This window comes from Kocuria sp. UBA1838 (genome assembly GCF_002338785.1).
GTDB lineage: Bacteria > Actinomycetota > Actinomycetes > Actinomycetales > Micrococcaceae > Kocuria > Kocuria marina.
Genome location: NZ_DDIY01000017.1, coordinates 121,325 through 166,772 on the forward strand (window position 1 = coordinate 121,325; position 45,448 = coordinate 166,772).

Genomic DNA, 45,448 nt, shown 5'->3' on the forward strand with positions numbered 1-45,448 from the left:
AGTTCCCCGATCCACCCGTGGCAGCCGGGGAGTCCCGCGCCTCCGAGGTCGCGGGGGCTGGCAGCATGACGCCGCCCGGCCGCGTTCGTGCGCAACGGGCCGGGCGGCGTCGTCGTACCGGAGGGTAGGGCTACTTCGTGCCCGCCCGGAACCCGGCGATGAACGGGTCGTGGTCGGAGGAGGCGATCTCATTCGGGACGTAGTAGTCCAGGGCCGTGGTGCGGTACTGGGCGTACTGCAGCAAGGGTGACTGGCCCGAGTTGATGTTCCACGCGGCCGCGCCGGTCATGCGCTTGGCGAGCGACGGCGAGATCAGCATGTGGTCGAGCGAACCCACCTGGCCCCCGAACACGTACGTGTAGTCGTCCTCGGCGGCCCGTGCGTACCCGGCGCGGTAGAACTCCTGCAGGGGGTCCTCCTGCGCGTACGAGTTGAAGTCGCCGAGCACGGCCACGTCCTGGGAGCCCGCGGCGGCCGTGAGTTCGGGGATCCAGTCGACGACGGCGCTCGCCTGCGCCACGCGCGACGCGTTCCAGGCGCCCTGGCCGTCACCGGTGTCCCGGTTGGGACCGGTGCGGGGAGCGGAGCCCTTGGACTTGAAGTGGTTGACCACCACCGTGGTGGGTGCTGCGCCGTGCTTGCCGCCGCCCTTGGTCGCGGTGAACGTGGCCGCGATCGGGGTGCGCGCGTTCTCGAAGGCGCCGCCGGCCACGGCCTCGGAGCCGAGGGCCCGGGCCTGACCCACCTGCTTGACCTCGCGGGGCTGGTAGATGATCGCGTTGGTGATGAAGTCCTGCTCTGCGACCGGCTGCAGCTCGGAATCCGCCACGGGGACGTAGGCCCACTTGGTGTAGCCGGCCGCCTTGTTCAGCGCCTTGACCAGGGAGGCGAGCGCCTCGTCCTTGGGCTCACCGAGCTTCGCGGAGTTCTCGACCTCCATGAGCCCGACCACGGAGGCATTCACCTTGTTGATCGCCGAGACCGTCTTGGCCTGCTGGCGCTCGAAGTCCGCGCGGTCGTAGGCCCCGCGCGCGTCACAGCCCTGCGCCACGTTGTACGTGCCGTCCGTGGAGTAGTTCCCGCCGCGGCAGCCCTTGTCCTGCCCCACGGTGGTGAAGTAGTTCAGCACGTTGAAGGACGCGATCCGCACCTGTCCACCCACCCCCGGCTTGGGGTCCGCCGAGCCGGAGAACCGGGCCGGTTCCTTGCCCGGGACCACCGGGGCGGTGGGCTGCAGGCGCCACTTGTCGAAGCGGTAGTCCACGATCACCGGGGCGGTGATCCGCGCGGTGTCGCCCACGGCCACGGGGTTCTCGGGGGTCAGGTACGGGACCTGGCGGGGTTCCTGGGTGGGCGAGGCCGCGAAGCCCCGGTTGGTGCCGTCGTCCAACGTGACCGAGATGGCGTCATTGCGCTGTGCCTGGGCGCGCGCCTCGGGGCTGTTCGGGCGTGCCACCTGAGTGGGTTGGGCGGGCAGCTCCTTGCCCGCGGACAGGCCCAGCTCACCGTAGCGGCCCACGCCGTAGGTGTCCGAGACCCGGAACTTCTCCTTGGGCAGGTAGAGCATGGATTCGAGGTTCTCGCGGTTCGCGGCGGTGGACGCCCAGTTGTTCGTCACGGGCTTCACTGCGGGGAGCTTGTCGCGCACCGGAGTGACCTCCACGTTGCCCGCGAGCTGGGTCAGGCCCTTGAACTCCCCGGCCACACCCGTGACCTGTACCCGGTCACCCACGGCGACCGTGGACTGGGTCGCGCCCGTGTACACGAACACGGCGTTCGAGGCCCGGGAGGTGTCCACATGCCCACCGGTTCCGGGCGTCTGGATCACGAATCCGCCCAGGGTCCCCGGATCACCCGGGTACACGGCGGTGACGACGGAGGGCTCGGTGGTGACCGTCTGGCCCTTCAGGGGCGTCTCGTCCCCGGTGCCCTGGATCTGAGCGATCGACACGGTCCCGGTGGAACCGGAAGGCGCGGGGGTGGGCGCGGCCACCGCGGGTGCTGCGGCCAGGCCGCCGCACAGCAGGAGCGCGCCGGAGGACACGGTTGCGATGCGGGTCCGCAGGCTGAACAGGGGTGATGTCACGGGCATGAGGGGTCTCCAGTCGAGGGTTTGTCGGGTGGGGGATCGGGATCGCACGCTCCGGGGCGGGGTTACGCAAACAGAGGCTGCGAAAACAGGGGGTGCGTGACAGGCGGTGACGGAAGCGGGCGGCGCTTCACACGAAGACCCGGGACGCGCCGTCGTGCGGAGATCAGCGCCTGCCCGGGACCTTGACGTCCACCCACACGAGGCGGTGGTCGGAAGTCGGGAACGGGTACTCACCGGTCAGCTCGGAACCGGGCCGGCCCGGAGCGGGCCAGAAGACACGGGCGTCGAGCAGGGGCAGGTTCTTGGACGGCAACGCGTAGTCCACCCGCAGGTTCCCGGGGGCGGGATCGTCCGAGAAGTCCGCGGTGTCGAGTGCCGGGCGCGTCACGTGCGTCCGGTTGGCGCCGCCCTGGCGCGCGCTCGCCACCACGGCGCCCGTGGACGTGGGCTGCGGATCGCGCACCCGGGAGTTGTCGAGCAGCTGCCGCGCGGCACCCGGGAAGGAATCGCCGTCGTTCGGGTCCGAGTTGTAGTCGCCCACGATCACGAAGCGCTCCCCGCGGGGCAGACCGCCGCGCCGCCCGGCGTCGTCGTAGATGTAGCGCGCCGACTTGGTGCCCGTGACGTAATCGGCCCAGAACCGGATCTCGTCGTTGTTCCGGCGCCCGTTACGGTCCTCGGGGCCGTCGAAGCTGGGTGGCGTGGGGTGCGCGGCCAGCACGTGCACGGTCTTGTGGCCCACGCGCACGGGGACGTCCCAGTGGGACTTGGAGGACAGCCGCAGCTGCGCAGCCTGCTCCGGCGTGTAGTAGTCGGTGGGCATGCGGTTACCGGGCATGTCCTGCCACCGGAAGTGCTGGAACGTGCGGACCCGATCCCGGGCGATCGGGTATTTGGAGTAGATCACCATGCCGTACTGGCCCGGGAACAGCCCGAAGCCCCAGGCGTCGTCCGGTCCGTTCACCGTGCCGTCCTGGTTGAGGTCCAGACCGGACGGCATGCCCGTGTTCACCGGCGCCACGTAGTGGTAGGGGTAGTCCACGGGCGCGTGGCCGTTCTGGCTCACCGCCAGGTAGTTGTCGCGGAACGCCCGCGCGGCGCGTCCGCCCGGGACGTAGTCGAACTCGTTGAGCAGCACGATGTCCGGGTCGTTGATCTGGATGATCTCGGCGATGTTCCGGGCCTGCTGGTTGTCCTGTGTGGACAGGTCCCGCAGCAATTGCCCCTGCTCGCCCCGGTTCAGGGACGCGTTGTACGTGGCCACGCGCAGTCCGTGCTTGTCCCGGCTTTCGTGTCCTTTGGACGACGACGCCGCTCGCGGGCCTTCCCCCGCCGCGGCCGGTGCCACGGTGGTCACGGCGAGGACTCCGGCCAGTGCCGCGGCCGAGACAACAGCGGTACGAGAACGCAGACGCATGGCAAACCTCCAGGTCAGAACGAGATGACCCGAGGGTAGGGAGGCCGAACGACCAGGTCGTGGCGGGAAAGTGAAGATTTGGTGATCCGTGCTACTTACGCCGGGAAGGCTCGTGCGGCGGCGCGGTCAGAGCTCCAGGACCCGCGCGTGGATCACGGAACGATGGTGGAGGGCCGTGCGCAGGGCCCGGTGCACACCGTCCTCGAGGTAAAGGGTTCCCCGCCAGGACACCACGTGGGGGAAGAGGTCCCCGTAGAAGGTGCAGTCCGAGTCCAGGAGGGTGGCCAGGTTCAGGGTGGAGGTCGTGGTCACCAGATCCCCCAGGCGGACCTGCTGCGGGGCCACCTTGGACCAGTCGGAGGGCGTGACCAGACCGTGGTCCGGATAGGGGCGATCGTCTCCCACGGCCTTGAAAATCATGGATTCACCCTAAAGCCGTATGCCCCGGTCCGCAGAACCGGGGCGTACGTGGCGAGTAGGTGTCGTCGGCCGGGCTGAAGGCTCCCCGTGCTGCAGCAGGCGGCAGGCGTCTGGACAAGTCGACCGGACCCGACGGAGGGGCCGGGCTCGGGATCAGGAGACCGCGCTCAGCGCGGGCGGCTGCGAGGGCAGGCGCACGGGGCGGGAGTCGGCGTCGAACTGGGCGCCCAGACCCCGCTGGATGAACCGGACCGTGGCCAGGGTGCGTTCGCGCTGGGCGCGCTCGCTCTGCACCGACTTGCTGCGATCCGCGGTGGAGGTGAGGGAGCCGTGGACCAGGTCGGACAGCTCGTCGGTGTCGCCCTCCGGGAGGTAGCCCTCGTCCATGGCGCGCTGCAGGATGGACGCGAGGAGGGACTGCAGTTGCTGCACGTGCTCGCCGAGCTTGGCGAAGTCCTCCGGGGACAACACGGTGCGCATGGCCTGGCCGGGAGGCAGGTGCCGGCGGCTGAGGTCCTCGATCTGGAACCGCACGTACACGCCCAACTGGTCTACGGGGTTTTCCACCGCGGCGAGTTCTCGATGCAGGTCCGAGACGAAGCGCTCGGTCTTGTCCAGGGCGTAGGCCACGAGCAGTTCGCCCATGTCCGCGAAGTAGTTGTACACCGCGGTGCGCCCCACCCCGGCGGTCTTGGCCACCTGGGTCATGGTCAGATCGGTGAGCCCGTTGCTGTACAGCAGGTCCCCGAACGCGTCGAGAACGGCACGCTGCGTGCGCTCGCGCTGGGCGGCATTACTGGAAGCGGTGATGCGGGGCATGACGACACCTTACCTGATTCTGTCAGCAAAAGGACGGGGCACTGACGGGCCGTGTGTGTTCTTCCCCCATTCCACCGCATGACCGCGGGGAATGCCCCTTACTTCAGGGCATTCCCCGCGGGCTTTCAGGAACTTCGTCGCCGGTGTTCGGTCAGGCCTCGGCAGCGAGCCCGCCCTGCCACAGGGAGTCGAACGGCAGGTGGGATCCCAGCCGGTGCCGGATGCCGGCGGAGACGAAACTCTTGGCGGTGCGGGCGGCCTGGAGCGGGGAGGCGCCCTTGGCCAGCTCTGCGGTGACGGCCGCGGCCAACGAGCAGCCGGCGCCCGAGACCGGGACCTCGCCCACCTTGGGTTCGGACAGCACCTCAAGCGTGGAGCCGTCGTAGAACACGTCCACGGCGTCCGGGCCGGAGAGCCGCACGCCACCCTTCGCGAGCACGGTGGCCCCGGAGGAGTCGTGGATGCGCTGGGCCGCCTCCTTGAGGTCCTCCACGTCGTTGATCTCCTCCATCCCGGATAGGGACAGGGACTCGAAGTGGTTGGGGGTCACGAACGTGGCCAGGGGCAGCATCTGTGCCTTGAGCGCCTGATCGGTGTCGAGCGCGGCGCCCGGTTCCTGGCCCTTGCAGATCAGCACCGGGTCCAGCACCAGGTGGCGGGGCGCGAGGTCCTTCATGGCCGTGGCGACCGTGTGGATCGTGTCCGGTGAACCCAGCATGCCGATCTTCACGGCGTCCAGGTCGTACGCCGCGGAAATGGTCTGCAGCTGGTTCGCCAGGGTCTGCTGGTCCACGGGCGTGAGGCGGTGGCCCCAGTCGTTCTCGGGATCGAACGCCACGATGCACGTCAGCGCGAGCGATCCGAAGACTCCCAGGGACGTGAAGGTCTTGATGTCCGCGAGCGCCCCGGCACCGCCGGTGGCCTCGGAGCCCGCGACGGTCATGGCAACGGGCGGTTGGTTACGTGTGGTTTCGCTCATGCACGCTATTGTGCTCCCGCGCGGGACGTGCCCGCGACTCGGCGCACCACCCCATTACACTGGGCTCGACGCCGGGTGGCAGACGACGTCCCTGACCCTTCCGTACATCCCAAGGACACCCGTGTCTGACGCCACCCCGCCCCACACTTCCTCCTCCCGCACCGCCGCGCTCGCGCAGGGCGAACGGCAGTCCCTCTTCGCGCGCCGCCCCCGGACGTACTTCGACGTGATCCTGGCCGCGTACTGCGTGATCCTGGTGCTCTCCAACATCGGCGCGACCAAGGGCGTGCAGTTCGGCCCCATCATCACGGACGGCGGGTTCTTCCTGTTCCCACTGGCCTACGTGCTGGGGGACGTGGTCTCCGAGGTCTACGGTTTCCGGGCCGCACGCAAGGCGATCATCACGTCCTTCTTCTTCGGGGCGTTCTCCTCCCTGGTGTTCTGGATCGTGATCATCCTGCCGCCGGCGCCCTTCTACGAGAACCAGAGCGCGTTCGAGACGGTGCTGGGCCCGGTCCCGCTGATCGTGGCGGGTTCCCTGTTGGGTTACCTGGTGGGTCAGCTGCTCAACGCATACGTGATGGTCAAGGTCAAGGAACGCACCAAGGAGAAGCACCTGTGGGCGCGGCTGATCTCCTCCACCATGGTGGGCGAACTCGTGGACACCGTGATCTTCTGCTCGATCGCCGCTCCCATCATCGGGATCGACTCGTGGTCCGCGTTCTTCAACTACGTCCTGGTGGGCTATGTCTACAAGGTCCTCGTGGAGGTCGTGATCATGCCGGTCACGTACGCGGTGATCGGCTGGATCAAGCGCCGCGAACCCGGCTACGACACGCGCGCCCTCGAGGAGGCGAACGCGCGGTAGCAGGGCGCGAGCGGCGTCGTCGTGCCCCCGGCTCGGGAGCCCAAGTATGCGAGGTGCCCCCGGGTCAGTACCCCAGGTAGGCGAGCTGCGCGGCGATGGAGCGCTCCGCGGCGCGCCGTACCCCGGCGGGGACGTCGGCGTAGACGGCGTCCGTGATCGCCTCGACGCTCGCGTCGCGGCCGAGTCCGGCGACGATCTCCCGCACCTGATCCAGGCGTTCGAGCCGGTGCTCCGTGAGTTCCTCGCACACCTCCTGCAGATCCGGCAGGGGTGCGCCGTGAGCGGGTAGCACCGTGGCGCCCGAGCGTTGACCGAGCAGTTCGAGGGAGCGCAGATAGTCGCCCAGGGAACCGTCCGGGTGGTCGATCATGGTGGAACCGCGCCCCAGCACGGTGTCCCCGGTGATGACCGTCTCCGGCTCGTCGTGGGGCAACCGGAAGCACACGGAGTCGGAGGTGTGCCCGGGGGTGGCCAGCACGCGGATGCTCACGCCCGCGGCCAGGATGCAGTCGCCGTCCCGCAGGGGCTCGCCGCTGTCCCGGCAGAACTCGGGCAGGGCCGCACGCACGGGCGCACCGGTGATCTCGTGGAGTCGGTCGATGCCGTCCGTGTGATCCCCGTGGCGGTGCGTCACGAGGATCAGCACCACGGTCCCGGTCGCCGCGACCGCCTGCAGGTGCGCCTCGTCCAGGGGCCCGGGATCCACGACGACCACGTCCGGTCCGGGCCACTCGCCCCGGCCCTGCGCGGACGGGTGGTGGCCGTAGTTCGGGTGCTCCGGGCCGTCCCCCGGGGCGGAGAGGATCCACGTGTTGGTGCCGTCGAGGGTCATGGGCCCGGGATTGGGCGCGAGCACCACGCCGGCGCACGCGCTCACGCGGCGCAGGACACCTGGGGTGGCGTGCACGGGCTTGGGGTCGCTCATCGCGGGCCTCCCGTTTCGGAAGGAACAGTGGAGGTCGACGGCGCGCCGTAGTACCTCGCCAGGAAATCGTCACGGTAGTCGAAGTACGTCCCCGCGTCGATGGCGTCCCGCGCGCCGGAGACGAGGTCCAGGATGAAGCGCTCGTTGTGGATGGACGCGAGTGTTGCGGCGTTGCGCTCCTTGGCCTTGAACAGGTGACGCAGGTACGCGCGGGTGTAGTGGGTGCACGTGTAGCACGGGCACGTGTCCGAGATGGGCGTGAAGTCGCGTTTGAAGCGGATGTTCGTGAGGTTGAACCGGCCATCGGGGGAGTAGACGGCCGACGAGCGGGCCACGCGAGTGGGGGAGACGCAGTCGAAGGTGTCCACGCCATTGTCGATCGCGGTGAAGATGTCGTCCGGTTCGGAGATGCCCAGCAGGTGCTTGGGGGTCTCCTCGGGCAGTTCTTCCGTGCACCACCGCACAATGGTCCCCAGCTGACGTTTCTCCAGGGCACCCCCGATCCCGAACCCGTCGAAGCCCATCTTGGCCAGATCCCGGCAGGCCATGCGCCGTAGGTCCTCGTACTGGGCGCCCTGGATCACCCCGAACAGCGCCTGGTAGGGCTTCTCCGCACGGGCCTCGGTGAGCCGGCAGTGTTCGGCCACGCAGCGCAGGGCCCACTTGCGGGTGCGTTCCAGGGCGTCCTCCTGGTACTCGCGGGAATCGTGGAGCGTAGTGAGCTCGTCGAACGCGAACATGATGTCCGCACCGATGTTGTGCTGCACCCGCATGGAGACCTCCGGCGTGAACCGGTGCAGGTCCCCGTTGAGGTAGGAACGGAACCACACGCCGTCGTCGTCCACGCGCGCCATGCGCTTGTGCCCGGGGGCGGGCTGTGCGCCCCCAGGGGATGGTGTGAGCGCGGACATGTCGATGACCTTGCCGAGCCCCGAACCCAGGGACATTACCTGGAACCCGCCCGAATCGGTGAACGTGGGGCCGGGCCAGTTCATGAAGGTGCCCAGCCCGCCGGCGGCGTCCAGGATGTCGTCGCCCGGCTCGAGGAACAGGTGGTACGCGTTGGCCAGCATCGCCTGGGCGCCCTCCGCCGCCATGGACTCCGGGAGCACGGCCTTCACGGCGGCCTGCGTGGCCACCGGGATGAACGCCGGGGTACGGATCGGGCCGTGCGGCGTGGTGATGATGCCCGTGCGGGCCTGGAACTGGCCGCCATTGTCCCGGATGCGCTGCTGGGGAACGGGAGAATCACGCAGGCGCGTGTGGAGCCGGAAGGTGAACGGGGAGGGGGATTCGGTGCTGGACACCACACCATTGTGCCGGTTGCGCGAAAGCGAGAGACAATGTGGTGTCCCCTCCACCCGATGCCGAAAGAACGAGCGCAATCCGGTGAGTCAGGTCACAGAATTCTTCAGGGTCCTACCGTCCGTGCCTTCACCTCCATCTACGCGCGCAATGAGCCCATCCGCGCGCGGTTCACGCACCAGACCCAGGCGGGGGTTCTCATCACAGCATGCGGGATGCTCGGTGTGTTGCTGTCCAACCTGGGGGCGTCGGAACCGGTGGTGCCCGTCCCGGAGCATCACGGGCTGACCACGGGACAGCTGTGTGCCCACGCCGGTCGGTTTTTCCTGGCCACGGGTGTGGCCGGCATCCTGGGCAGCCTCAGCGGGCTGTCCCACAGCTACTGGGCCATGGTCGCGGCGGACACCCAGGCGATCCCGCTCATGCGGCAAGCAGCCAACGGGGGCACGTGACGCCCCCCGGGCAGATCATCCGCTGTTCAGCGGCCCCAGCCCGCGTGGGCGATCGCCTGGCGGATGAGGTCCTCGCGCCCGCCCTCGAACTCCTCCTGGACATCCGTGGACAGCGCCTCGTCCGGGGTCATCCACGACAACTGCAGAGCGTCCTGACGGGGCTCGCACTCACCGCGCACGGGGACGATGTAGCTCAGCGCCACCGCGTGCTGCCGGTCGTCGGTCAGCCCGGTCTCGGACGGGGACGGGAAGAACTCGGACACCGCGAACGGGACCGTGGTGGACGGCATCTGCGGCATGGCGAGCGGTCCCAGGTCCTTCTCGAGGTGACGCAGCAGCGCCGCGCGCACCGTCTCGCGGTACATCACGCGTCCCGAGACGAACGTGCGCACCATGCGGCCCTCGTCGTTGGGCGTGAGCAACAACCCGATCTCGGACAGACAACCGAGCGGGTCCAGGCGCACGGGGATGGCCTGTACGTACACGATCGGCAGGGACGCGCGGGCACGATTGAGGTCGTCCTCGCTGAGCCAGCCAGGGTTGGGGTCCGGGGTGCGTACTGAACTCATGGTTCGTTTCTACCGTCGTGACGCCCCCGCGGGCCAGGAATCCGCGGCGTCAGCGGCCGAGTTCAGCGATCAGCCGAACGCGCGGCAGCTTCCAGTACGGTCCACGCCTGCACCTGCGTGCTGAGTTCCACCGGGGCGCCGGCCCGCTGCGCCTGGTTCGCGTGCTGCGCCGGTTCGGGGGAGAACACCGCGACCGTCTCGCCCACCGCTCGCACCGCGGCGGGCACCGTGAAGTCCTCGTTCGGATCGAATTCCCGACGCCCGTCCCACAAGGCGTCCGCGGTGTCGGTGACGAGCGCGCGGGCGGTGGCCCGAGCGTCGTCGTCCAGCAACGACGACGACGCGGCTTCGCCCAGGTAGCGCACCAGGATGCCCGTGAACAGCCCGGCGTCACCGCCGCCCTGGCCGCGCAACACGGGTGCACCGTGGGGGCCGGGGACCGTGAACTCCCGGGCCGCGCCGTGGACGAGCCGTGCCGCCCGGTCGAGCCACAGTGCGCGCTCGGCGGGGTCCGCGGTGACCTCCGCGAGCTCGAGGGCCGCACCGAGGGCCGGGCCGCTGTTGTAGGTGTAGACGTGCGGGTCCACGGACGTGATCTCCTTCCCGGAGCCCGCCGCGGCCATGCGGATGCCGTCCAGGAACACGCCGCGCTCGGCGTCGAAGAGGGTGTCGAACAACCACGTGAGCAGTGCGCGAGCCTCGGCAGTGCGGTGCATGCGTAGGAATGTCAGCGCCACCGGGGCGGTGGACGCCGTGTTCTTGTAGTCCCGCGTGGTGTTCCACCACGCACCGCCGCCCATGGTGTCGTCGCAACCGGAGGCGAGGCGCGTGGCCAGAGCGGTGCCGTCGTCCTGCACCGCGCGCGATGTGCGGCCCGTGGCGGCGAGGTCCTCGTCACGCAGGCGCCCCACGGCGAGGGTCAGCCAGGCCATGTCGTCGAAGAACACGTTGTTGGTCACCCGCCCGCCGCTGTGCACGGCGATGCCCCGCAGCAACCGGTGCGCGCGGGAGCGGGCCAGCTCAGCGGTGTCCTGGTTGCCGGCGTGGCGCTCGCGGGCCGCGGCGTCCACGAACGCGTCCAGCAAATGGGCCTGCCACCAGTAGTGCCACGGCCCCCGCCACGGGCGCGGGAACGCGACAGCCCCCAGGTACGTGCCCGGCACGCGCAACGCCCGCGCACCGAACAGGTGGTCCACGGAGTGCGCGGCCTTCGCGGCGCGGTGGGCGGGGGATTCGGACATCGCGGGGCTCCTGGGAGGACGGGTGGGGTGTGTGAGGAGTTTATCGCCCGGTGCCGCTGCGGCTCGCCCCGGTGCCCCCGCTGCCTTTTCTGAGTTATCGCAGCTTTTCCCCGTGGTGGGGTGCTTTTACTCCACCAGGAATTCGCGTCGGGGCGTGCGCGGATCCCTGAGCACCTCCCCAGACACTCGCTTCATGGGCCCCATCGATTCCCCGACATCTCGCTCCCAACGCCGCCTGCCCCGTTGGTTGGTGGTGCTGATGTCCCCTGGGTGTGGTCCTGGTTCTCAGTGTGGCCTTGGCCTGTCGCGGGCAAGGCCCGGACCAGGATGAGCGTGGGGCCCGGCCATTCGAGGTCCTCGTGCTCCTCCAGGGGAAGGAAACCCATCCTGGTGTAGAAAGCCCGGGTCTGGGCATAGGGGGCGTTCTCGAAGGACGGCCCCACCGGGTGCACGGAGAGCAGCGTGCGGCCATCGCCGGCCGGCAGGGACGACCGTCGGGGCCGAGTGCTCGGCATGGCCCCAGTAAATGCACGAGGAGTAATCACTTGCGGGTGGAATAGGCGCGTGGTGCGCGAGCTCGTTTATGACATCGACCCAGATCACCCCACTTTGTCTGTTCATGCATCTGAGCGGATTGGAGGCCTGGGCGCAAGCTCCGATCGCGTCCCTGGAGAGCACTTCGGACCAAGCTGAGGAACGGCAGGAGTTCTTCTCCTTGCTGCGCATGAACCGGGCTGTGGTCGTCCGGTACCGAGTGAGGATCGCCGGAGGGCCCGAGCGGCCGTTGGAGGTCGACGGTTGGATGGTTGAAGATCCCCTAGACGATCAACGTCATGACGGCATGGCCGCTCGGAGGGGCGAGTCTGGCGTCGAGCTCATTGCTGCCTGGCTGGAATGACGTCCAGAACTGGGGCGGGCTCCTGAACTGACAGCGAATGTTCTAGCTCGTGGCACGCATGGCGAACGGTTCGTGGACGCAGACTTCTCCACGATGGTCATGTCGCTGGAGGGGGCTACACCGCAAGCTTCACTCTGGGAAAACCGGTGCCCTGACAAAAGCTCAAGAAAAAAGGCCCGTCGCGCCATCGGGGACCTCATCGCGAGGGCCAAGGATGAAGGGGAAATAGACGATCTCATAGCCTCCACCCTGAAAAATCGTGTCCTCAATAGCCAGTTGGGAGAACCCACACTTGAGCAGCGTGTCCAGGACATCTTGGACGATGTACAGCCACTGGTGCCGATAATCTGTGGGACGGCTGCCGGGGCACACGACCTGTGGAAGAGAGAAGTGAAGAGCCTGCGGAACAACTACGCCCATGGCCTGGAGAAGCAGACCCAGCTCAGGAAAAACCTTGTGCTTTCTACCTCGCTGACCGTCTTGGTGGCCTCCCGTTGCCTCGTGTATGTCGGTGCTCCCCGGAGAAGCTGGTGGAGTCGATCCCACTCGCCGAGGGTGGAGGTAATTTGGTGCACTGGAGAAGAACACTGATGCCAGATTTCTACGCCCCGAATGACCCGAGGGACGATCAACACACAATGGCTAAAGGTGACCCGATCCAGGGTGGTGAACCTGGGCCCTCAGCCCAGCGCCTCCCGCAGCACGGGTTCGCGGATCTGGTCCGCGAGCCACGGGCTGAACGCGAACGGGGCGCTCTCCACCGCGGTCACGAGGTCGTGGGGGGCGGCCCACGAGTACTCGGCGACCTCGGACTCGGCGGGACGGGGATCGTCGTCGGTGACGGCGATGAACACCGGGCAGAACTCATTCTCAACGACCCCGGAGGCGTCCGTGGCCCGGTATCGGAACTCGGGCAGCACCACGGTGAGGTTGCGGATCTCCAGGCCGAGTTCCTGCTGGGCACGGCGGGCGACGGCGTCCTCGAAGGACTCGTCCGGTCCCGGGTGACCGCAGAAACTGTTGGACCATACGCCGGGCCACGTGCGCTTGCCGAGCGCGCGGCGGGTCACCAGGACCTGGCCGCGGGAGTTGAGCACGTGGCACGAGAACGCCAGGTGCAGGGGGGTGTCCTCGGTGTGAACCGTGGATTTCAGGGCCGTTCCGGTGGGTTGGTGTTGATCGTCCAGGAGCACCACGCGCTCCGGGCTGGTGTGCTCGCTCACGAGGCCGCCTCACGGTCATGTGTTAGGTTCCAGGCCATGGTAACCGCCGGATCGGGCACGCAGTGAGACGACGCGTGAACCCTCCGCTACCCACGGTGCGCGGCGTGGGGCCCGCGCGGGTCCGGATGCCCGGCCCGGGTTCCCCGGACCCGGTCTTGCGGGCTCTGGACGGTCTCCCGACCACGGCCGCGGACTACGTCCAGCAGCGTTTCCCGGACGACGCCGCGTGGTTCGCCCACGAGGTCGCCGCCGGTCGTGTCCGCGGGGACGACGGCGTCGTCGTCACCCCGGCCACCCCTTACGAAGCGGGGGCCTCGGTATGGTTCCACCGCCCGGTCCCGGACGACGACGCCGCGCCCATCACCCTCGACGTGCTGTACGAGGACGAATGGATCCTGGCGGTGGACAAACCGCACGGGCTGTGCAGCACACCGAAGGGCGAGAACGTCCGCCGCTCCGTGGTGGTGGCTGCGCGGTGCCAGTTCCACAACGACGAGATCTCCGCCTTGCACCGGCTGGACCGCTCCACGGGCGGGGTGCTGCTGCTGAGCAAGCACGCGGCGGACCGCGGGGTGTTCCACCGCATGTTCCAGGAGCGCACGGTGACCAAGACCTATTGGGCCGTGGCCCGCGTCAATGATCGGGTGGGGAAGGAACCGGTGCGCGTGGAGTCCCGGATCCGCAAGATCCAGGGAGTTGTGCAGGCCTTCGAGGAACCGGGTGACGTCAACGCCGTCACGGACATCCGCCTGCTCGAACGCTTCACCGATGACGCGGGGCAGTGGGGTTGCTACGAGATCGCTCCGCTGACCGGGCGCACCCATCAGATCCGGGTGCACATGAACTCGTTGGGCCTCCCATTACGCGGGGACAAGCTGTACCCGGTGCCGCTGGACGATTTCGACGTGGAGGACCCGGACAACCCCATGCAGTTGATCGCCCGCTCCCTGACCTTCACCCATCCCATGACGGGTGAGATGATCACCGTGAGCTCACGTCTGTCACCCAGCGCCCACACGGCTCGTCGATCCGGGGCGTCCAGCGAACTTCTGACACATTGACCTGCAAGGGCAAAGTTGAACATCCGTCGAAGGATGCCGAAACGTTCCGACCAAGTGTGATGTAACACACCAGAACCCGGCTACCCCGGGGTACCCTTATCAGCGGGTCTTCCCCCCTCATTGGGCCCGTACAGGGGTTGTCGTACACACAGCCCCGAGTCGGTTGGCACATGCCACCACGAGCTGTCCCCCCACAGCGCGTACGTCTGTCACACCCTCGTGGTGTCATGCCACGGAGGTGCGGGCGCGTGCGCCCAACGACGAAATGGTCCCCATGTCACATCACCGCATTCCTGCCATCGACGGGTACTCCCCGACCCGACGAGCCTTCTCGAACCTGGCCGCAACCATCACTGCGGCTCTCATGATCCTGAGCGGGGGCCTGTTCATCGGCACCCCCGCGCAGGCCGCACCCTCCGACATCGTGTCCGTGTCCAGCAGCACGCGGGCGGCGGACGCCCAGAAGCTCCTGAACCTGATCAACCAACACCGGGCATCCAAGGGCTTGGCCCCGGTGAAGTACTCCAAGTCGCTGTCCGGCATCGCCCAGAGCCAGTCCGACCGACTGGTCAAGGAAGAGGTCATCGACCACAGCAACCTGTTCCTCACGGACCGCCGGGCCGCCGGGTACAACGCGGCGGGGGAGATCCACGCGCTGTCGTGGCAGAACTCGGTTCCCGACCTCATGAACTGGTGGAAGGGCTCCCACGCGCACAACAAGGTCCTCACGGACCCCCGGATGCAGGTCGTGGGGATCGGACTGACCTACGTGGACGGCCGGTTGTCCGGCACGGGCGAGGGCTGGCGCCTGGTGGGCACCGTGGATTCCTACGGCTACCCGGCCGGCAGCGGTCCCTCGGACGTCACCCGCACGGTCACTGCGGCAGCGCCGCGCCCGCAGGCCGACACCGTGGCCGCGAAGCCCGTGGCACCCCCGGCCTACACGGTCAAGGGCGGCATCAAGAGCCGGTACCAAGCACTGGGTGGCGCGGCCAAGTTCGGCTATCCGACCATGAACGAACGCGGCGGCCTGGTCAACGGCGGCGTGTACCAGAACTTCAGGGCCGCGGGCGGCGCCCAGTACAAGTTCATGTGGTCCCCGTCCTCCGGCGCGCACGTGATCAAGGAGACCGGCGTGATCGGCAAGCGCTGGAAGGCCGCCGGCTTCGAGCGAGGGTGGGGCTACCCCGTCACCGAGGAGTACCGCGTGGGCTCCGAGATGCGCCAGCGCTTCTCCAAGGGCTACACCGTCCATTGGTCCTCGGTCACGGGCAAGACCTGGGTCACCCGCTGACGCACCACGAACCGGTACACCCGGACGCGGAGACGGCGGATGCGCGGGGTGCGTTCCGGTCCTGACAGGCCCGGGCGCACCCCGCAGCCGATTCCCTTTTCGTCAGCCCGTCACTCGCTCTGGCAGCGCGGGCACCACACGATCTTGCGCGGGTGCTGCACTGCGGTGCCCGGCGCCGTCGTGGTGCCGTCCGGCGCGGGGACGGTGAGCAGAGCGTCGTCGATCTCTCCGCGCCGCAGCACCGCGCCGCACCGGGGACACGGTTGGCCGTCCTTGCCGTACGCCCAGAACAGGGGGCGCCCCTGCGGTGCCTGCCCCACGGTCGAGCGCATCGAGCGGTCCTTGTTCAGGTGCAGCAGCTTGTGCGCGAGCGTCACGATCTCGCGCAGCTTGCCCTCCGGCAGGGAGCCGACCGTGACCCATGGATTGGTGCGCGACATGAACAGCACCTCCACGCGGTACACGTTGCCGATCCCCGCGAGGTTGCGCTGATCCATGAGCGCGGTGCCGATCGCCCGGTCCGGTTGCGCACCCAGCCGCTCGAGGGCCTTCTCCAGGTCCCAGTCCGGTCCGAGGATGTCCGGGCCCAGGTACCCCACGAGTTGCTCGTCCTCCAGGCGGGTAGGCACCAATCGGACGTCCTTGACGTCGAAACCCACGGCCTCCACGTCCTCGGTGCGCAGGATCGCACGAATGGTGTGCGAGCCTTGCCCGATCGCCACGTCCGCGCTGAGCCGGGTCCTCGCTTCTGCGCGTGAACGCACGCTGCCGCCCCGCCGGGCCTGCCCCCGCGGTCGGTAGGGACTCGCCCCGGGTCGGCTCGTGCGCATTCCGTTCCTTGCTCGTGACGACGACGCCGCTCGCCCGCTTCCGGCCGGAGCATCACCTTTGCTGCGTGCCGCTCGTGGTTCCCCGCCGGAGCCGGTTGTGGCGCCCCCCGCCGGTTCCCGGTCGAAGACTCGCCACGTGCCGTCCATCATGAGGTGGGAATGTAGGGTGAGGGGCTCGGCCCCGGATCTCAGCTCGGCCGCATCGGGGGCCTGGGAGAGTCGGATGAGGATGTGCTTCCCCCGCGGCACCACGGCCACGACCGTGCGCCCGGACACGTCCGATGTGGCGAGTGAGGGCACCCGGAAGTCCGAGCTCACGATCACGGACCCCTCCAGCGCCTCGCGCAGCATCTTGCACTGGCGGTAGACGGAATCACCTTCAGGCACCTGGGCCTCCTAGGTAGGGTGGGGTGTTCAGTGTCGAACGGGAGTGGGCTCGGCGGCAGTTCGCAGCTGTGGCGTCAGTGCCACCGTCGCAGCATTGCGGCGACATCATGGAGATCGGCTCGGCCACTCGCCGTGGCCTCCAGCAACCCCACATCGCGCAATGGGCCGACTCCGAGATCGTTGATCACCACGAGTAGGTCCTCGGTCGTGAGGTACCGCGTCACCGCCCGAGCCGGTCCAACACATCGGCATAGCGTGCACGTGCACGCGCCGACGCTTCGGTCACCTGCCGCTCGTGACCTCTCCGGGCCGCAACTTCGTGGATGGCTCGGATCGTGGCTTCCTGACGGCTGATGCCGTCCGCTTCGGCCAGGGCGGCGAGAGCGAGTTCGTCGTCCTCGGTCAGCCGCAAAGTCATCGCCATGCCCCTCAAGGTATCAAAGTGGTATCAGCCGGACCTGCCCCCGCCCACGGGAGCCCGCATCCGCACGCTGCGCGGGGTCTGGTAGAAGCCGCCCGCCAGCAGACCGTCCCGGACCGCGGTCACGAGGTCCTCGGAGGAGAGCACCGAGTCGCCGTTGACCTTCTCGACCACGAGCGAGTCCATGGCCCTGCGCTGCACGAGCTCGGCCACGGCCTCCGCCGCGAGGCGCAGCAGGGCCGGGTCTGACACGAACGCGAGCGCGGTCTTCCCGCCACGTTCCAGGTAGAGGATCAGCGCCCCGTCCACGAGCACCACCACGGCACCGGCCTTGCGCCCCGGGCGGTGCTTGGTGCTGGATTCGAGAGCCACCGCTTCCGGCCAGTCCAGCGCGGCACCGTAGGGGTTGGCGGGGTCCGTGGCCGCGAGGGCGAGGACGCGGGGTTCGGCCTTGCGAGCGGCGTCGTCGTCCGTGAAACTGCGCAGCACGTCAACCGTCGCGGGTTGCGTGAACTGGGCGGCGCCGAGGCCCTCGATGAAGTACCCGCGCCGCGCGCGGCCCGCGTCCTCGAGTGCGCGCAGGACCTTGTAGACGGTGGAGAACCCGCCGGGGACGTCCTCCACCGCCACGGGACCGCGCGTGAGGATGCCGTAGCGGTCCAGCAACAGCTCCGCTTGGGCCTGCGCCCGCACGGTGGGGTTGAGCGGTTCGGGGCGCAGCACGGACCAGCGCCCGGCCGTGACACGGTCCTCACCGCCCCCCGCGGCGCGAACGACGCGAGCGCCGTCGCCGGACGCGGACGCCGCCGGATCCACACCGCCGGGGCCGCGGGACGCGGCCCGCAACCGCGCGGCGCCGCGCCGCCCGGCCGTACGGGAACGGCCCGGGCGCTTGGGCGTCTTGTGCGCGGAGTGCCTGCCCGAGACGAGTGCGCGCACCGGGGCGTAGGTGTCATTGGTGATGAGCCCCGCCCACAGCAGGTTCCACAGCGCAGTGCGCAGCTGGGCCATGTCCACGGACACGCCCGCCTCGGCGAGCGGCTGGATGAGCTGCCACGCGAAGTACGCCCCACCGGCCCGCAGCACGGCGAGCAGTTCACGTTCCAGCGTGGAGTCCAGGGCCTCGGCGGCGGCCTCGAGCTGCGGCACGGGCGGCAGGGACAGCTCCGCGGACTCGGCCAGGTGGAACGCGACCCACCCGTCCTCACCGCCCAGGGACCCCGCGCCCGAGAAGAGCACCTCGCCCGCGGCCATGAGCTCGTCCAGCATCGCGGGCCGGTAGTCCACCACGCGCTGCGCGAGCACGAGCGGTTCCCACGCGGACGCGGGCACGGGCACCCCGGCCAACTGGTCGATCACCGTGAGCACCCCGTCCAACCCGCGCAACTGGTGCCCCGGGACGGCGTGCTGCCACGCGGGCAGGAAGGTGGCGTATACCTGCGGGTCCACGGGTTCCACGTCCGCGCGCAGGGCGGCCAGGGAACGGCGGCGCAGGGTCCGCAGCACCTCCACGTCGCACCATTCCGACTCCGACGCCGCGGGGTCCCCGCTCGGGCGGAACGCCCCCTCGCTCACGCGCCGCTGCTTGGCGAGCGAGCGCAGCGCGGTCTCGACCACGGCGGGCCCCAGGCTCAGGGCCTGCGCGGCCTCCGCCACGCTGAACGGACCATGGGTGCGCGCGTACCGGGACACGAGGTCCCCCACGGGATCCGCGACCGGTTCCAGGAACGCCAGGGGCACACCCATGGGCAAGGGCTGGCCCAGGGCGTCCCGCATCCGCGCGGCGTCCTCCACCGCGCAGTAGACCTCGCGCCCGCCCACGCGCAGGACGATCGCCCGGTTCGTGGACACCAGGGTGTCCAGCAGCTCGCGGGCGGCGTCCGCGCTGATGGGTTGGTACTCGGGGGCCACGTCCTCGGCCGTGTCGACATCCTCGGTGTCGTCGGTTTCCGGGGCATCGGGGGTCTCCGGCGCGCTCTGCGCGGGGGGCGACGCCGCTGCGGTGCCTTCCGCGCGCAAGCGCACTGCGGCGTCGTCGGCCGTCATGGGACCGAGCAGGCGCAGGAGGTCCGCCGCGCCCTCCACGCCGCGCAACCGACGGTCCGGCGCGAGGCGCTGCAACTGCAGGACCGTTGTCTCGATGACCTCGAGATCCAGCAGCTCGCGCAGCTCGGCGCGACCGAGCAGCTCGTTGAGCAGGGAGGGGTCCAGAGACAGGGCCGCGGCCTTGCGCTCGGCCAGGGGCGAATCGCCCTCGTACAGGAACTGGGCCACGTACCCGAACAGCAGGGTGCGCGCGAAGGGGGAGGGGGTGTCCGTGGTGGTCTCGACCATGCGCAGTTTGCGCCCGGCCAGATCGCGCTGCAATTGCAGCAGCGCGGGGACGTCGTACACGTCCTGCAGGCATTCGCGCACGGTCTCGAGGATCACCGGGAACTGCGGGTACTTGCGGGCTACGTCCAGCAACTGGGCGGAGCGCTGACGCTGCTGCCACAGGGGCGTGCGCTTACCGGGATCCGCCCGCGGCAGCAGCAGGGCACGCGCGGCGTTCTCCCGGAACCGGGACGCGAACAGCGCCGAGCCGCCCACCTCCTCGGTCACGGTGCGCTCGAGCTCGTCCGGGTCGAAGAGGAACAGCTCCGCCCCGGGCGGTTCCTCGTCCGTGGCGGGGACGCGCAGCACGATGCCGTCGTCCGCGGCCTGGGCACTGGCATCCAGACCCCAGCGCTCGTCCAACCGGGCGCGCACCGCGAGCGCCCACGGGCCGTGCACGGGGGTGCCGAACGGGCTGTGCAACACCACGCGCCAGTCCCCGAGTTCGTCCCGGAACCGCTCGACCACGAGCGTGCGATCGTCCGGGACGTGTTCCGTGGCCTCCCGCTGTTCGGAGAGGTAGGCCATGAGGTTGTCCCGGGCCCAATCGTCTAAGCCGGAGGCGGCCAGGCGCTCGCGGGCCTCGGTGTCCTGGGCACCGGCGAGTTCACGGGTGAACCGACCCGTGGCACGACCCAGTTCCACGGGCCGGCCCAGACCGTCCCCGTGCCAGAACGGGAGCTTGCCGGGCACGCCCGGGGCCGGGGCCACGACCACCCGGTTGTGCGTGATCTCCTCGATGCGCCAACTCGAGGCACCCAGGGCGATGATGTCCCCCACGCGGGACTCGTAGACCATCTCCTCGTCCAGCTCACCCACGCGCTTGGGGGACTTGCTGTCCTGCTCGCCCACGAGGAACACGGGGAACAGGCCGCGGTCCGGGATGGTGCCACCGCTCGTGACTGCGAGCCGCAGGGCACCGGGGCGGGCCTGCAGGGTCCCGGTCTCGCGGTCCCACACCAGCCGGGGCCGCAACTGGGCGAACTCGTCGGACGGGTACCGCCCGGCGAGCAGGTCCAGCACGGCGTCGTACGCGGAGCGCGGCAGCGAACGGAACGGGGCGCTGCGGCGCAGGGTGTCGTACCAGCTCTCCACGTCCACGTCCTCCGCGGCAACCGCCGAGACCGTCTGCTGGGCCAGGATGTCCAGGGGGTTGGTGGGCACGGACAGCGGTTCCAGGTGCCCCGCGAGCATCTGCTCAGCGATCACCGCCGCGTCCCGCACGTCCCCGCGGTGCTTGGGGTAGATCCGCCCGATCGAGACCTCGCCCACCTGGTGGCCCGCGCGGCCCACGCGCTGCAAACCGGACGCCGCCGAAGGCGGGGACTCGATCTGGATCACCAGGTCCACGTGGCCCATGTCGATCCCGAGCTCCAGGGAGGAGGTGGCCACCACGCACCGCAACCGCCCGGTCTTCAGGTCCTCCTCGATCAGGCCGCGCTGGTCCTTGGACACCGAGCCGTGGTGGGCGCGCGCGAGCACCGGGGACGCGCCCTCGTGGCGGTTGTGCTGGCGGGGGATGTCCGCGGGGGCGGAGTCGCGGGCCCGAGAAGCGCTGACCGCGCCCTCGCTGCGCGCGGCGTCGTCGGCCTGCGCGGCGGCGCCGCCCAGGAGGTCGGAGAGCGCATCACCCAGCGCCACGGGATCGCCACTGTCCAAATCCGCGGGGCTCTCTTCCGCGGCGTTGGCGAGCCGGAACTCGTGGATCTCGTTGAGTCGCGCAGTGAGTTTCTCCGAGAGGCCACGCGAGTTCGCGAACACGATTGTGGAACGGTGCGCCTCCACGAGGTCCACGATCCGTTCCTCCACGTGGGGCCAGATGGACGCGGTGGCCTGGTAGTCGGACGCCTCCAGGTTGCCGTCCAGGTCCCCGGACGACGGCGACGCCGCCGCCCCGCCCAACACGGTCATGTCCGGGATGGGCACGGACACCGTGAGGTCCCAGTCCTTCTCGGACGGCGGGCGCACCACGTCCACGGGCTGGGAGCCGCCCAGGAACCCGGCCACGGTGTCCACGGGTTCCACGGTCGCGGAGAGCCCAATCCGTTGCGCGGGACGTTCCAGGAGGTCGTCGAGGCGTTCGAGGCTCACCGCCAGGTGCGCCCCGCGTTTGGTCCCGGCCACCGCGTGCACCTCGTCGATGATCACGGTGTTCACGTGGCGCAGGGTCTCCCGCGCCTTGGACGTGAGCATGAGGTACAGCGATTCCGGGGTCGTGATGAGCACGTCCGGGGGATGCGCCAACAGGGCGCGGCGGATCGCCTGCGGGGTGTCACCTGAGCGCACACCCACCGAGATCTCCGGGGGCTCCCCGCCGGCGGCCTTGGCGGCCTGGGTGATCCCGATCAGCGGTGCGCGCAGGTTGCGTTCCACGTCCACGCCCAGGGCCTTGAGCGGGGAGATATAGAGCACCGAGGTGCGGTCCTCCGCGTCGTCGGACCCGTCCGCCTTCTTGTCGGTCAGCAAGCGGTCGATCGACCACAGGAACGCCGCGAGCGTCTTACCGGAACCGGTGGGGGCCACCACGAGAGCGTGGCGGCCCGCCGAGATGGCCTCCCACGCGCCGCGCTGGGCCGCCGTGGGCCCGCTGAACGCGGCGTCGAACCACTGCGCGGTCGCGGGGGAGAAAAGGTTCAGGACGGGGTCAGGACCCAAAACCCTTGACCTGCAACTGGGAGACCTTGGGGTTGCCGCACGCCTGACCCGAGTAGGGCACCACGAGCGACTCGTAGCTGTCCGGCGGGTACACGCGCACGCCCGCGGCCTGGTGCGGGTTGCACACCTGACCGATCACACCGGGCTGGGTGATCCGCACCCCGGCGCTCGCGGACGCGCCGGGCTGTAGGGTCACGGTGCCCGCACCCGAGGCGTCCCGGGAGGCCGGCGCACCCACGGGAGCACCGTTCGCGTCCACGAAGGACACACCCGGGTAGCCGCTCAGGGTGCACGGTGCGGAGCCGTTGTTGGTGAGCGTGAGGGACGCAATGACCGAACCCGCCGCACCCTGCTGCGGCGTGAGCGATCCGGAGAGCTGCCCGGCACTGCACGTGCCGCCGGCGCGCTGGGCATCCGCCTTCGCCTGGTCGAACGGGCTCGCAGTGGGCATGCCCAGTTCGGGAGCGGACGCGAGGCGATCGGGCTCGGCGGACGGCTGCGCCGACTCCGCGGCCTGCCCCTCCTGTCCACCGGACGCCGCGGCGTTTGTGGCTTCCGTGGCCTCGGCGCTCGCGGACGGGCTCGCGGACCGGCTGGCCGACGGGCTCGGGGACATGGACGAGGCGCTCGGGGACGCCGTGGCGCTCTCGGAGACGGAGGCGCCGGCGGGTGCGGTGTTCTGCTCCTCGGACGAGGCGCCGTCCGAGGAACCGCAGGCCGAGAGGACCATGAGAGCGCTCAGCGCGGTGGCCGCGAGCAACGGACGGGTGGCGGTGTGGGTGCCCCGGGGGGCGGGCAAGTGACTCCTCATGGCAACAGTGTGCTACTTTTCCGCGCGTAATGCGGCATACATCACCTGTGCCAGGTGGACTCCTTCCGCGTCGGTGCCCTGGGCGATCTGCGTGCGGCACGAGAAACCGTCCGCGAGCACGATCGAACCGGGCCCCGCGGCACGGATCGCGGGGAACAGGTTGCGTTCCCCGAGGGTCTGGGAGATCTCGTGGTGACCTGGTTCGAAGCCCCAGTTCCCGGCGAGACCGCAGCAGCCACCGCCCACCACGGCGGTGTCCACCCCGAGCTTCTCGAGCACGCGTAGTTCCGGCGTGAAGTCGCCCTGGGCCTTCTCGTGGCAGTGCACCTGGCACACCGCGGTGCCCGGTCCCGCGTGGGTCTCGAGCGTGTCGAACGGCCAGTCCCCGCCGTCCTCGGCGTGGCGCGCACTGAACTCACCGAGCGTGACCGTGAGGGCCCGGACCTTGTGGGCGCGCGGGTCATCCGGGAGCAGCTCGGTGATGTCGTGCTGGAGCATCACCGTGCAAGACGGTTCCAGCCCGATGATCGGGTAGCCAGCCTCGAGCAGCGGCTCCATCACGTCCAGGGTCTGCAGCAGGGTCCGGCGGGTCATGTCCAACTGCCCGGTGGAGTGCCACGTGAGTCCGCAGCACACGTTTCCCATGGGCATGAGCACGCGGTAGCCCATGGCCTCTAGCACCGCCACGGCGGCCTTGCCGGGCCCGTCCGCGGAGAAGTTCGTGAACGTGTCCGGCCACAGCACCACGGACGGTTTCTCCGCCGACGACGCCGCGCGGCCGCCTCCGCGCGCCACCGCGCCCTGTGGGGTGCGGGTCTTGAACCACGACGTGAGCGGGGTGTCGTTGAAGCGGATCATCCGCCGCTTCGGTTCGATGCCGCCGAGCTTCTTGGTCAGTTCCTCGATGGGACGGAAGCGTTCCAGGAAGTTCACCGCGCGCAGCGAACCGGGGACCCTGGTCACGAGCTTCATGAGCCACGGCATCCACCCCATGGTCAGGTGCGCCATGGGCCGGCGGTCCTTGCCGACGAACGAGCCCAGGCCCTGGCGGAAGTGGTGGTGCAGGAACTCGGCCTTGTAGGTGGCCATGTCCACGTTCACGGGGCACTCCGTGGCGCACGCCTTGCACGAGAGGCACAGGTCCAGGGCCTCGTAGGTCTCCTTGGACTTCCACCCGTCCGTGATGTGCTCGCCGCGCAGCATCTCGGCGAGGGACCGCATGCGCCCGCGGGTCGAGTGCACCTCGTCGTGGGTCGCGTGGAAGGACGGGCACATGGCACCCGAGTCCGAGCGGCATGCGCCCACGCCCACGCAGCGGTTGATGGCCTGGCCGAACGAGCCGTCGTCCGCGGAGAACGCGTGGACCGGGGTCAGCTCGAACGTGCGCGCGCCGGGACCCGGGCGGATGCCCCGGTCGAGGGGTTCGGGATCCACCACGACCCCGGGGTTGAACAAATTGTCGGGATCGAAGATCCGCTTGAATCGGGCGAAGGCGCCGCGTGCCTCGTCGGAGTAGATGGTACTGAGCAGCTCCGAGCGGGCACGGCCGTCCCCGTGCTCCCCGGAGACCGAGCCGCCGTAGCGGTGCACGAGTTCCGCGGCCCGCTCGATGAACCGGCGGTAGTGGGCCACGCCCTCGTCCGTGTTGAAATCGAAGGAGATCCGAATGTGCACACAGCCCTCGCCGAAGTGGCCGAACGGGATACCGCGCAGGTCCATCTCGTCCAGCAGCGCGTAGAGGTCCTTGAGGTAGGCGCCCAGGTGCTGCGGGGGCACGGCGGAGTCCTCCCACCCGGGCCACGCCTCGCCGCCGTCCGGCAAGCGGGTCACGATCCCCGCACCGGCCTCGCGGATGCGCCACAGGGCGCGGGCCTCGGCGGGGTCGCCCACGACCACGGAATCCACCACGGTCTCCTCGACGAGTCCCGGCAGCGCCCGGGCGGCCTCGAACGCGGCCTCCTGGGTGTCCGCGCCCACCTCGCAGTAGAGCCAGCCGCCGCCCTCGGGGAGCTCACGGCCCGCGTTCTCCTGACCGGGACGGGTGCGCAGGGCGTCCAGCAGGTCCGAGCCCATGCCCTCGATCGTGGTGACGCCCCGGACGCGGAACTTCGGGGCCGCGGTGGCCGCCGCGATCGCGTCCGTGAAACCCAGTACCGCGAGCGCTGTGAAGCGCGGCTTGGCCACGAGTTTCACGGTGAGCCGGGTGATGATCCCGCACGTGCCCTCGGTCCCGGCGAACGCCTTGGCCACGTCGAAACCGTTCTCGCTCAACAGGTAGTGCAGTCCGTACCCGGAGACCTGGCGGGGGAACTGGCCCAGTTCGGTGCGCAGCATGGCCAGGTGTCGGTCCCGCAACTGGGTGAGCTGGGAATCCAGTGCGGCGTCCGAGGTACCGCCCGCGTCCAGGGTGACCTCGCGCCCGTCGGCGAGCATGACCGTGAGCGAGACGAGGTTCTGCGCGCTCGTACCCCACGCGACCGAGTGGGAACCGCACGCGTTGTTGGCGACCATCCCGCCCACGGTGGCCCGCGAATGCGTGGAGGGGTCCGGTCCGTAGGTCAGGCCGAACTCGCTCGCGGCGTCCCGCAACTGATCGCAGATCACACCGGGTTCGATCGTGGCGGTGCGGGCGTGCGGATCGATCTCCAGGATGCGGTTGAAGTACCGGGAGGTGTCGATGACCAACCCGTCACCGATCGCGTTGCCCGCCACGGAGGTGCCACCACCGCGGGAGATCACAGGCCAGCCGTTCTCCCGGGCCGTGGCCAACAGCTCACGGATCTCCTCGACCGAGCGCGGTTCCGCGACCGCCGCCGGTAGCCGGCGATAGATCGAGGCGTCCGAGACGTAAGCGGCGCGTGTGGTGAGGTCATCCCGGAGAGCAGTCATGCTCCAACTTTCGCCCACGCGGCGCCGCGTTACCAACTCGAGTCACCGGTCACGAGGCCGCCGGTGACGACACCGCCGGGCCGGGGCGGCGGTGTCGTGCTGCCACCGCGTCAGCGGCGGACAATCACCACTCGGGGGCGATCGTGATCTCCGCGCCCGCGAGGTCCTCGGACCACTCCACCTGGCACGTGAGCCGGGAGTTGTCGTGGCGGGTGTCGTCCAGCATCTCCAGGAGGTCCTCCTCCTCCTCGTTGGTCCCGCCCGTCTTCACGAACGTGTCCTGGTCCAGGTACGAGTGGCACGTGGAGCACGAGGCGTTGCCGCCGCACGTGGCGAGGATCGGGAACTTGTGGCGGGTGAGGCACTCCATGAGCGTCTCGTAGTCCTTCCACTCGACGCCCTCGGTGCGCTCGCCCTCGCGGTTGGTCACATTGATCAGGATGCTGCTCACGCGGCTGGACCTCCTGGGGTTCTACCCCGTCCGGATGTTGCGGATTACTGGGAACTAGCGGCCATTCTATGATCGGGCGTCAACTCCGGGGACATCGCGTGGCGAAGTGTGATGAGACCCGCACCCGCCCGGCCCCTGCTCAACCCCCGGCGGAGCCGGGCGGTTCCGGCCCACCCAAGTCCTGGCGGGCCACCGGCTTCTCAGCTCGCCCGGCGCAGGGTCAGCGCCTGGGCCACCCGACCGATCGGACCGCGCTCGTCGAACAGCTCCGAATGAGTCAGGCCCACGCCGTCCCCGCCGAACTCCACCCGGGTGTCGAGTCCCACCCACGAGGACACCGGGGCGCGGAACATGTGGATGCTCAGGTCCACATTGGGGAACGCCCACGGTCCGATCTCCGCGCGCGGAGCGATCCCGTTGGCGGCGTCGACCGAGCTGATGAACCGGGCGGTGGGGGAGGACTCCTCGCCCTCGACCACCGACTTGGTGATCCGCAGCCAGCCCGCGCCGTTGCCGGGTCGGGGCCGCCGGGCGGTACGTGCCTCGACGGAGCTGATGAACCCGCCGCCCCACGCCTCGGACATATTGACCGGCTCGCACTGCTCCACGGGGGTCAGCGGCTCGATCTCCCCGCCGGCCACGTCCTGGGTGTCCGAGGTCTTCAGCCGCCACAGGCTCAACCGGATGCAGTCCCGCCCGCCGGCGCTCATGGTCGCCTCGACCAACTCGATGGTCCTGCCCGGGCGCAGCACGCGCGTGTGCACCTCGATCTCACCACCGGGGATGACCCCCAGAATGTCGAAGGAGAAACGCACCGGCAGCACGTCCTCCCGCGGGTGGTTGCGTTCGATCTCGTGTACCAGCAGGCCGGACGACGCCGCCATGTGCTGTTCCAGGGGGCTCCACGCTCCCTGCGTGTACACCGTGGTGCGGAAACCGTGATCGCTCGTGCGCACGTAGTGGGCGTCCGGGACGTCCTCGCCGTTGGCGCCCAGGTGCCCGGGGGCTTCTTCGGTACTCATGCGTGCTCCTGCCTGTCCTGACCGCGGGCGGGGCCGCGTCCGGTTCCTGGAACATGGCCGCCCGCGATGCGAGTGTGTGCCGGAATACACCCTAGGGGAGCGCCGCGGGAACACCTATCGGACTTGCGACGCGTGCCGGGCAGGACGAGTTGCCCGCCCACCCGCGGGCTCACGACCCGCGCACCCGCCCGGCAACTACCCGCCCGGCCCTCCCAGCGGGTGGCTGCTCCAGTGGAGTAAAAGCAGAATCCGGGCACCCCGAGCTGCTTCTACTCCACTGGGAATTCGGAGCCGGTAGATGCAAGCGCCGGGGCCGCGAGCGGCGTCGTCGTCAGGGCAGCGCGAGCCGGCACACCTTGCGCCACGCCTGGAAGACCTGCCGGGGCAGGGGGCCGGAGATGTAGCGGATCCCGTACTTACGGCAGATCTCCCGCACGCGGGGTGCGATGCGCGCCAGGTGGTTGGACGGCATGTCCGGAAAGAGGTGGTGTTCGATCTGGAAGGAGAGGTGCCCGCTCATGAAGTGCATGAGGCGTGAACCGTCGATGTTCGCCGAGCCCATGGCCTGGCGGCGGTACCAGTGCCCCCGAGTCTCGTCGCGCACGTCCTCCTCCGTGAAGGTCTCCGCGCCGTCCGGGAAGTGGCCGCAGAAGATGACCGTGTGCGCCCAGACGTTGCGGATCACGTTCGCCGCCAGGAACCCCTTAAGCGACGCCTTCCCCGAACCCGTGAGGGACGCCAACAGCGGAGAGACCACGAAGTCCTTGGCGGACTGGCGGCCCAGCTTCTTCATCACGCGCTTGAAGTCCTCGAACGTGGCCCGCCCGGACTTCTTGCCGGTCAGGAACTGGTCCAGTTCGATGTCGTAGATCGCGATGCCCCACTCGAATGCCGGTGCCAGGCCCAGGTTGATCACCGGGTTCAGCAGGTTCACGGGCTTCCACGGCTGATCGGGGTCCATGCGCAGCACGTTGTACCCCACGTCCCGATCCTTGCCGAGCACGTTGGTCCACGTGTGGTGCGTCTCGTTGTGGGTTCGCTGCCAGCCCGCCGACGGCGCCACGAAGTCCCACTCCCACGTGGTCGAGTGGATCTCCTTGTCGTTCATCCAGTCCCACTGCCCGTGGAGCACGTTGTGGCCGATCTCCATGTTGTTCAGGATCTTGCCCACGCTCAGGCACCCCACACCGGCCCACCACAGGGGTTTGTGACGGGAGAAGAGCAGACAGGCCCGCCCCGTCATCTCCAGGCTGCGCTGCAGTACCACCACGCGGCGGATGTACTGGGCGTCGGACTGGCCGCGGCGGGAGAAGACCTCGTCCCGCACGGCGTCGAAATCGGCCGCGAGTTCCGCGAGCTCGGCCTCCGTGAGGCGCAGCGGATCGCGGCGTGGGGAGCGGGTCGGGTCACGCACGTCTGGACGGGACCGGGTTCACGGTGCAGCTCACCGGTGCGGATGTTGGTCACGGCCCCGTCCGTCAAGGGAACCAGACAACTGTGGCAGATGCCCATACGGCATCCGTGGGGCAGCTGGTGTTGCGCGCGTTCGGCGGCCTCCAGGACGGTTTCGTCCGGGCCCACCCCCAGGGTCATCTCGGAACGGGTGAACCAAACTTCCCCGCGTTGGCCGCCGCTGAACTGCCTGGTGACATCGAAGCGTTCCACCACGGGGGGGGGCGCCGTGGCTGCGCGAGAGGTCCTCCACGGCGCTGACGAACGAGTCCGGGCCGCTCGCGTACGTCACCCGGTCCGCGTGATCGGGACACAGCTCGGCCAGGGCATCGGCGTCGGAGGCGTCGAGGCGGCCGCGTTCCTCGGTGAACCAGAAGACCGGCCGCAGACCCGGGAACTGGTCCGCGAGTTCCAGGATCTCGTCGTGGAAGATGCACGACTCCCGGCTCCGGGACACGTAGACCAGCACGACGTCGTGGTCCGGCCTGCGCGGCATGAGGGTCCGCAGCATGGACATCACCGGGGTGATCCCGGAACCGGCCACCATGAACAGCAATTCTGTGGGGGTGTCCGGGAGCAGGAACTGTCCTTCGGGGCGTTCCAGGTAGAGCACGTTGCCCGGGGCGGCGCGCTCAACGATGTGTTCGGACACCAGGCCCTGCGCTTTGACGGTGATCGACGGGTCACCGTGTTCGGGGGCGCTGATGGAGTACGGACGCCAGATCCGCTTCCCGTCCACTTCCACGCCGATCCGCGCCCACTGCCCCGCCCGGTGCGGGATCCACCCCTCACCCGCGGTGAAGAACAGGGTCACGGTGTCGGGGGTCTCGCGCCGCACGTGCGTGATGCGGCCTCGTGTGTAATGTGCGCTCGTCAGGGAGCCGAAGACCTGCGCGAAGGACCGTGGGTCCTGGGGGTAGCTCAGGATTCCAGCGGCTGCACGAAAGAATCCCTTGATCCCGGGGTGGCCCATACCCCAGTTCTACCTATTAGTAAGTAAACGTGCAATATGCGTCCAGCATGTGGGCGCCCCCTGCACCCCTCTGCTTTTACTGAGTAGAAGCAGCATCCGAGCACCCCGAGCTGCTTTTGCTCCACTAGATATTCGAGGAGGGCGGATGTGGCGCGGAGCTGGCGTGATCTGGACAACACCCCCGCATTTGGGCACTGTGGCTACTACGCGCGCGGACCCGGGGAGCGCCGTCGTCCCCGGATCCGCGCCGACTCCGAGGACCCGACCATGAGGGGAACCCCGCCATGACCGATCCCGCACCACATACGCCGCCATCCACCGAGGACGAACCGCAGGGCGAGGCCCGCGCCGACACCGTGGGGGCTCTGCTGCAACGGGCCGTGTCGCGCAACGGCGGTGCCACCGCGTTGCTCTTCCAGGACCGGTGCTGGTCGTACCGGGAGCTGGGGGACGCGGTCCGGCGGGTCGCGCGCCGCCTGGCCGATGCGGGCCTGACCCCGGGGACGCGCGTCGCGGCGTTCGGCGTGAACTCGGACGTCTACGCGATCCTGTACCTCGCGTGCGCCCAAGCGGGGCTCGTGCACGTCCCCGTCAACTTCGCGCTGAAAGGGGACGAGCTCGCGTACGTCCTCGAGGACTCCGGGGCCACCACGGTGATTGCCGATCCCGAACTGTTGCCGCTCGTGGCGCAGGTCCGGGACTCCGGGAGAGCACGCGCCGTCGAACGCGTCCTGCCCATGCTGCCCGGCGGCGAGGACGACGACACCTCGCTTCAGGAGACCGCGTTCGATCCCCGGGCCAACGACGCTGCCGTCCGGGTGACGGTGCGCGGCCACGATCTGCTGCAGCTGCTTTACACCTCCGGCACCACGTCCGCGCCCAAGGGCGCCATGATGACGCACGCCGCTCTGTTGGCCGAGTACACGTCCGCGATCATCGCGCTGGACCTGACCGCGCAGGACCGTCCGCTCGTGGCCATGCCGCTCTACCACTCGGCGGGCATGCACGTGTTCCTGCTGCCCTACCTCGCTCTGGGGGCGGCGGTGCGATTGACCCGGAAACCGGATATCGCCGAGATCCTGCAGCTGGTCGAGGAGGAGCACGTGGGTTCGCTGTTCCTGGCGCCCACCGTATGGGTGCCGCTGAGCAATCACCCCGACCTCGAGACTCGGGACCTGTCGTCGTTGCGCAAGGCGCAGTACGGCGCGTCCATCATGCCCGTCACGGTGCTGCAACGGTTGCGCTCCCGCTATCCGGGCATCGGGTTCTACAACTGCTTCGGGCAGTCGGAACTCGGGCCCCTGTGCACCGTCCTGACACCCGCCGAGCACGACGCCCGTCCGGCGTCGTGTGGGCGTCCCGTGTTCAACGTGGAGGCGCGGGTGGTCACGTCCGAGGGTCGGGTCGCTCAACACGGGGAGCCAGGGGAGATCCAGTACCGCTCCCCGCAGCTGCTGACCGGCTACTGGAACAAGCCAGAGGCCACGGCGGACGCGTTCGTGGACGGCTGGTTCCGTTCCGGGGACCAGGTGGTGCAGGACGAACAGGGGTACATTCAGGTGGTGGACCGGATCAAGGACGTGATCAACACCGGGGGTGTCCTGGTGGCTCCTCGCGAGATCGAGGACTGCATCTACGAGCTGCCCGACGTCGCCGAGGTCGCGGTGGTGGGGCTCCCGGACAAACGGTGGATCGAGGCCGTCACGGCGGTGATCGTCCCCAAGGAGGGATCGGAGCTCACCGCGGAGTCGGTGCGCTCCCATGTGAAGGCCCGCCTGGCCGATTACAAGGTGCCCAAGCGTGTGGACTTCGTCGCGGAGCTGCCCCGCAACCAGTCCGGCAAGTTGCTCAAGCGCGAACTGCGGGCGGAACGGACGAACCCGGTATGAGGCAGGAGGACACCGTGGAACACCCCGATGCCGTCCGGGTGGAGCACAGAGCCGGCGTGGTGCGGATCGTGTGGGACCGCGCGGCCACCGGCAACGCCGTGGACCTGGACCTCGCGCGCGAGACACTGTCCGCCCTGCGACGGGCGGAAGCCGATCCCACCGTCCACGTGCTGACCCTCACGGGTTCGGGGCGGTTCTTCAGCGCGGGCGGTGACGTCAAGGGCATGGCCGGTCGTCCGGCCACCGAGCGTCCCGGGTTCCTGCGGGAACTCGCCTCCGCGGCCCGGGATCTGGCCCTGGCCATGGTGCGCTCGCGGCTGCTCATCATCGCCGGGGTCAATGGCACGGCGGCCGGGGCCGGACTGGGGCTGATCCTCAACTCCGACTGGGCGCTCATCCGGGAGGACGCCACCGTGCTCGCCGCCTACGCCGCGATCGGCCTGACGCCGGACACCGGTGTGTCCTATCTGCTGCCCCGCGCAGTGGGTCATCAACGTTCGGTGGAACTGACCCTCGGGGGTCGCCGGCTCACCGGGATGGAAGCGGTCGAGTGGGGGATTGCCGCTGAATCCGTTTCGGCGGAGGAGTTCGCCGAGCGATTGACGGAGGTGGAGGACCGTTTCGTCGCGGGAACCGCCGGTTCCTACGGGTCCACGAAGCGCTTGCTGCGCCGCGGCGTCGTCGCGGAGTACGAGACCCACCTGGCGGAGGAGATCAGCGTGATCGCCGAGCGCTCCGGGACTCCGGAGTCCGTGGCCCTCGTGGACGGCTTCGCGGGCCGGGGGTGAACCGGCTCCGGTCATGAACGAGGCCCCTGTTCCCCCGGAAATTCGGGGAGGCAGGGGCCTCGAAAATTGGCGGTGACGGTGGGATTTGAACCCACGTTGGCTTTGACACCAAACATCATTTCGAGTGATGCACCTTCGGCCGCTCGGACACGTCACCAACTCCCAGCACTTTACAGCCCGGGGCGCAACCCCTCCAAACCAGGGCTGGGCGCGGACCGGCTCAGGGGTTGCGGTGGCCCCGGAAGAACTCGTGCAGCAAGGCGGCGCACTCGGCCTCGCGAACCCCGCCCGTGACCTCCACCCAGTGGTTCAGGCGCGGATCACGCACGATGTCGAACACCGATCCGCACGCCCCCGCCTTGGGGTCCCATGCCCCGAACACCACGGTGGGCACCCGAGCCAGCACGATCGCCCCGGCGCACATGGCGCACGGTTCGAGCGTCACCACCAGGGTGCAGCCTTCCAGCCGCCAGGACCCCAGCGCGCGGGAAGCCTTCCGCAGGGCCAGGACCTCGGCGTGGGCGGTGGGATCGCCGTCGGCCTCGCGGCGGTTGTACCCGCGCCCGATGACCCGGCCGTCCGGGTCCAGGACGACGGCGCCGATCGGCACGTCCCCCGTGCCTTCCGTGGCGCGGGCCTCTGACAGAGCCAGGTCCATCCAGCCCGAGAGCTGGATGGACCTGGCGGTGTGCGGTAATGCCACGCTGTGTCAGCGCTGGACGCGGTTCTGGTTGAACCACGCGGAGGTAGGGGCGCGGAACGCGGTCACGATCCACAGGATGTCCACCACGACCTTCACGATCATCAGGATGGCCATGATGATGTTCCACGGCGCGGGGTAGATGAAGACACCGAACAGGCCGAAGATTCCGCTCAGGATGGCGATGGCCGCGAGGACGGTGCCCAGGATGCGAGCCCAGTTCTTGCCCTTCTTCAGGCCGTTGTAGACCAGGAAGTACAGCGCGAGTCCGATGATCAGGCTGATGATGCTGGCGACGGGGCCGGTGGTCATGGCCATCTGGCTCGCGCTCTGATCGGCCATTTCCGTGCTCAGGCCCATGTCGCGGTACATCTGGGTGTAGTCCACGCTGCTCGCCGCGATCAGGCCGATGATGCCGTTGAGGACGTAGAGCCCCAGGGACGCCAGGGTCAGCTTGAGCAGCTTGTCCACCGTGGAGGGGCGGTCCATGGTGCCGGTGTACTGGTTGGGGTTGTACTCCGAGGTGCCGTACTTGCCGCCGGTCATGCCGTACTGCTGGCCCTGGGGCGCGCCGTTGACTGCGCCCTGCCCGCGGGGCTGGGGCGGCACGGGCTGGGTCGCGCCCGGGTCACCGTACGGAGGGTTGTGCGGGTTGTTGTTGGGGGTGTCGTTGCTCATGAGGACTGTCCTTCCTGTGCATCGTGCGAGTGATACTGCGTGAGTGTGGGGGGATTACTCGTATCGAAGGGCATTGATGGGATCCTGCCGGGCCGCCCGCATGGCGGGGATGGTCCCGGCGAGGAACGCGATGAACATCACTGCGAGGATGATGATCACGATCTTGAGCGGGTCGAACAAGAACAGACTCAGCCCGGGCAGCGAGGAAAGCAACCCGTTGGAGAGGACCCCGCTGAGGATGCTGCCGGTGGCCATGCCCACGGCGGCTCCGATCGCGGAGCCCAGGAAACCGATGAAGATGGCCTCGAGGGAGAACAGGCCGAAGACCTTGCCCCCGCTCATCCCCATGGCCTTCATGAGCCCGATCTCGCGGGTGCGTTCCTGGACGGACATGAGCAGCGTGTTCACGATGCCGAATCCGGCCGCGAGCAGCGCGATGATCGCGAAGGAGTTGAGGATCCACACGATCCCGTTGATCACGGCCCGGAACATCCCGAGCTGGTCCTCGACCGTTACGCCCAGCATGTCGTCGTCCGCGAGCTGGGACTTGATGGGGCCCACCTCGGTGTTGTCGCTCAGGTTGGCCGTGGCGGTGAAGTACGTGTTGGGCATCTCCCGGGGTGAACCCGAGGTCTGGTACTCGTACAGCTTCCTGTTCAGCTCCGACGAGGGAATGGGGCTGGTGGACGCGCCCGCGAGGGAGGCCTGGCTGATGCCGGAGACCCGGACGTCGAAGGCTCGGGTCTCGCCGGCGGCGTTGCGCATGGCGATCGTCACGGTTTTGCCCACGGCGTCCTCGTTGGAGTCGAAGCCCAGGGGCGCCACCCAGGAGGCGGGCAGCAGGATCTCGTCCGCGGACCGGTCCGGGGTCTCACCGGCCTCCAGCTGCAGCCCTTCCGCTTCCGCCGGGGAGCCCAGGCTCAGCTGGAACTTCTTGCCGTCGGGGGCCTCCAGGTAGGTGGGCGTGACCATGTACATGGGGTCCACGGACTCCACGCCGTCGATATCCCTGATCTTGTCGATGTCGGCGTCCGTGAGCCCTGCGATCGAACCGAACCCCGTCTGCACATTGGCCCGCTCGGGGTCGTACTCGGTGGGCCCGTCCTCCTGGCCGGAGCCGGGGGTGGAGCGCTCGGACACTTTCTGGACGTACAGGGCGTTCTGGTTACCGAACGCGGCCACGGTCTTGTCGATGTAGTCGTTGACGCCGGTGCCGATGCCCGAGGTCAGCGTGAGCGTGAAGGAACCGATGAAGATGGCGATCACGGTCAGGATGGTGCGGGCCTTGGACCGGAACGTGTTGGCGATCGCCGTGCGCAGCAGATCGAGGAATTTCACGCGGTGGCTCCTGGCTGGTCGGTCGGGCGGTGTGGGGTGTTGGTGGCCCAAGGGGCGGCGTGCTTGCCCGGCCGCACGGGTTCCTGGGCGGCGCGGGTGAGCTCGGCGGCGTCGGCCTCGCTGAGGGTGATCATCTCGCCGGTCGTGGGCTCGGTGATCCGGACGGTCCCGGTGGCGTCGTCGGCGCCCGCCGGGTGCGCGGCGCGGCGCGGCTGCCGATCGACGACGTCGTTCGTGGCCGCCTCCGGGGTCGGTACGATCTGCCCGTCCACGAGGTAGATCTGCCGGGAGCACCGCTGCGCGAGGTCCAGATCATGGGTCACGATCACCAGGGTGATGCCCTTGTCCCGGTTGAGCCCGAAGAGGATGTCCTCCACAACCCGGGACGTTGCCGAGTCCAGGTTCCCGGTGGGCTCGTCCGCGAAGATCACGGAGGGTTCGTTGATCAGGGCTCGCGCGATCACCACGCGCTGTTTCTGACCACCCGAAAGATCGGTGGCCTTGTTCTCGGCCTTGTCCGCCATGTCCAGTTGGTCGAGGACTTCCATGCCGCGGCGTTTGCGCTCACCGGCCGGAACACCCGCGATCTTCAGAGGGAGCGTGACGTTTTCCAACACGCTCTGATTGGGGGTCAGGAAGAACTGCTGGAACACGAAACCGAACGCGGAATTGCGCAGTTCGTTGAGTTCTTTGGCATTCAGATCCCCGGTGGGCTTGCCCTCCAGGGCCACGACGCCGTGCGTGGGGGCGTCCAGCAACGCCAGCAGGTGCATGAGAGTGGATTTGCCCGAACCGGATTTTCCCACCACCGCAACGGACTCGCCCTTGCCGATCTCCAGGTTGATGCCCTTGAGGGCGTCGAAGCGGGTTTCTCCTCTGCCGTAGATCTTGACCAAATTCTCCGTTTCGAGAACCGGAGCCGTCATATTCAGGTGTCCCTTCCGAGGATTGCCGTGCGCAGAACCATGTCGAGTCTCCCGTATGACCCTATGGCACGTCCTCGTCCCCTCGGCTGATCTTCCCCGGCGTGTGATGAATCCGTGACGTCCGCGGGCCCTGCGGCGGCTGCTAGATTCTGAGGTATGCGAGTCACTGTCTTGGATCACCCCCTGGTCGCCCACAAACTGAGTGTGCTGCGCGACAAGGACACCTCCTCCCCGGTGTTCCGGTTGTTGGTGGAGGAACTGGTCACCCTGCTGGCGTACGAGGCGACCCGGGACGTGCGCGTGGAGCCGGTCACGGTACGGACCCCGGTGGCCGAGACCCAGGGGATCGCGCTCGCGTACCCGCGGCCGCTCGTGGTGCCCATCCTGCGCGCGGGGCTGGGCATGCTCGAGGGGATGACCCGGTTGATCCCCACCGCGGAGGTCGGGTTCCTGGGGATGGCGCGTGACGACACCACGCTGGACATCATCACGTACGCCGAACGGCTGCCGGACGATCTCACGGGCCGTCAGGTGTACGTGCTCGATCCCATGCTCGCCACGGGTGGCACGCTGAGCGAGGCCATCAAGTTCCTCTACCGCCGCGGTGCCGAACAGATCACGTGCGTGTGCTTGCTGGCGGCGCCCGAGGGCCTCGACCGGTTGACCCGGGAACTGGACGACAGCGAGGTCAATGTGGTGCTGGCGTCCGTGGACGAACGACTGGACGAGAACGCGTACATCGTTCCCGGCCTCGGGGATGCGGGCGACCGCCTGTACGGCGTCGCGCACTGAGGCCCCGCTCGTCGGCTCTCGGAAAGCATCTCGAGCGGGGAAGTAGCCCCTCATCTCGGCGAGAATGCAATCCATTTCGCCATGGGATCGCGTGAATCAAGAGTAGGTCTCACTATGTGAGAAAAAAACCCATATATTACTTGCCAGTCCAGCCGCGCGTCGCAGAACATGATGACAATGCCGTTTTCCAGGGAATTCATGGGAACGGGGGCATCACGAGGCAGGGGTTCGAATGTCAGGCGCACCGGGTTACGTCCACATCTCGCAGCGACACCGACTGGGTGGAGCCCAGTCCACGGCCCGACCCCGCGGGGCGCATCGCATGGTGGGGACCGCTGAGGATTTCCGACACCTGCGTTCCGTCGCCGCCGAACACGGTGCCGATTCACGCCTGGAACGTCAACCGGGCGCGGGGCAGCAGCCCACTGAGGCCCGCGGCTTCGTGATCTACGTGGGCGTGGACGAGCAAGCCGCCGCCGACCGCGGGATCAACCTCGTGCAGCTCGTGCAGGACGTCCGCCAGTTCATCAGCTCCGCGGTCCCCGAGTCCGATTCCTACGCCGCCGTGGCCCTCGCCCCGGTGCACGCGGAAGGCACGGATCTCGAAGTCGTGCGCAGCGCGTTGGGTGACCCCACGTTCTCGGACCCGGTGATCGAACCCATTGCGCCGCTGCCCGCGGCCGGTGCCGGGAGTGCGATTGACCGTCAGCGGGTGGGCGTGCTGATCGACCTCTCCCGCCGCGAAGTGTTCCTGGACGGGGAGCTGCTGAACCTGACCCACCGCGAGTTCGAACTGCTCAACTACCTCGTGGAGAACGGCACCCGCACCGTGGGTCGCACCGAGCTGCTCGACAGCCTGTGGGGTGACGCCGAGGAGGTCCCCTCCGAGCGCACGATCGACGTGCACGTGCGGCGGTTGCGTTCCAAGCTGGGTCGCTTGGCCAACACCGTGCGCACCGTGCGCGGTCAGGGGTACCGGTTCTACGACCACCCCGAGGTCGTCGTGTGGGCCGCGCCCGAGTACTCCATCTAATCCTCCTCAGTCGCGAGACCGCGCTCACCCGGGAGCGCGCCGTCGCGTTGCTTCCGTGACCGGGCTGCACCCCGCCGTGACACACTGGGGCCCATGGCACCCCACGACCTCAAGCACCTGGTGATCATGCGGCACGGGGAAGCGGACTTCCCGCGGGACGTCCCTGACCACGACCGCCCCCTGGCGCCGCGCGGTGCCCGTGAGGCCGCGGACGTGGGACGGTGGCTGGCCGAACATGCCGCGCCGGACATGATCCTGGTGTCCCCGGCGCTGCGCACCCGCCAGACCATCACGTGGGTATGCCATGAACTCGGGGAGAGGGCCCCCACGCCGCAGTTGTGGGACGGGCTCTACGACGCCACGGACGCGCAGATCATCGCGGCCGTGAACCACGCCCCGGAAACCGTGCGCACCCTCATGGTGGTCGCCCACATGCCCGGGGTGCTGGACACCGTCCTGCGCCTGGCCTCTCGTGACTCGGACCAGGACGCCATGATGGATGCCGCCACGGGTTTCCCGACCGGGGGCACCGCGGTGCTCGAGGTCCCCGGGGACTGGGCCGTGCTCGACGGCGCCGACGCCCGCCTCACGCGCTTCCACACCCCGGGGGTCTAGAACCCGCACGGTTCCATGCGCCGCGGGCATGGGGGTCATGCGGAGCCCCCTCGGGTGTGGAGTTCACCCCGAGCCGGTGCTCAGCTCCTGGACTCGCAGGCCACGCCGTCGCCGTCGCCGTCCAAGCCGGGACGGTACCCCGGCGTGCCGGCGTAGAGCGGGGCCATCCCCGCCGTGCGCGCCTCGGCGCACCGCGAGAAATAGACGTCCGCACCCGGAACGCCCGGAACGCCCGGAGCTCCCGCACCGGGCGCCTCGGCCTCCGCGACGGCAGCGTCCGCAGGATCGGATCCCGCGCCCGCACCGGGTGCGGCCGGAGCGGGTGCCACAGGGGCCGGTGCCTCCGCCTCCGGAGTCGAGGGCGCCTCGGCGGCTGCCGCTTGCGCAGCCGGCGCCTCGGTCACGGGAGCCACGGGTGAGTCCGCGGGATCCGGGATGGGACGCGCTTCGGGCAGCGACTGCTCGGGGCACGTGTCGAGCACGCGCACCATGGCGTTCTTCTCGGCGTCGGTGACCCACAACTCGTAGCGCTGCTTGACCGCGATCTGGGTGGCCACGTACTCGCAGCGCTCGCCGGTGCGCGGCGGCAGCCACGTGGCGGCGTCCGCGTCCGACTTGGTGTTGTTGCTCTGACCGTCCACGGCGAGCAGGTTGAGCGGGTCGTTCGCGAGTTCGGTGCGCCGCGCGGCGTCGAGCTGCTGCGCGCCCTTCTGCCACGCGTCCGACAGTGCGACCACGTGATCGATCTGCACCTGTGAGCTCGTGGCCTGCCCGGCCACGAAGTCGATCGTCTCTCCGGTGTACGGGCTCTCGAGCGCCCCGGAGCTCACGTTGCACCCGTGCGTCCCCGGCTTGACGGCGATCCCCGTGAGGTCCCGGCGCAGGATGTCGTTGCGAGTGTCGCAGCCGTTGTGATCGGTGTCCGCCCAGCGCGGGCCGAACTGGTCCCGCGAGTAGTCGGTCTTGGGCGCGCGCCCCTTCACGGGCAGGTCCCCGAGCGCGGCCAGCGCGGTCCCGGCCGCCGCGTGATCGGTGGTGTCCTGCGGGGACGCCGCCGCCGCGGGGGACGTCGCGTCTTCCGTGCCCCGGGTGGGGGACGGTGACTGCGCGGCGGGCGTCGTCGTCGGGGCCGCAGCGCTCGTGGTCGCGGAGGCGGATGGGGAGGGTGCCGCCGAATCGGTGGGAGCCGCGCACCCCGTGAGAGCCAGCGCGAGCGCCGCGGCGCCCAGGGCGAGACGACGAACAGGGGTCGTGAGAGGGGACACGGCGGTACCTCGATCCTGGAGCCGATCCTGATACCGAGGCGCGGCGGTGAATGAGAAGGACCCCGCATCCTGGGGGATGCGGGGTCCGACAAGAAGTGCGCCCGATAGGATTCGAACCTACAACCTTCTGATCCGTAGTCAGATGCTCTATCCGTTGAGCTACAGGCGCTCCTGAAGCAACGACCAAGGCCCTTGCAACGGGTAATAACTTACACCCGCCGGTGCCCGGCGACAAATCGCGCCGGAGCGGTGCCCTCGCGGTGCCGGGGCGGCTGGGCGGTGCGAGCCGTGTGGTCGGGGCCGCGATGTGGTGTAACTCGCGTTCCGGAAGGCCACCCCCGCGATAGACTCCAGGCACACCCGCGCGCAACCCCCTGCGAGGTCGGCCCCCGGAACCGTTCCACAGTGACGTGGCAAGCATGAACGGGCGGCGCACCTCGGCGGGAAGCGGCACGTACGACGGCCTCAACGAGGAGACATGTCAATGGCTGACAACGGCACAGCAACCACCGGGACCACCGCCCTGAACCGCGAGGTCCAGCAGTCCCTGGACAATCCCCCCACGGATTACCGGGAGCTCGTGGACTGGGTGCGTGGGATCGCCGAGCTGGCCCAGCCGGATCGCATCCACTGGGCAGACGGTTCGGAAGCCGAGTGGACCCGGCTCACCGACCTCATGGTGGAGGCGGGCACCCTGGTCCGGCTCTCGGACGAGAAGCTCCCCAATTCCTTCGCGGCGTTCTCGGACCCCGAGGACGTGGCCCGCGTGGAGGAGCGCACGTTCATCTGCACCAAGACCGAGAAGGGTGCCGGTCCCACCAACAACTGGGAAGACCCCACGGCCATGAAGGAGACGCTGACCAAGCGTTTCAACGGGGCCATGCGCGGCCGCACCATGTACGTGATCCCGTTCGTGATGGGTTCCCTGGACGCCCAGAAGCCCCAGTACGGCGTGGAGATCACGGACTCGCCCTACGTGGTGTGCTCCATGCGGATCATGGCCACGATCGGCACGCCCGTCCTCGAGAGGATGTCCCGCGACAAGGCGGAGTTCGTGGAGTGCGTCCACTCCCTGGGTGCCCCGCTGCGGCCCGGCGAGCAGGACGTGCCGTGGCCGTGCAACCCCGCCAAGTACATCGTGCAGTTCCCCGAGGACCGGGCCATCTGGTCCTTCGGCTCCGGTTACGGCGGCAACGCACTGCTGGGCAAGAAGTGCTACGCGCTGCGCATCGCCTCGGCGATCGCCCATGACGAGGGCTGGCTGGCTGAGCACATGCTCATCCTCAAGATCACCGACCCGCAGGGGGAGTCCCACTACATCGCGGGGGCGTTCCCGTCCGCGTGCGGCAAGACCAACTTCGCGATGCTCGAGCCCACCATCGAGGGTTGGAAGGCCGAGATGGTCGGGGACGACATCGCCTGGATCCGCTTCGGCAAGGACCACACCCCGCGCGTGGTCAACCCCGAGGCCGGCCTGTTCGGTGTGGCACCCGGCACCGGGTGGTCCACCAACCCCAACGCCATGCGGGCGATCGAACGCGGCAACACCATCTTCACCAACGTGGCGCTGACCGACGACGGCGGCGTGTGGTGGGAGGGTATGACCGACGACATCCCCGAGCACCTCACGGACTGGAAGGGCAACGACTGGACCCCCGAGTCCGGCCGCCCCGCCGCGCACCCCAACTCCCGGTTCTGCACCCCCATCAAGCAGGTCGAGATCCTGGCCCCCGAGTACGACGACCCCGAAGGTGTGCCGCTGTCCGCGATCATCTTCGGTGGCCGCCGCAAGACGACCGTGCCCCTGGTCTCCGAGTCCTTCGGGTGGGAACACGGCGTCTTCCTGGGAGCCACGCTGTCCTCCGAGACCACCGCGGCCGCCAAGGGCGCCGTGGGTGTGGTGCGCCGTGACCCCATGGCCATGCTCCCGTTCATCGGCTACAACGCCAATGACTACCTGGAGCACTGGCTGGATACCGGAGCCCGCGTGGGCGAGGAGAACATGCCGCGGATCTACTACGTCAACTGGTTCCGCCGCACCCCGGAGGGCGGTTTCGCGTGGCCCGGCTTCGGGGAGAACTCCCGCGTGGTCAAGTGGATCGTCGAACGCCTCAAGGGCACCGCGGAGGGACACGAGACCCCCGTGGGTGTGGTCCCGGGCAAGGAGGACCTGGACCTGACCGGCCTGGACATCTCCGACGCCGATCTCGAGGCCGCGCTGCGCGTGGACAAGGACGAGTGGCTCAACGAACTGCCCGGGATCGACGAGTGGTTCGCGCGCCTCGGCGACGTGCCCGAGGTGATCCTCGAACAGCGCGCCGGGCTCGAGGACCGGTTGCGCAACAGCTGACGCCGGTCTCCCGATCCGCGTTGTCACGCGGTCGGGGCCATCCTGTATGATCACGCCGCGCGGCCAGACCGGCCGCGCGGCGTCGTCATCGGTGGGCTGAGGGCGGGCCGGTGACGAAGGGACAACTGTGCGGCTGACAGCTTTTTCTGACATCGCGCTGCGGGTGCTGCTGCTCATGGGGGGGCTGCCCCCGGACACCATGATGTCCACGCAGCGCATCGCGGACGGCGTGGGGGCGCCGTACAACCACGTGGCCAAGACGGTGGCCAAACTGCGCGGGATGTCCCTGTTGTGCTCGCAACGCGGGCGCGCTGGCGGGGTCATGCTCACGGACGAGGGCCGGGAGGCCAGTGTGGGCCAGGTGCTGCGGATCCTGGAGGCGGACACCGCGATCGTGGAGTGCGAGGCGGACGAGGCCGCGTGCCCGCTCAACCACGGCTGCCGGCTGCGCCGGGCCCTGGCCGGGGCGCGTGAGGCCTTCTACCGGGAACTGGACGGCATCACCATCGCGGACCTCGTGAACCCCCGCCAGGTGGGCCCCATCGCGGTGCAACTGGGGCTGCGTCCCCCGAGCGTGCGAACCCCCGCCACCAGGGGTGGAGCGTCGGTTCTTTAACGTGCATTTCAAATGCTAAATTGACTCTCGTCACACCGCGATGAGAGGAAATCATCATGCTGTCCCAGAAGTCCCGCCCGGTCATCGAGCAAACCATCGGCGTGATCGCCGAGCGGATCCCCGCGATCACCCCCGAGTTCTACAAGTCCATGTTCAACGCCCGCCCCGATCTGCTGGACGGCATGTTCAGCCGTTCCAACCAGAAGAACGGCACCCAGCCGCAGGCGCTTGCCGGTTCCATCGCGGCCTTCGCCTTGCACCTGCTCAACCACCCGGACTCCTACCCGGACGAGGTGCTCTCGCGCGTGGCCCACAAGCACGCGTCCCTGGGATTGCTGCCCGAGGAGTACCCCACCGTCCATGAGCACCTGTTCGGGGCCATCGCCGCGGACCTGGGTGACGCCGCGACCCCCGAGGTCGTGGCCGCATGGGACGAGGTGTACTGGCTCATGGCGGATGCGCTGATCAAGCTCGAGAAGGGCCTCTACGGTCAGCAGGCCAATGACGTCATGTTCGCGCCCTTCAAACTCGTGTCCAAGGAGGACATTGCCGAAGGCGTGGTGGCGTTCGAGTTCGAACCCGCGGACGACACCCCGCTGACCCGCTCCATCCCCGGTCAGTACGTGACCATCCAGGTCAAGGTCAAGGACGGGATCCGCCAGCCCCGCCAGTTCACACTGGTGCCCTCCCAGGAGGGCCACCGCCGCGTGGTGATCCGCAAGGATCCCCACGGCGAGGTCACGCCCATCCTGCACGAGGACATCAACGAGGGCGACGTCCTGGAGATCTCCAACCCCTACGGTGACGTGGTGTTGGACGAGGGCCACGGCTCGCTCGTGCTGGCCTCGGCCGGCATCGGCACCACACCCATCGTCGCGTTCCTGGACCGCCTGGCCAAGGAGGGTTCGCAGCGCAAGGTCACCGTGCTGCACGCGGATCATTCCAAGGAACGCTGGCCCGGCCGCCAGATCATGGAGCGTCTCGTGGACAGCCTGCCCAACGCCACGATGATCACCTGGATGGAGACCCCCGGTGAGGGCGACCACGAGGGCTTCATGAACATCGCGGACGTGGACCTGGACGTGGACGAGGACACCAACGCGTTCATGTGCGGCCCCCTGCCCTTCATGAAGGCGCTGCGCTCGCAGCTCATCGAGAAGGGTGTGCCGGGGCGCAACATTCACTACGAGATCTTCGGTCCCGACCAGTGGATGCTCCACGATGAGGCGCGCGCCGCGAACGCCTGAGCCTCCCTGACATGACGACGACGCCGCGTGGCCACCTGGGCCGCGCGGCGTCGTCGTGTTCTGCGGGCCGTCCCGGGCAGCCCGCGGCGGGTGCCCGGGACGGCGTTTCGAGCGGGGGCGCCGCGGGTGGGACCCGCGGCGCCCGGCGGGCTCAGTCCTGCCGGACGAGCTGCAGGACGGTGTCCCGCACCGACTCCATGGCGGCGGCGTCCGGGGCCTCCACGTTGAGCCGCAGGAACGGCTCGGTGTTGGACGGACGCAGGTTGAACCACCAGCCCTGCTCGGGGTGGGTGAACGTGGTGCCGTCCATGTCCTCGACCTGCACGGCGGGGTCCGTGGCTGCGAAGTGTGCCCGGACGCGGTCCACCGCGGCGGCCTTGTCCTCGATCTCGGAGTTGATCTCCCCGGAGGCCACGTAGGGGTCGTACGTGCGCATGAGATCGCTCAGCGGCGCGTCCTGTTCACCCAGCGCGGCCAGCACGTGCATCGCGGCGAGCATGCCCGTGTCCGCGTTGAAGAAGTCCTTGAAGTAGTAGTGCGCGGAGTGCTCACCGCCGAAGACGGCGCGCTCGGAGGCCATGACCGCCTTGATGAAGGAGTGGCCCACGCGCGTGCGCACGGCACGCCCGCCCGAGGCCTCGATCCGCTCGGGGACCGCCTTGGACGTGATGAGGTTGTGGATCACCACGGGCCGGTCCTCACCCGCGGCGCGGGCCCGGGTGATCTCGCGCTCGGCGACGATCGCGGCCACCGCGGACGGGGAGACGGGATCACCGTTCTGGTCCACCACGAAGCAGCGGTCGGCGTCGCCGTCGAACGCGAGCCCGATGTCCGCACCGTGCTCGCGCACGGCCCGCTGCAGGTCCTCGAGGTTGGCGGGCTCGAGTGGGTTGGCGGGGTGGTTGGGGAACGTGCCGTCCAGCTCGAAGTACAGTGGGACGATCTCGAGCGGCAGCGGGTCCAACAGTGCGTCCCCGAGCACCGCCGGAGTGGTCAGCCCGGCCATCCCGTTGCCCGCGTCCACCACGACCTTGAGGGGACGGATCCCGGAGAGGTCCACCAGGCTGCGCAGGTAATGGGCGTAGTCACCCAGTACGTCCCGGCGCGAGACCTGGCCGCGGTGCTCGGAGGCCGGGATCTCCCCGGCGTCCAGGTAGCGCTGTGCGACGTCGCGGATCTCGTACAGGCCGGTGTCCGAGGAGACGGGGACGGCCCCGGCCTTGGCCATCTTGATGCCGTTGTACTCGGCCGGGTTGTGGCTCGCGGTGAAGGTGACGCCGGCGCTGTCCAGGGTGCCGCACGCGAAGTACAGCTCGTCCGTGGAGATGCTGCCGATCACCGTGACGTCCGCACCGCGGCGGGTGGCGCCGGCCGCGAACGCCTC

At 69.0% G+C, this 45,448-nt stretch carries 37 protein-coding genes, 2 tRNA genes and 3 pseudogenes; 13 read left to right on the plus strand and 29 right to left on the minus strand.

Annotated elements, in window-relative coordinates:
• Positions 1–130: 130 nt before the first annotated feature.
• From B3I25_RS09640 to B3I25_RS09660, 5 genes are all read right to left on the minus strand, one after another.
• Positions 131–2,092: an ExeM/NucH family extracellular endonuclease gene (locus B3I25_RS09640; RefSeq protein WP_286738759.1), complete on the minus strand. Its 1,962-nt coding sequence runs from the start codon at positions 2,090–2,092 to the stop codon at positions 131–133.
• Between the two features lie 163 nt (positions 2,093–2,255).
• Positions 2,256–3,509: an endonuclease/exonuclease/phosphatase family protein gene (locus B3I25_RS09645; RefSeq protein WP_286738760.1), complete on the minus strand. Its 1,254-nt coding sequence runs from the start codon at positions 3,507–3,509 to the stop codon at positions 2,256–2,258.
• Positions 3,510–3,635: 126 nt separating this feature from the next.
• A complete protein-coding gene (locus B3I25_RS09650) occupies positions 3,636–3,929 on the minus strand; it encodes a type II toxin-antitoxin system VapB family antitoxin (protein ID WP_098053504.1) in 294 nt (97 codons plus the stop codon).
• Between the two features lie 153 nt (positions 3,930–4,082).
• Positions 4,083–4,748, minus strand: a complete 666-nt coding sequence (locus B3I25_RS09655) for a TetR/AcrR family transcriptional regulator (protein ID WP_064846550.1) — start codon at positions 4,746–4,748, stop codon at positions 4,083–4,085.
• Between the two features lie 151 nt (positions 4,749–4,899).
• On the minus strand, positions 4,900–5,727 hold the full coding sequence (locus B3I25_RS09660; protein ID WP_098053503.1) for a hydroxymethylpyrimidine/phosphomethylpyrimidine kinase: 828 nt from the start codon (positions 5,725–5,727) through the stop codon (positions 4,900–4,902).
• A 121-nt stretch (positions 5,728–5,848) separates the two neighbouring features.
• On the opposite strand from B3I25_RS09660, the gene B3I25_RS09665 reads away from it, so the two are divergent.
• On the plus strand, positions 5,849–6,595 hold the full coding sequence (locus tag B3I25_RS09665) for a queuosine precursor transporter (protein WP_370520568.1): 747 nt from the start codon (positions 5,849–5,851) through the stop codon (positions 6,593–6,595).
• Positions 6,596–6,659: 64 nt separating this feature from the next.
• Here the strand turns inward: B3I25_RS09665 and B3I25_RS09670 are convergent, their stop codons facing one another.
• Both B3I25_RS09670 and tgt read right to left on the minus strand, forming a co-directional pair.
• A complete protein-coding gene (locus B3I25_RS09670) occupies positions 6,660–7,520 on the minus strand; it encodes an MBL fold metallo-hydrolase (RefSeq protein ID WP_085108765.1) in 861 nt (286 codons plus the stop codon).
• Positions 7,517–8,827 (minus strand): tRNA guanosine(34) transglycosylase Tgt, encoded by a 1,311-nt coding sequence (tgt, locus tag B3I25_RS09675; RefSeq protein WP_349676540.1) that lies wholly within the window; start codon positions 8,825–8,827, stop codon positions 7,517–7,519. Before tgt ends, B3I25_RS09670 begins: the two co-directional genes overlap by 4 nt.
• 213 nt (positions 8,828–9,040) lie before the next feature.
• Here tgt and B3I25_RS09680 point away from each other — a divergent pair, with 213 nt between their 5' ends.
• On the plus strand, positions 9,041–9,277 hold the full coding sequence (locus B3I25_RS09680) for a hypothetical protein (RefSeq protein WP_156523413.1): 237 nt from the start codon (positions 9,041–9,043) through the stop codon (positions 9,275–9,277).
• 26 nt (positions 9,278–9,303) lie between these two features.
• Here the strand turns inward: B3I25_RS09680 and B3I25_RS09685 are convergent, their stop codons facing one another.
• Together B3I25_RS09685 and B3I25_RS09690 are read right to left on the minus strand one after the other, a co-directional pair.
• Positions 9,304–9,846 (minus strand): NUDIX hydrolase family protein, encoded by a 543-nt coding sequence (locus B3I25_RS09685; RefSeq protein WP_035963988.1) that lies wholly within the window; start codon positions 9,844–9,846, stop codon positions 9,304–9,306.
• Positions 9,847–9,908: 62 nt separating this feature from the next.
• A complete protein-coding gene (locus B3I25_RS09690; protein ID WP_286738762.1) occupies positions 9,909–11,087 on the minus strand; it encodes a glycoside hydrolase family 76 protein in 1,179 nt (392 codons plus the stop codon).
• A 970-nt stretch (positions 11,088–12,057) separates the two neighbouring features.
• On the opposite strand from B3I25_RS09690, the gene B3I25_RS09695 reads away from it, so the two are divergent.
• Positions 12,058–12,576 carry a HEPN domain-containing protein gene (locus B3I25_RS09695; RefSeq protein ID WP_286738763.1) on the plus strand — a complete coding sequence of 173 codons (519 nt, stop codon included), beginning with the start codon at positions 12,058–12,060 and terminating at the stop codon, positions 12,574–12,576.
• 89 nt (positions 12,577–12,665) lie between these two features.
• Here the strand turns inward: B3I25_RS09695 and idi are convergent, their stop codons facing one another.
• Positions 12,666–13,208, minus strand: a complete 543-nt coding sequence (gene idi, locus B3I25_RS09700) for an isopentenyl-diphosphate Delta-isomerase (RefSeq protein WP_286738764.1) — start codon at positions 13,206–13,208, stop codon at positions 12,666–12,668.
• A gap of 74 nt (positions 13,209–13,282) precedes the next feature.
• Here idi and B3I25_RS09705 point away from each other — a divergent pair, with 74 nt between their 5' ends.
• Positions 13,283–14,269 carry a pseudouridine synthase gene (locus B3I25_RS09705; protein WP_286738765.1) on the plus strand — a complete coding sequence of 329 codons (987 nt, stop codon included), beginning with the start codon at positions 13,283–13,285 and terminating at the stop codon, positions 14,267–14,269.
• Between the two features lie 274 nt (positions 14,270–14,543).
• Positions 14,544–15,563: a CAP domain-containing protein gene (locus tag B3I25_RS09710; protein WP_098053498.1), complete on the plus strand. Its 1,020-nt coding sequence runs from the start codon at positions 14,544–14,546 to the stop codon at positions 15,561–15,563.
• A 110-nt stretch (positions 15,564–15,673) separates the two neighbouring features.
• Here the strand turns inward: B3I25_RS09710 and B3I25_RS09715 are convergent, their stop codons facing one another.
• The 11 genes and pseudogenes from B3I25_RS09715 to B3I25_RS09765 all read right to left on the minus strand — a co-directional run.
• Positions 15,674–16,327 (minus strand): hypothetical protein, encoded by a 654-nt coding sequence (locus B3I25_RS09715; RefSeq protein ID WP_286739021.1) that lies wholly within the window; start codon positions 16,325–16,327, stop codon positions 15,674–15,676.
• Positions 16,328–16,567: 240 nt separating this feature from the next.
• Positions 16,568–16,744 (minus strand): annotated as a pseudogene (locus B3I25_RS09720) (integrase); the annotation flags it as partial.
• A 256-nt stretch (positions 16,745–17,000) separates the two neighbouring features.
• Positions 17,001–17,204 carry a hypothetical protein gene (locus tag B3I25_RS09725; RefSeq protein WP_064846562.1) on the minus strand — a complete coding sequence of 68 codons (204 nt, stop codon included), beginning with the start codon at positions 17,202–17,204 and terminating at the stop codon, positions 17,001–17,003.
• 24 nt (positions 17,205–17,228) lie between these two features.
• Positions 17,229–22,229 (minus strand): Lhr family ATP-dependent helicase, encoded by a 5,001-nt coding sequence (locus tag B3I25_RS09730; protein WP_286738766.1) that lies wholly within the window; start codon positions 22,227–22,229, stop codon positions 17,229–17,231.
• Positions 22,219–23,040, minus strand: a complete 822-nt coding sequence (locus tag B3I25_RS09735) for a DUF4232 domain-containing protein (RefSeq protein ID WP_286738767.1) — start codon at positions 23,038–23,040, stop codon at positions 22,219–22,221. Before B3I25_RS09735 ends, B3I25_RS09730 begins: the two co-directional genes overlap by 11 nt.
• Positions 23,041–23,052: 12 nt before the next feature.
• Positions 23,053–25,929, minus strand: coding sequence for an FAD-binding and (Fe-S)-binding domain-containing protein (locus tag B3I25_RS09740; RefSeq protein ID WP_286738768.1), 2,877 nt, complete (start codon positions 25,927–25,929; stop codon positions 23,053–23,055).
• 124 nt (positions 25,930–26,053) lie between these two features.
• The gene (locus B3I25_RS09745; protein WP_085106094.1) at positions 26,054–26,380 is read right to left on the minus strand and encodes a 2Fe-2S iron-sulfur cluster-binding protein; all 327 of its coding nucleotides are present in this window, start codon (positions 26,378–26,380) and stop codon (positions 26,054–26,056) included.
• A gap of 200 nt (positions 26,381–26,580) precedes the next feature.
• Positions 26,581–27,402, minus strand: coding sequence for a thioesterase family protein (locus B3I25_RS09750; RefSeq protein ID WP_085106095.1), 822 nt, complete (start codon positions 27,400–27,402; stop codon positions 26,581–26,583).
• Positions 27,403–27,733: 331 nt separating this feature from the next.
• Entirely contained in the window at positions 27,734–28,816 is a 1,083-nt protein-coding gene (locus tag B3I25_RS09755) for a fatty acid desaturase family protein (protein WP_286738769.1), read from the minus strand.
• 44 nt (positions 28,817–28,860) lie between these two features.
• A pseudogene (locus tag B3I25_RS09760) lies at positions 28,861–28,995 on the minus strand (2Fe-2S iron-sulfur cluster-binding protein); the annotation flags it as partial.
• A 169-nt stretch (positions 28,996–29,164) separates the two neighbouring features.
• A pseudogene (locus tag B3I25_RS09765) lies at positions 29,165–29,827 on the minus strand (FAD-binding oxidoreductase); the annotation flags it as partial.
• 284 nt (positions 29,828–30,111) lie between these two features.
• On the opposite strand from B3I25_RS09765, the gene B3I25_RS09770 reads away from it, so the two are divergent.
• A complete protein-coding gene (locus B3I25_RS09770; protein WP_286738770.1) occupies positions 30,112–31,716 on the plus strand; it encodes a fatty acyl-CoA synthetase in 1,605 nt (534 codons plus the stop codon).
• 14 nt (positions 31,717–31,730) lie between these two features.
• Positions 31,731–32,504, plus strand: a complete 774-nt coding sequence (locus B3I25_RS09775; RefSeq protein WP_286738771.1) for an enoyl-CoA hydratase/isomerase family protein — start codon at positions 31,731–31,733, stop codon at positions 32,502–32,504.
• Positions 32,505–32,571: 67 nt separating this feature from the next.
• Here the strand turns inward: B3I25_RS09775 and B3I25_RS09780 are convergent.
• The 5 genes from B3I25_RS09780 to B3I25_RS09800 form a co-directional block, all read right to left on the minus strand.
• Positions 32,572–32,661: transfer RNA gene (locus tag B3I25_RS09780), tRNA-Ser, on the minus strand.
• A 63-nt stretch (positions 32,662–32,724) separates the two neighbouring features.
• Positions 32,725–33,207, minus strand: coding sequence for a tRNA adenosine(34) deaminase TadA (gene tadA / locus B3I25_RS09785; protein WP_370520569.1), 483 nt, complete (start codon positions 33,205–33,207; stop codon positions 32,725–32,727).
• A 6-nt stretch (positions 33,208–33,213) separates the two neighbouring features.
• Positions 33,214–33,882, minus strand: coding sequence for a hypothetical protein (locus B3I25_RS09790; RefSeq protein ID WP_131332260.1), 669 nt, complete (start codon positions 33,880–33,882; stop codon positions 33,214–33,216).
• Positions 33,883–33,936: 54 nt separating this feature from the next.
• A complete protein-coding gene (locus tag B3I25_RS09795; protein WP_206479046.1) occupies positions 33,937–35,220 on the minus strand; it encodes an ABC transporter permease in 1,284 nt (427 codons plus the stop codon).
• On the minus strand, positions 35,217–36,146 hold the full coding sequence (locus B3I25_RS09800) for an ABC transporter ATP-binding protein (RefSeq protein WP_064845137.1): 930 nt from the start codon (positions 36,144–36,146) through the stop codon (positions 35,217–35,219). The genes B3I25_RS09795 and B3I25_RS09800 overlap by 4 nt, the downstream gene beginning before the upstream one ends.
• Positions 36,147–36,302: 156 nt before the next feature.
• On the opposite strand from B3I25_RS09800, the gene upp reads away from it, so the two are divergent.
• From upp to B3I25_RS09815, 3 genes are all read left to right on the plus strand, one after another.
• A complete protein-coding gene (gene upp / locus B3I25_RS09805; protein WP_064845136.1) occupies positions 36,303–36,938 on the plus strand; it encodes a uracil phosphoribosyltransferase in 636 nt (211 codons plus the stop codon).
• Positions 36,939–37,170: 232 nt separating this feature from the next.
• Entirely contained in the window at positions 37,171–37,971 is an 801-nt protein-coding gene (locus B3I25_RS09810) for a winged helix-turn-helix domain-containing protein (RefSeq protein WP_085106103.1), read from the plus strand.
• Between the two features lie 93 nt (positions 37,972–38,064).
• On the plus strand, positions 38,065–38,586 hold the full coding sequence (locus B3I25_RS09815; RefSeq protein ID WP_085106104.1) for a SixA phosphatase family protein: 522 nt from the start codon (positions 38,065–38,067) through the stop codon (positions 38,584–38,586).
• Positions 38,587–38,666: 80 nt separating this feature from the next.
• On the opposite strand, the gene B3I25_RS09820 is transcribed toward B3I25_RS09815, so the two are convergent.
• Complete coding sequence (locus B3I25_RS09820; protein ID WP_098055107.1) at positions 38,667–39,851, minus strand: GmrSD restriction endonuclease domain-containing protein; 1,185 nt, start codon at positions 39,849–39,851, stop codon at positions 38,667–38,669.
• 96 nt (positions 39,852–39,947) lie between these two features.
• A tRNA-Arg gene (locus tag B3I25_RS09825) sits at positions 39,948–40,020 on the minus strand.
• Between the two features lie 315 nt (positions 40,021–40,335).
• Here B3I25_RS09825 and B3I25_RS09830 point away from each other — a divergent pair.
• The 3 genes from B3I25_RS09830 to B3I25_RS09840 all read left to right on the plus strand — a co-directional run bounded on the left by B3I25_RS09830 (position 40,336) and on the right by B3I25_RS09840 (position 44,064).
• Positions 40,336–42,201 carry a phosphoenolpyruvate carboxykinase (GTP) gene (locus tag B3I25_RS09830; RefSeq protein ID WP_098055105.1) on the plus strand — a complete coding sequence of 622 codons (1,866 nt, stop codon included), beginning with the start codon at positions 40,336–40,338 and terminating at the stop codon, positions 42,199–42,201.
• Positions 42,202–42,328: 127 nt separating this feature from the next.
• A complete protein-coding gene (locus B3I25_RS09835) occupies positions 42,329–42,817 on the plus strand; it encodes an RrF2 family transcriptional regulator (protein WP_064845131.1) in 489 nt (162 codons plus the stop codon).
• 56 nt (positions 42,818–42,873) lie between these two features.
• Positions 42,874–44,064, plus strand: a complete 1,191-nt coding sequence (locus tag B3I25_RS09840; protein WP_098055103.1) for a globin domain-containing protein — start codon at positions 42,874–42,876, stop codon at positions 44,062–44,064.
• Between the two features lie 151 nt (positions 44,065–44,215).
• On the opposite strand, the gene B3I25_RS09845 is transcribed toward B3I25_RS09840, so the two are convergent.
• On the minus strand, positions 44,216–45,448 hold a 1,233-nt coding region (locus tag B3I25_RS09845), incomplete at its 5' end, for a phosphomannomutase/phosphoglucomutase (RefSeq protein WP_286738772.1).

What these genes read in the sequence shown, in the direction of transcription:
- B3I25_RS09640 (WP_286738759.1), bottom strand. Translation starts at nt 2,092, where the DNA reads ATGCCCGTGACATCACCCCTGTTCAGCCTGCGGACCCGCATCGCAACC.
- B3I25_RS09645 (WP_286738760.1), bottom strand. Translation starts at nt 3,509, where the DNA reads ATGCGTCTGCGTTCTCGTACCGCTGTTGTCTCGGCCGCGGCACTGGCC.
- B3I25_RS09650 (WP_098053504.1), bottom strand. Translation starts at nt 3,929, where the DNA reads ATGATTTTCAAGGCCGTGGGAGACGATCGCCCCTATCCGGACCACGGT.
- B3I25_RS09655 (WP_064846550.1), bottom strand. Translation starts at nt 4,748, where the DNA reads ATGCCCCGCATCACCGCTTCCAGTAATGCCGCCCAGCGCGAGCGCACG.
- B3I25_RS09660 (WP_098053503.1), bottom strand. Translation starts at nt 5,727, where the DNA reads ATGAGCGAAACCACACGTAACCAACCGCCCGTTGCCATGACCGTCGCG.
- B3I25_RS09670 (WP_085108765.1), bottom strand. Translation starts at nt 7,520, where the DNA reads ATGAGCGACCCCAAGCCCGTGCACGCCACCCCAGGTGTCCTGCGCCGC.
- B3I25_RS09680 (WP_156523413.1), top strand. Translation starts at nt 9,041, where the DNA reads ATGCTCGGTGTGTTGCTGTCCAACCTGGGGGCGTCGGAACCGGTGGTG.
- B3I25_RS09685 (WP_035963988.1), bottom strand. Translation starts at nt 9,846, where the DNA reads ATGAGTTCAGTACGCACCCCGGACCCCAACCCTGGCTGGCTCAGCGAG.
- B3I25_RS09690 (WP_286738762.1), bottom strand. Translation starts at nt 11,087, where the DNA reads ATGTCCGAATCCCCCGCCCACCGCGCCGCGAAGGCCGCGCACTCCGTG.
- B3I25_RS09710 (WP_098053498.1), top strand. Translation starts at nt 14,544, where the DNA reads ATGTCACATCACCGCATTCCTGCCATCGACGGGTACTCCCCGACCCGA.
- B3I25_RS09725 (WP_064846562.1), bottom strand. Translation starts at nt 17,204, where the DNA reads ATGGCGATGACTTTGCGGCTGACCGAGGACGACGAACTCGCTCTCGCC.
- B3I25_RS09735 (WP_286738767.1), bottom strand. Translation starts at nt 23,040, where the DNA reads ATGAGGAGTCACTTGCCCGCCCCCCGGGGCACCCACACCGCCACCCGT.
- B3I25_RS09740 (WP_286738768.1), bottom strand. Translation starts at nt 25,929, where the DNA reads ATGACTGCTCTCCGGGATGACCTCACCACACGCGCCGCTTACGTCTCG.
- B3I25_RS09750 (WP_085106095.1), bottom strand. Translation starts at nt 27,402, where the DNA reads ATGAGTACCGAAGAAGCCCCCGGGCACCTGGGCGCCAACGGCGAGGAC.
- B3I25_RS09770 (WP_286738770.1), top strand. Translation starts at nt 30,112, where the DNA reads ATGACCGATCCCGCACCACATACGCCGCCATCCACCGAGGACGAACCG.
- B3I25_RS09790 (WP_131332260.1), bottom strand. Translation starts at nt 33,882, where the DNA reads ATGAGCAACGACACCCCCAACAACAACCCGCACAACCCTCCGTACGGT.
- B3I25_RS09800 (WP_064845137.1), bottom strand. Translation starts at nt 36,146, where the DNA reads ATGACGGCTCCGGTTCTCGAAACGGAGAATTTGGTCAAGATCTACGGC.
- upp (WP_064845136.1), top strand. Translation starts at nt 36,303, where the DNA reads ATGCGAGTCACTGTCTTGGATCACCCCCTGGTCGCCCACAAACTGAGT.
- B3I25_RS09810 (WP_085106103.1), top strand. Translation starts at nt 37,171, where the DNA reads ATGTCAGGCGCACCGGGTTACGTCCACATCTCGCAGCGACACCGACTG.
- B3I25_RS09815 (WP_085106104.1), top strand. Translation starts at nt 38,065, where the DNA reads ATGGCACCCCACGACCTCAAGCACCTGGTGATCATGCGGCACGGGGAA.
- B3I25_RS09830 (WP_098055105.1), top strand. Translation starts at nt 40,336, where the DNA reads ATGGCTGACAACGGCACAGCAACCACCGGGACCACCGCCCTGAACCGC.
- B3I25_RS09840 (WP_098055103.1), top strand. Translation starts at nt 42,874, where the DNA reads ATGCTGTCCCAGAAGTCCCGCCCGGTCATCGAGCAAACCATCGGCGTG.